Origin of the sequence: Halorussus lipolyticus, from assembly GCF_029338375.1 — an archaeon.
Classification (GTDB): Archaea; Halobacteriota; Halobacteria; order Halobacteriales; family Haladaptataceae; genus Halorussus; species Halorussus lipolyticus.
This window is the reverse complement of the sequence record NZ_CP119804.1, coordinates 1,165,295-1,221,827: the sequence shown is the minus strand read 5'-3', so window position 1 is coordinate 1,221,827 and position 56,533 is coordinate 1,165,295. Positions and strand designations below refer to the sequence as shown.

Below are 56,533 nucleotides of genomic sequence, written 5' to 3'. Positions count from 1 at the left end.
TCCAGCAGGCGCTGACGAGTTCGACCGGCCGGACCGGCGCTGGCATCGTCGGGTTCGCCACCGTGGCGTGGAGCGCGCTCAAGTTGTTCCGAGGCCTCGACATCGCCTTCTCGGAGGCCTACGGTACCGAGAAAGACCCCTCGCTGGTCGAGCAGATAGTCGACGGCGGGGTGACCATCGGACTGGTCGTCGTCGCCGTCGCGCTGATGGTCGCTGTCGGCTACATCCTGCGGACGCCCTCAGTGGCCTCGTCGGTGCCCTTCCCGAACCTCCTCGGGAATCTGGCGCTCGTCGCGGGCCTCGTCGTCGCCTTCCTGCCGCTGTACTACGTCCTCCCGCCGGTCGAGATGTCGGTCCGGGAGGCGATTCCCGGTGCGGTCGTCGCCGGAGTCGGATGGGTCGTCCTCCAAGTGCTGTTCCAGTTCTACCTCGCCAACGCCGGGCGGTATCAGGCCTACGGAGTCATCGGCGCGGTCCTGCTCCTGTTGACGTGGCTCTACTTCGCTGGCGCTATCGTCCTGCTCGGCGCGGTGGTGAACTCGGTCCTCGGCGGCAGAATTCAGTTGGGGTGAATCAGGCCGACCCGCGCTCGACTCGCGTCACTTCGGTCGTCTCGTCCATGCTGTCGTGGACGACGACCACCGAGGAGGACCACCCGTGGTCGAACCCAATCGTCGCCTCGTAGGGGACCTCGCCCACGCACTGGACGCCGACGCCCCCGCCGTCGTTGTCGCTTCCGGTCGCTCGGACCCGGAGCGTGAGCGCGCCGGTTTCGGCGTCGTAGGCGGCGTCGGCGAGTTCGAGGCCCGAGTCGGGGGTCGGCGTTCGGACTGTTCCATCGACCCGGACCGCCTCGTCCTCGAAGGCGACCGATGCGCTGTGTTCCTTGCCGCAGGTTCCCTGCCCGACCGAGAGGTCGGTTCCCGCGACTTTCGGGCGAGGACACCCCATCGCCGTGGACATCGACATGGTTTCGACCCGGCCGTCGGGCATGACGCCCACGTCGGTTCCGGCCGAGTTGCAGTCGAAGGACGTTCGCTCGACGCCGAAGGTGGTCGCGTTCCCGTCCGCGAGGCCGACCGAGACGCTGTGGTCCGCGGGTTCGTTTAGGGCGACTTCGAGGTAGGCGTCGGCCGCGAACTCGACGGTCCGGTCTACCAGAATCTCCGCATCACGGGAAATCTGGAGGTCGATGTCGCGGGCCTCGTCGGCGGCGTTCCAGACTCGGATTTCTCGGGGTCGGTTGTTGTCGGGGAAAGCGACCGCATCTCGACTCCCGACCGAAATCGTCCGGAAGGGTTCGCCGTGGTCCGACCGGACGCCGGAGAATCGCTCGGTGGTGGTCGAGTCGTCGGCCGCGCCGGTCGTCGTCTCGTCGGTTTCGGCGTCGTCGCCGGGCGGAGAGTCGCTGGTGGTGCCGAGACAGCCAGCGAGTCCCGCGAGGGTTGCCAGTCCGCCGGTACGCTGGAGGAAGGCGCGTCGGTTCATATCCGACTCTTTCTCGTCCGTTTCAAAGGTCTTTCTGTAAACTCAAACGCCGATTGTACATATCTCGGCGGGACTGCCGCCGAGGACCGACCCCGTTCGAGGCCCGACCTATTCGAGGACGACGTAGTTGTCGGAGACCGTCACGTCGTAGTCGGCGTACTCGAAGGTGACCTCGATTTCGGTCGGGATGTCCTCGGTCCGGGTGAAAACCAGTCCGGCCGATGGCGACCGGGTTTCGGCATCGACCAACCGGTCGAGGGATTCGGTGTCGAAACGGTCGCCGAGGGGCGGAAGCGCGTCCTTCTCGGCGTCCTCGGCGGTCGCAACTGCGGCGACGACTGCCTCGCTCGCCGTCTCGGCCTCGCCGATGAGACGCCGCCGACGGGGACCGTCCCGCGGCGTGGCGCGCTCCGGTGGACTGCGTTTCTGCTGGTTCTCCGACATTCCATTTTCTCATATATTTCAACACGATTTAATACCTTGGGTTATTGATTAGTGTCTGGATATTATTATTTATTATATATTCTTCGAAATATATCCTTCGGGGGAGACACGACCACGTTCTGTCAGTTTCCGGGCCGAGTGTCACTTTCGGGGACCGGCGTCTCCCGACTCCTCACGAAAAGCGACGAGCGACGCGAACCGGGCGTGGTCGGACTGCTCGCTCGGCTATCGCGGGGTCTCGGTGCCCCACTGGTCGAGCGCCGACGCGAGTTCGGGATGGTCGTCGGCGTACTCGTCAAGGACGACGCCTTCCATCGTCGCGTCGATGGCCTGCCGGAGCGCCTTGGCCCCGGCGTGGGTGCCGTCGGGATGGCCGTGGATGCCGCCACCGGCCTGAATCCCGATGTTGGTACCACACCGCTCGACGAGTTCCGGGACGAGACCGGGGTGTAGGCCGCCCGAGGCCATCGGAAGCACGTCGTTCAGGCCGTAGAGGTCCGAGTAGAGCCATTCGTTGATGCCCACGGTGTCCTCGTTTTCGAGTTTGCCCAAATCCGCGGTGCCGGTGTGGATGTGGTCCACGCCGCAGAGGCGGGCGACTTGAGCGATGACGCGCATCGAGACGCCGTGGGTGTCGATGCGGTCGAAGGCGGCGTGCATCGCCCGGTGGGCGTGGATGGCGAGTCCATGCTTCTCGCACCGCTCGCGGACTTGCTGGACCGCAGACCACCCGGTCGTAATCACGTCCACCATGACGTACTCACACCCCTGTCGGGCCGCCATATCCACGCGGTCCAGCATCTCGCCGGCCTCGGCGGTGACGTTGACCAGATAGCTCTTTTTCTCGCCGGTCTCGTCCTCGGCTTGGTCGCGCTTTTCGAGGCTTCGCTTGAGGCGCTCCTCGAAGGGGTTGAAATCTTGGTCGGTCAAGTTCTCGTCGTCCTTCAGGAGGTCGATGCCGCCAGTCCACGCCTCGTAGCCGACTTGGACGTGCTGGTCGGTGGTCAGGCCGACTTTGGGTTTGGGCACCGTCGCGGTGATGGGCCGATTCCCGGCGTCGAAGATTTCCTCGCGGACGCTCGTGCCGAACTGGGGACCGGGGAAAGAGGTGGTCAACTTCTCGGGCCAGTCGCAGTCCCGGAGGCGGATGCGCTCGACGGCTTTCATCCCGAGGATGTTGCCCGCGATGCACGAGAGGACTTGGGGCATGTTTCCGGCCTCGAATAGGGCGTCGGGATAGGCCACTGTCACCGAGTTCCCGTCGATGTCGCAGGCGGTGGCGCTCAAATCCCGGACCGAGCCTTCGACCTGCAACTCGGCCCACGTGCCGTTGGAACTCTCGGAGGCGACTCTGCTGGCCGCAGACTCCATGTCCATGTCGGCGGCGGGTTCGACGTAGAACTCGCAGACGAGGTCGGTGTCGGCCGGGTCGTAGTCGAGGTCGAGGAAGTCCTCGTAGGTTATTCCGGTCATGGTTCGCCCGCAGAACTATGTCATTGTTTATAATAAAGATACGCCGGGTGACTCGGCGGAGGCTACGACGGGCCGGCCGACTACCGCGGACTCCTCGGTAACTCGGCCGACAGCGAACGCTCGACTGACCAACCGACGTGGGTGGGGTGGAGCGACCGCGACCGGGCGGGGGCTTCGAGAGGACACCATCACGCCTGCTCTGCGGTTCGTCCCTCGAATCACCACAAGACAACGCGAGCGACCGAGGGCTTCAAGAAACGTTCACCTCCGCCATCGTGTTCTTGGCAATTGTTCCGTCGTTTCAAACAGAACGTTCTGCATACCCTTTGGATTTCTTTAACACAACTTTTGATTGCTTTCACAGTTGCATAGAATGCCGAACCGACAACCGCGAACGGGACGAAAGAGAACCGGACTCCTCGACGCTATCCCTGCTGTTCCTCGACGCGCACGAACGTCCGGTACTTCAGGTCGTCCTCCCGCAGTTCCTCTAAAATTCGCTCGACCAACACCTCGTCGGGGTCGTGGAGGCCCGACACGCGGTTCTCTAGGTCCTCGAAGCTCTCGAAGGGCTTGCGTTTTCGCTGTTCGAGGACGTTGTTGCGCAGTTTCTTGCCGATTCCGGGCAGGAGATTAAGCTGGTGGAGGCGGAGGGTGATGGGTTGGGCGTCGTTGTAGAAGTCCACGAATCGCCGTTCGTTCGACTCCACCACGTCCCGGATGGCGTGTTCGAGTTCCGACTGGGCCGCCCCGGAGAGGTCGTCGTACTCGATTTCCCGGACGTTTGCCACGAGTTCGTCGGCCGAGTCCGCGTCGAACCGGTCGGTGATGGTGAGACTCACGTCCTCCTCGAGGGTCACCTCGAATAGCCGGAACTCCTCGATACCGAGGGCGTAGGCGAGGGCTGGCTTCTGATACTGTGGCCGGTCGTCGTCGGCGCGGCCGTGCGGAAGGTAGTCCAGCACGACCGCGGGGACCTGCGCTTCGCCGTCGTTCTGTTCGCTCATTGTCATCGAATACGCCGACGAACTACTTAAAGAGTTGGTGGCAATCAGTCGTACTTGGCGACGACGTTCAGGATGTCGTCGAGTTCGTCACCCGAGAGGGTGTACCGTTCCTGAGCGTACACCGCGCGGAGTTCGTCGCGGTCCTTCGGGAGGATGTCGGCGATTTTGTGCGCCGTCGGTTCGTCCACCTTCTCGAGTTCGAGGAGGTCCGAGACGAGTTCGCGGGACTCCTCGGCGTCGAGCGTGGCGAACCGGTTGACGTGTTCGATGGCGCGGGCCAGTTCGTAGCGCATCTCTCGGTCCTCGTCCAGCGCGCGCTCCTGCTCGACGTCCGAGAGTAGCTCTTTGGCTTCCGCCGTGGTCAGGTACTCCTCCTCGACCTTCTCCTTGAATATCGTCATGCTATTCCTGCGCTTTCAGGTGCGCGGGGGTGACGATGAGGGTCTTGTCCTTGCCGCGGTCGCTGATGGCGACCTTGTAGGCCTCGCCCTGTTTGCCGACGATTTCGCCGGTCTGGCCGCCGAAGCGCGGGTGGAAGCGGCCTTTCTCGACGCTCGGGTCGATTTTGAGGTGGACCTTCTGGCCCTCCTCGTACTGCTGGACGGCCCGCTGGGGCGGAGACGTACCGCTCTCGCGGGGGTCGTTCGAGAGCTTGTTACGAGTGCTGTGGTAGGGTCCGTTCGAACTCGGCATAGTCGTACCACCCTCTTGTTCTGTCTCCGTTATAAATGGCACGTTCGCGCTTCGCGGGGGACCCGAAAGTGTCGTTCCCGAGCGTCGTCTCCGGCGGGACGTACCCAAAGGGCAAGAGTAACCTGCCGTCCGTTCGTCGGTTCGCCCATGACCGACGACGACGACGACGAGTTCCGATTCGAGACGCGCTCGATTCACGCCGGACAGGAACCCGACGAGGAGACCGGGGCGCTCATGACTCCGATTCACGCCAACTCGACGTACAAGCAGGACGCACCGGGCGAACATCGGGGCTACGAGTACTCCCGGACCGGCAACCCCACGCGGACCGACTTGGAGGAGAACGTCGCCAGCCTCGAAGGCGGCGAGTACGGCCGAGCGTTCTCCAGCGGGATGGGGGCTATCAACACCGTCCTGAATCTCCTCGAATCCGGCGACCACGTGGTCGCCAGCGAGGACGTGTACGGCGGGACCCACCGCATCTTCACGCAGGTCTACGAGCAGTACGACCTCGAATTCGACTTCGTGGACATGACCGATTTAGACGAGACCGAGTCTGCGATGCGGGACGCCACGGAACTGGTCTGGGTCGAGACGCCGACCAACCCCCTGCTCAACGTCGTGGACATCGAGGGCACCGCCGACATCGCCGACGACTACGACGCCCTCTGCGCGGTGGACAACACCTTCGCCACGCCGTACCTTCAGCGCCCGCTCGAACTCGGCGCTGACCTCGTGACCCACTCGCTGACGAAGTACATGGGCGGCCACTCCGACGTGGTGGGCGGCGCGCTCGTCACCGACGACGAGGAGCTAGACGAGAAGTTCGGATTCTACCAGAACAGCGTCGGCGCGACACCCGGTCCCCACGAGTGTTTCCTCGTCCTCCGCGGGACCAAGACCCTCCCGGTCCGGATGGACCGCCACTGCGAGAACGCCCGGACGCTCGCCGAGTGGTTGGAGGGCCACGACGACGTTCAGCGCGTCTACTACCCCGGTCTCGAATCGCACTCGGACCACGACCTCGCCAGCGAGCAGATGGACGACTTCGGCGGGATGGTCAGTTTCGAGATGGACGCCTCCTTGGAGGAGACCGCCGACGTAGTGAGCGAGACCGAGGTCTTCACGCTCGCCGAGAGTCTGGGCGGCGTCGAGAGCCTCATCGAGCAACCGGCGACCATGACCCACGCCGCGATTCCCAAGGAGGAGCGCGTGGCGGCGGGGCTTCGTGACGGCCTGATTCGGGCGAGCATCGGCATCGAGAACGTCGAGGACTTGAAGGCCGACCTCCAGCAAGCGTTCGACGCGGCGCTCGAATAACCGCGCTCGATTTCGTCCTCTCGAAACCGCGTCGTGTCGGTGACGCGAATGTTACCTGAGACCTATTGTTGCTCGCCGACTACCCAGCGGTATGGCAGACGAACGCCGACCGGCCGAGGACTTCGAGGTCACCGCCGACCTTCCAGATAGCCCCATCAACACCACCGGCACCGACCACGTTACGCTCGTCGGGAGCAACGCCGAGGAGACCATCGCCTTCTACCGGGACCTCCTCGGGATGCCCCTCGTGCTTCGCCAACCCAACTTGGACGACCCCGACTCGACCCACCTGTTTTTCGACACGGGTGACGGGCGTATCCTCACCTTCTTCGTGAACGACGACCGGCCGTCGAACCCGCGGCCCCAGCGCACCGGCGTCGGCGCGGTCCACCACCTCTCGTTTTCCATCGACCCCGAGCGATTCGTGGAGGTCCGCGAGGCCCTCGAAGACGCCGGGCGAGGCTACAACGAGTTCGACCGCGGTATCTTCCACTCGCTGTACACCAGCGACCACAACGGTCTGACCATCGAACTCTCGACCGACAAGTGGGCGATTCCCGACGACCGGCGCGGCGAAGTCCTCGCCGCGGCCCAGCGAATCCGCGAGGAGGACGGTGCCGACTTCGCCGAGGAGCGCCACCTCGAACAGGCACTGGACGAGTTGGGCATCGACGCCGAGAAGTTCGACCTGCCGGACGCGCCGACTGGGGCCGGGACGCCGTAAGTTTCGGTAATCCGGACAAAAGCCCCGGCGCGCGGGAGTGACGAGCGAAGCGAGGCAAACGACTCGCGCGAGGGACGAACGACCGAGCGAAGCGACGGGAGTGAGGAGGCTGGGGAGGTGTGAGGTTCGCGGTAGCAGTGCTATGCGGAGACTCCTTTGCTCAGACGGTAGCTAGCCCTGACCTTCTTTTGCATTGGTCTAAAGTAACTTTCTAATGCCCTAACAAAGATTCTCATTTCTCAGCCGTTAGAAAAGCGCCGAGATACCCGTCGCTCACCATCGAACAAAAAACCGCAACTGCGGAGCCGAAAACCGAATTAGATGCGGCCGACGTTCTGGACTTCCACGCTCTCGACGCCTTCGACGTTCGAGAAGCCCTCCTCGACGGCTTCCGTCCCGCCCGTGTCGTCGGGGACGATGACCGTCGGGAGGAGGGCGACGAGGCCGAACGCCACTTCGTCGCGCTCGAAGCCGTTAATCTTCGCGCCCTCGGGGAGCGAGTCTTCGAGCGTCTCCTGAAGCTCGTCGAGGTCGATTTCGGGACTCTGCGGCATGACCTTGATTTTGGCGGCTACCTTTCCCATGGTTACGGACCCATAAACCCGCAGTCGGGGCACTCGTAGAGGTTGCTCTGCTTGCGACACTTGGCACAGCGGTAAATCTGTTGCCCGCAGTCGGGGCACTTGAACGACGCCGCGTTCGTCCCGGAGATGTTAATCCCGCAGGAGACGCATCGTCGCGCCTGCTTCTGTTTGGACTGGCTCATACCCCCTCCTACCCGTCCGCGACTTTAAATCGTTTCGATAGGGGCCGGTGTCGGGGGCCGCCAGACGACGGGCGAGCGCGTTCGGCGAACGCCGGTGTCCTCGCCGAAAATTCCGTATTCGGGCGTCCTACCCGGCCTGTGTCGTGTTGTCGCCGGTTCGCCCGGTGGACGACCGCAAAACACGAAACGTGATTCTTAAGGGGCGAACGAGCGACGTTCCGGGTATGAGTGAAGAACAAGAGGCCGAAGCGGCCGACGCAGAGACAGAAGAAGCACAAGCGGAGGCCAATGAAGGGTTCCAGAACGGCGACTTCATCCGTCTGGACTACACCGCGCGCACCGTAGACGACGGCGACATCGTGGACACGACCGACCCCGAAGTCGCCGAGGAGGAGGGTCTCGACGAGGAGGAGCGCGAGTTCGAACCGCGCACCATCGTCATCGGCGAAGGCCACATCTTCGAGAGCGTCGAGGAGGACCTCGTCGGCAAAGAGGTCGGCCACTCGGGCGAGACGACCATCCCCGCCGAGGAGGCCTTCGGCGAGTACAACCCCGAAGAGGTCAAGACCGTCAGCGCCGACAAGATTCCGGAAGACGAGCGTTACCCCGGTGCCCACGTCAACGTGGACGGCGACCACGGTCACGTCGAGACCATCATCGGCGGCCGCGCTCGCGTGGACTTCAACCACCCGCTGGCCGGCGAGGACATCGAGTACGACTACGAAATCGTCGGTGAGGTCGAGGACCGCGTTGAGCAGGCCCAAGGTCTCGTCTCGATGTACATCGACGCCGACCTCGACATGTGGATCGAGACCGACGAGGTTGAAGAGGAAACCATCGTCGAGTCCGACGACGAGGACGCCGAACCCGAGACCGAAACCGAGACGGTCGAGAAGGAGACCCTCTACATCGAGAGCACTCCGCAGTTGGCAATGAACCAGCAGTGGATGTTCCAGAAACAGCAGATCGCCCAGAACGTCATGGACCAGCTCGGTCTGGACCGCGTCATCATCCAAGAGACCATCGACGGCGGCGGCATGGGTCCGATGGGCGGCATGATGGGCGGCGGCATGGGCGGCGCTGACCTCGAAGAAGCCCTCGAAGACGCCGACGTGGACGAGGACGAAATCGTCGAGGAACTCGAAGAAGCCGAAGCCAGCGACGAGTAAGCCAGTTTTAGTCTATTTTTTGAGTGAGGGGCCGTGCGACTATCGATAGAGACATCCAATGCAGAACCTATCTCTCGAAAGAATTGCTCGGTTTCATACTCCTAAAACCATCTCGGAGTAGCTACTAACCTAATTGGACGACCGACAGGTTGGTGTTCCAACGTCCCGATTTGAGTTCGAGCGAACTACCGCTATCCTGAAATGCGGCCACCGAAACGACGTCGCCCTTGCTCGCCTCGAACAGCGCGTGACTGGTCAGCGTTTCGTCGTAACCGCCCGAGGAACCTCTCGTTTCGCTTCCTATCCTCGTTCCGTTCAACGAGATACGGTTGCTGATGAGAGTCTGGTCTGGCGGACTGTTGAACTTGACCGTAAAGGTCGCCATGTAGGTCCCCGCCCCACTGAGTTGGATTTCGTGGTTGCTCGCATCAAACTCGGAACGGTGGTCGAATGCCGTCGTGTCGTACTGGATTTTACTGGTCGTCCCACTCGACAGCGTTTGGGCAGTGGATAAGTACGTGACGACTCCGATGTCCGTCGGAGAAGTTGCGTTCAGATTCCCGCTACTGTCGATACTCAGGTTTGACCCAGCGATGTTAGTGAGCGAGTCGCCGCCCGTCAGGGGACCTTCGAGCGTACCGATGTTACTGAGTGAACCCCCACTGGTGGTAGCACGGCTTATTCCGATGCCATTCTTTACGATCTCTTGACCTCCAACTCCTAGCGAGAGTCCGCCGAGACCAGTAAGTGCTGTTGCTTTCAAGAAATTTCGACGCCCGGATGCTCGGTTGGAACTTTCACCCTCGTCGGCCATCTCCTCCTGTACAATCTCTCGTATTTTGGCTTCAGAAACGTCGTCTTCAGTTTGGTCTTTATTATCTTCTACCATACCCAAATATCGAAATACATATACTAAAAACTTAATCGTTCTAGCTGGAATTATGCGATGTCCCGACTCGTGTCGATGCGGACCGACTCGGCGAGTTCCAGTTTGATGGTCTCGGAGAGCGCCCGTCCCCCGCGGAACTTCGGCACCGCGAGGCGGGTCTCGATAGTGTCGCCGGAGTACTCGATGTGCAGTTGGAACACCACGTCGGCGACGTGTTCGGTCACGTCCCGCGAGTCGGGCACCGCCCGACCGTCGAGGCCGTGGAGAATCGCCACGCCCTCGGTGTTGTGGAGGTGGTTCTGGAGGTCGTTGAGGAAGTTCCGATACCTGCCCTCGTCCTGCTTCTCCAGCAGGTCGATGGGGTCGATGATGAGATTCGAGTCCTCGGGGAGCCTCCGAAACAACCGCTGGGAGTGGTCCAGCGGAGCGTCGCCCGGCACCCGGCGCACGTCGGGCGACCCGGTGTTGCCCGGGGCGCGTTCCAACGCTTTTGTCACGGCGGCCTCGTCGCGGTCGGTCGAGAGGTAGAGCGTCCGTCGCGCCGAAGTGAACTCGTAGAGCAGTAGCTCCGCCTGACTCGCCGGAGGAGCCGACAACGAAACGATACTCCCCTTCGGTAGTCCTCCGTCGAGTTTCCGGTCTAACACTTCGATGCCGGTCGAGAGACGCCGTGGCACGTATTTGCACGCTTTTGGAACGTTGTTTCATAAGTATTTGGGCTGAAGGGCTGACACGAGACGGTCGTGTGCAGACCGGACTCGCTCGTCGGCCAGCGGGTCGCGGTCCGAGGACGGCGGGCCGTCCCCCGACTTCTCGCACGGTGTGATTCCGGCGTCGGGCACGGTCCCGAGGAGCGGACACTCCAGAAGCCGCGACACGCCCTCGGGGGCCTCGGTGGCGCGGGAAACCACCGCACCCGCGACCGGCGTGCCGAGTTCGCGGGCCATCGCGGCGGTCTTGGCGGTGTCCCGCAGACAGGCGGGTTCGGCGGTCGTCACCACCACTACGGCGTCGGCCGCCCGGAGCGGTGCAACTGCGTCGGGTCCCGCTCCCGCCGGGCAGTCGAGGAGGACGCTATCGGCCCACTCCTCGGCGCGACCGACCGCGGCAACGTCCGAGTCGGGCGGAGACCGACCAGTTGCTCGCCCGTCGGCCGGACCGCTCCCGGCGGGCAAGACCCTGACGCCGCACGTCGGCGCGTCGGCCACGCCGGCGGCGAACCGCGAGGACCACCCCGCGGCCACGGCGTCGAGGCCGGGCCGCCGGGCTACCCCGGCCATCGCGTGGAGGTCGGGCATCTCCCGGTCGGCGTCCGCCGTGAGGACGACTCTGCGCTGGCGAGCGAGCGCCCCGGCGAGTCCGAGCGTCGTGGTCGTCTTCCCGGCACCGCCCTTACCGCCGGCGACTGCGAGCATGGTCCGGGGTTGTCGCGGCTTCCGGTTTGAACGTTCGGGTGAGAGGGGAGTGCGACGATTCGAGTTGTCGTCGGACTGGACGGGCGAACAGCAGAGTCGCGGTGATGAAGTCTTCTTGAAGCCCCCGCCCGGTCGCGGTCGCTGGCCGACATATCTGCGCCTTCCCGCACCGGAAGACAAACCGCGTCTTCCGAGCCTCGCCTCTCTCCGTTCGGCGAGACACCGCGCGGCGCAGATAGGGGTCGGCCAGACGACTAAACTGGACGCGACCGGGCGGCCCCTTCATCCCACCCGACGGTTGGTCAGTTGGGCGTTCGCTGGCGGGCGATTGGCCGACTGCTCCTTGGAAAGGTAATTATTTTCTTAGGAATGGAAAATAAATTCTTGGAAATGCTTTCTAATTGTCTATGCGCATCTTACCATTTTCCGAGTCTCGAATTCGGCTTCGATTGGGCTTCGGTTCGGCTTCGAGGACGGTCCGATTCACTCCCGAATCGGCAGGTACGTCCCGTTGATGTCCCAGTCGTGGATGCAGTGGGGGTTGCCGGCGTGCGCGTCGTCCCGAATCCGCCAACTCCGGGAGTCGGGATTCCACGCGTCCCGCCGCCCGCACTCTCGGCATTCGCGCTCGTCCGGCGGGTCGAGTTCGGTCATCGGGTGACAACAGGGCGCACGAGTACTTAAACCAGTTCCCTCCAACAAGGTTTTCCGCGAATCGGGCGAGGAGAGTCGGCCGACGAGCGTCCGACCGTCACTCACTGGCCGGTTAGTCGCGTTTGCCGACCCGAACGTCGGTGTACTTGTGCTTGGAGAACCCGGCGGCCCCGGTCTTGGGCACGTCCACCCAGTCGTAGTAGAACCCCTCGCCGACGGGGTGGTAGACCGGGAGCGCGATAACGTCCTCCCAGTTGGCGGACTCCATCTCGCGGTAGGCCTCAGCGCGGGCTTTCCGGTCGGCGTCGCTCCCCGACGAATGGTCGAGGACCGTCTGCCACGCGCTCTCGGCCCGGTCTGCCGCGTCCGTGCCGCCCCAGAAGAAGAATTGGTCACCCGACGAGGGCGGGTAGAGAATCTTGAGGAAGCTTTCCGGCGAGGGGTAGTCCATCACCCACCCGTAGGTGAAGGCGTCCAAGTCGCCGTTCTGGCCGCGCTCGGCGATGGTGGCGAACGGAACGCGCTCTACGGACACGTCCACGCCGACCCGAGCAAGTTTGTCCCGCAGGAGCTTTCCGGTCTCGAACCACGCCGTCGCGTCGTAGACCGAGAGGGTCATCTCGGCGGGATTGTCGGGACCGTACCCCGCCTCGGACAGCACGCTCTGGGCCTCGTCGAATCGAGATTCACCGAGACCGTAGGGGTACTGCTCGGCGTGGTCCTCGTAGGCCGGGTTGCCGCCGGGGTAGAGGTTCGGCGGCGTGAGGTGGCCGGCGCGCTTGCCCCGGCCCTGATGGACCTTCTCGACCTGCGTCTGCTGGTTCAGGACGTAGGCGACCGCTCGGCGGACCGGCCGCTCGACGTTCTCGGCGTTGAACCCGAGGTAGTAGGTCCACGTCAGCGGAATCTGGCGGTACTGGACGGTCTCGCCGTTCTCGGGCAGGGGACCGTAGGTACCGACTTTCCGGCCTTTCCGGTCGGTCTTCTCGATACTGACCAGATTCGGGTCGAACTTCCCGGTCGGTACCCAGAAAGCGTCGGCGTTCCGGTTGATGGCGTAGGTGTAGGCCGCCGAGGGGTTAGAGGTGACCTTCCAGTGAATCCCCTCGACGTAGGGGCCGTCGCCTCGGTAGTCGTCGCGCGCCGTGACCGAGTACTCTACGTCTTTCTTCCACGTATCGAGGACGAACGGTCCCGCGCCGACGGGGTTCTCGGTGGCGAACTCCTCGTGACTCATCTCGCCGTCGTAGCCCTCGACGTCGCCGAGGACGCCCTCGGGAACCACCGAGAACGCCGGGTAGGCCAGCACCCCGAGCGCGGTGTGGAAGGGTTCTTCGAGGCGAATCTCGACGGTCCGGTCTCCCTTCGCTTCGACCCCGAGCGAACCGGGGACGTACTCCTCGGTGGTCCCGTCGTCGCTTTCGACGGTTTCGGTCTCGTGTTCGACGCCGAGAACGTCGAGGAGTTTGCTCGCCGACTGCGAGTGTTTCGACCCCGCGAGTCGCTCGAAGGAGTAAACCACGTCGTCGGCCGTGACCGGCCGGCCGTCCGAGAAGGTGGCCTCGGGGTCGAGTTCGAAGGTGTGGACTCGCCCGGCCTCGGAGACGCGGTGGTCCTCGGCCAACAGTAGTTCGGGGTCGATGTTGCCCTTCGGGTAGTGGACGAGGCCGTCGAACAACTGCGTGACGACGGTGGTTGACTCCGAGTCGGCGGCGGCAACGGGGTCTAACGTTCGGATAGCGGAACCGACCATCCGAAACGTCCGCTCGCCGCTCGGGTCGTCTGCTGTGGGCGCGCTTCCGGAACAACCGGCGAGACCGACGCCGACTGCGACGCTCCCGGCGGTCCCGAGGAAGGCGCGACGCGACGCGGAGAGATGGGTGGGAGTGTTGTCGTGTGTCATGATGAAATGGCCGTCTCGAACGACGGACAGGTAGACTGCGTTCAACCTTCGAACGAAGACGCGCCTACTTCGTCTTTGTGTGGGAAAACTTATCACGGTAAATATCCCCTAACTGCTTTCGCCCAGAACCTCTAACTCGTCCCATGCGCAGACGAACGATTCTGCGCTCGGCCGCGGTGGCCGCGACGACCGGAGTCGCAGGGTACGCCGGAGCGAGTCGGAACCGCGGTGAGCGAACGAATTTCGAAGGACAGCAAACCGACCAAGCGACAACCACCGAGGACGGCGAGTTCACGCTCTCGACCGACGAGTGGGAGAACGGGGAGTCGATTCCGACCCGGTTCACCTGCGAGGGTGAGAACGTCTCTCCTCGCTTCTCCATCTCGAATCCGCCGGAGGACACCGAAGCCTTCGCGCTGGTGATGGACGACCCGGACGCGCCGAACCCGCCGTTCGTCCACTGGCTCGTCTGGAATATCCCGGCCGACGCCGGCGAGATTCCCGAGAGCGTCCCGACCAGCGAGACGGTCGGTGCGCTCGGCGATGCGGTGCAAGGAGCGAACGGGACCGGCGAACTCGGCTACGTCGGGCCGTGTCCGCCGGAGGGCGACCCACAACACACCTATCTGTTCAGTCTCTACGCGCTGGAATCGTCGCTGGACCTCGGCCCCGGCGCGGAGTACCGGCAGGTCGTCAATGCGGTGATGCGAAACGCCATCGGTCGGTCGCGGTACGTCGGCCAGTACGAGCGAGACGCCCGGACGACCACGACGGAATCCGAGGAGACGACGACGGGGGCCGAGTCGGGCGAGACCGTAGACGTTGCGGTCGGACCGGACGGCAAGTATCTCCAGTTCGTGCCCGAGGAGGTCGAAATCTCGGTCGGCGACACGGTTCGGTGGACCGCCGAGAGCGAGGGACACAACGTGAGTTTCAAGCCCGAGGCCCACTCGAAAGTCGAACTCCCCGAGGGTGTCGAACCGTTCGCCACCTACGAGGGCAACCGGTCGTTCATGGTGATGGAGGTCGGCGAAACCTTCGAACACACCTTCACCGTCCCCGGCACCTACGGCTACGTCTGCGTGCCCCACGCCGGACAGGGGATGGTGGGCCGGGTGATAGTCAGCGAGTGAGGGTTCGACCTCCGAACTTTTGCAGATGCAACGAATTCCTTCCCGGTTTCGATGAGAACGTTCGGGATGGTTGACGGAATCTCAGTAGTGACGAGGAATACTTTGGTCCGCGAGGAAGTTTGATTAATCCGGCACTAAACGCCACGTCAGACGGAGATTTATACTGTTAGAGGTTGCCAAACGCTCTGTATGTCCGGGGAGACAGGGGACGACACGGAGACGCCGCGAGACCAGTATCTCGACCGGCGGCGATTTCTGATGGCGACCGGCACGCTGGCGGGGGTCGGCGTGCTGGCAGGCAACGTCGGCGGACAGGACGGGACGACTACCACCGAAGGCGGCCAAGAGACGACGACTCGGCAACCCGAGGAGAGTCTGCAAGAGCGGTATCCGGGGCTTCGGATTCTGGCGGCCGACCCGGCGAACGCCGAGGCGGCGTCTCGCACGACCTACGAGAGTTTCGTCACGCCGCGCGAGGAGCATTACATCCGAAACCACTACTCGACACCGGACATCGACGAGGACGAGTGGACCGTCTCGCTGACCGGGATGGTCGATTCGGAGGTCGAACTCTCGATGGACGAGATTCGAAACGGCTACTCGACCGAGACCGTCACCCACACGATGCAGTGTTCGGGGAACGGTCGGTCGTACTTCGACCCGCAGGTTGGGGGGAACCAGTGGACGTTCGGCGCGGTCGGAAACACGGTCTGGACCGGTACGCCGGTCAGCGAGATTCTGGAGGAGTACGGCGCAGACACCAGCGAGGGGTCGTGGCTGTCGGTGATGGGCGGAGAGGCCCCAGAGGGCGAGGACATCTTCACGCGCTCCATCCCGATGTCGAAGGTGATGGACGACTGCCTGCTGGCCTACGAGATGAACGGGAGTCCGATGTCGGGCGAACACGGCTTCCCGGTGCGTCTGCTGGTGCCGGGATGGTTCGGCAACAACAACGTCAAGTGGGTAGACAGGATGCACGTCATGGACCAGATGGTGTTCGGCGACGAGTGGGAGGAGGGCGACCAGCGCCTCTACACCCACTGGCAACAGTACTCCTACCGCCTCATCCCGATAGACGAGGAGGTCAATCAGCAACCCAGCATCTCGACCTTCGACACGCAGGACCAGATGGAGTCCGACGAGATTCGCCACCCCTACCTGTACGACCAGATGGTCAAATCGCTGGTCGGCTATCCGCCCGAGGACGCCACGATTACGCCCGGACCCGGCGGGACCGTCGAAATCATCGGCGTGGCGTGGGCCGGCGACGACGAAGTGCAGACGGTCGAGGTTTCGACCGACGGCGGCGAGTCGTGGTCGGAAGCCGAGTTCTTCGGTCCGGTGATGGGTCCGGCGTCGTGGCGGCAGTTCCGGTACGTCTGGGACCCCGAACCCGGCGACCACACCATCATGTCGCGGGCCACCGACGAACAGGACCGGACCCAACCCGCGACCATCTCCGCGCCCGACGAGGCCTTGCTGGGGATTCAGGACGACAAGTACCCGTGGAACACCGGCGGGTACGGTGCGACCGCCTACGAACCGCTCGCAGTCGCGGTGACGGTCGAAGCGGGAGAGACCGAGACGCCCGGCGGGGAGACGACCGAGAGCGCAGAGACGACGACCACCTCGTCGTAGCCGATTCGGGCGACCGCTTTTAGCCGTCGTCGTAGGCGTCGAGCAGTTTCACGTCGAACTCGACCGCGAGGCCCGCGAGTTCGTGGTTGAAGTCAACCGTGACCGTCTCGTCGTCCACCGCGGTAATCCACCCCGTCTCGCCGGTCTCCGAGCGGACGAGTTCGCCGGGTTCGGCGGTCACGTCGCTTCTGGCCTCGAGGTCGGCCCGCGGGAACTCGACCACTTTCGACTCGTCTCGCTCGCCGAACGCTCGGTCGGGTTCGACCCGGACGGTGCGCTCCTCGCCGACCTCCATCGCCCGTACCGCGTCGTCTAACCCCGCCACGACCTTCCGTTCGCCGACCCGGAACTCCAGCGGTTTGTAGTCCCGGTGGCCGTGATAGACGTCCTCTGCCATTGCCACGTCCACGTCGGTCGTGTCGAAGATTTCGCCTTCGTCGTCGCCCTCCGCGATTCGCCCCGTGAAATGCACGACCGCAATTTCTCCCCGAGAGGCCATAGCGTACCACTCTACGCTCGTCCTCTTGAATCAGGGGGAGCGTTCAACCCCGACAATGTGATTTACCGGGTGACAGAGTTCGAGACACCGGTCGAACGCGACGGCCGACGCCTCGATTCGTTCGCCTGCTCGGCAGTCTCGTCGGCCCGGAGTCCGACCGGATGGGGCGGAGGAAGCTTCGAAATCATTTCCAAAAGACAACAAATTGTTTCCTTGAAAAACAAATATCGTGTTTAATACCGAATACTGGTCGAAGACGACTCATTCAGACCGCTCGACTCTCGGATTCGACACCTCGCTCGTTCCGCCGAAAACCGCGTAACCGCTATCGGTTACGAAATTATTTTCCCGTGCCGGATTACAGTTACGCACATGCCGAATCGGCGCGATGTCGTCCGTCGCGGTGCCGGTCTGTTCGCTGTCGGGAGTGCTGTGGGCGTCGGCGCGCTGGCGGTCCGGTCGGACGCCGACGAAACCGAGGCCGGACGAGACCGGGCGTCCTCGACCACCGAGCGAGAGCGAGGCCGGGCGAACGTCCTCGTCGCCGGAAGCCTCCAGAAACTCGCCACCGAAGTCGGCCGCGCCAGCGTCGAGGCCCACGGGAGCGTCGCCTGCCGCCGCCTGCTCGAAGACGGCCTGCGCAATCCCGACGCGGTGGCGCTGGCCGACCCGCGCCTCTTTGCCGGACTGACAGAGCGCGTCACCTGTTTCGCCACGAACGCGCTGGTCGCGGCGGTCCGCGACGGCCTCGCCGACGAGTACGACGACTGGCGGGACCTCCTCGCGGACCCCGGCCTCTCGCTCGGCCGGACCGACCCCGACCGCGACCCCCTCGGGTACCGGACCGTGATGGCGCTCCGACTCGCCGGGGGTATCGACGCCGAGGAGGTCCTCGCCAGAACGAGCGTCTTCCCCGAGACCGGTCTCCTCCGGACGCTGGAATCGGGCGGCATCGACGCCGCGTTCGCCTACCGGAACATGGCGGTCGAACACGACCTGCCGCACCTCGCGCTCCCCGACCGAATCGACTTCTCGAACCCCGAGTTCGCCGACGAGTACGCCGAGGCCAGCGTGGAACTGGAGAACCGGACCGTCACGGGAGCGCCGATTCGCTACGCCGCGAACGCCCGGACTCCTCGGGGCGAGGAGTGGGTCCGGAAGTTGACCAGCGCGACAGAGACGCTGGAAGACGCCGGGTTCGGGGTTCCGGAGTCGTACCCCCGCCAGCGCGACGTTTCGGGGTAGGGATGCGCTCGGTGGGACAGTCCACCGGGACGCGCTCGGTGGGACAGTCCACCGGGACGCGCTCGGTGACACAACCGCTCGTCTGGGTGGACTGAAAGGGGCCGGTCGCTGGCGCACCGCGTGGTCGTCTCAGGCGGCCCTATTTCGCGGGCGCAGAACTGCGCCCGCGAAATATCCGTCTGAGCGACCGCCGGAAGACAACCAACGTCTTCCGAGGCCACACTCGCTTCGCTCGTGTGACCGCCAGCGACCGGGGGCTTTCTAAACGACCTTCTCTGTCGTTGCTGTTGCCGTACTCTCAGAAAAGAGAACTTATAGAACGAAAGACACCGAGTTACGTCTCGAAATCCGGCAAATCGTCGGGCGCTTCGTAGTCGCCCTCCCAGTCGATGTAGTTGTCCTCCAGCACGTCGCAGACGATTTGGCCGAACTCGGTCATCGCGGCGTTGATGCCCGACACGGTGTTCCACGAGTCGATGTCGGGGTGGTACTCTCTGGCCTTCCAGTCCTCGGGGATGCCCGGCGCGTGGTAGCCCACCCGGTCGGCGAACGAATCCCAGAAGAAGTCGAACTCCTCGAACATGTCGAGGTCCTGTGCGATGGCGTACTCGTCTTCGTCGAGGTCGGTGTGGGCCGCCCACTCGTCGAAGGCGTCGGCCCACGCGCCGTCTTCGAGGTACTCCTCTAACTCGTCGCGCCGGTAGTCGTCGCCCTGCACGTCGGCGTCCTCGTACTGGGAGGCGTCTACCTTCGTGGAGAGCGACGGCGGCGACGGCTCGTCAACGTCGAGTGACATGCTCCGAGGTACGCTTTCGCCCGGCAAAAAGGTAGTCGTCGGGGAATCAGAGCAACCGGACGGAGATTGAAGCCGACTCGAAAACGAGAGGAGAAGTGTTTTAGAAAGCGACCGGTCGTTCGGCCAAGTGTTGGGGTCGGAATGGTCGAATTTCGCCGTAGCGCTTTTCAGACTGCCGATAGACGTTGTTCCGGATGACAACCACGGAGTGTCCGGTCTGCGGCGGGCCGGTCCACCAGTACGAGCGAATCGAGACCACACACCGAGGAGACCACTATCGGTTCTGCTCCGACGAACACAAGTCCGAGTTCGAGCGACTCCCCGACGAGTTCCTGTAGCTACTCCACCACCGAGGACCCCTCGAAGTCCATCCCGAGGTCGTCCTCGACTCCCAGAAGGCCAGCAATCGTCGGCGCGACCTGTCGGGCGTCTACCTCGCTCGGGAGTTCGTCGGGCGCGGCCGGGCCGCCGAAGGCGCAGATGCCGCCAACGTCGTCGTCCACCCGGCCGTGGGACCCGCTGATTTGCGACGGCGAGAGCGATACCGGGACCTTCTCGCCGAAGAACAGTTCGCAGGGGTCGAAGCCGGGTTTGGCGTGGATGTCCATCTCGGTGGCGTAGGAGGGCGGTGTCTCGTCGTCGGCCCACCAGTAGTACTGGAACCACGCGTCCGGGTCGGCGACGAGGACCAACTCGCCCGAGTCCTCGTGGTCGATTCCGTACTCGGCTTTGCCCTCCTCGCCGAGGACTTCGGCGACGCCATCCAGTCCCGCGAGGACCTCGCGGGCCTCCGGGATGGCTTCTTGGTCGGTGTAGACGTGTGCGGCCTGATGGTCCACCATGGCGAAGGCGTCGGAGGCCGGAATGTCCACGTCGATTCCGCCCTCGCCGTCCTCGCTGTCTTCTGCCTCGCTGTTTTCCGCCTCGGTGTCCTCCTCGTGTGCTTCCAGCAGTCCGGCCTCGCGGAGCGCGCGATTCGGGAAGACCGGCGTCTCGACGCCGTGGAATCCGTACTCGCTGACGACGCCGACTACCGTCTCGTCCCACCGGTCGTCGTTCCGGAGGTGGTCCAGAAACCCGCCGACCATCGCGTCCACGGTTTCGACCGCGTCCATCAGTTCCGCCGAATCCGGCCCGTGGCGCTGGGCGTCGTAGTCCAGATGCGGGACGTAGACCCAGAGCAGGTCGGGGTCGTAGCGTTCAACCGACTCGCGCGCCGCGGTCAGAATCCACTCGCTGGACTCCTCGTTCGCCCCCGGTCCCCAGTAGTGATGGAGCGGGAAGTGGCCGTGTTCGGCCTCTAACTCGTCGTAGAAGTCGTCGGGGTTGGTCCAGCAGTTCATCTCGATGAGGTCGTTGTTCTCGTCCTCGATGGGCGAGGGCGTCACCGCCACGTCTGCGTTGGTTCCGATGAGGTGCTGGAAAAAGAGCGCACCCGTGGTGAGTCCGGCGTCTCTCGCAGTCTCCCAGATTCGCTCGCGGTCTCCTCGGTCGCGCTCCCAGAAGGCCACCGAATCGGACTCCCTGTCGTACTCGCCGTTGGCCACGTCGCCGTGGGTCGCGGGAGACTGACCGGTCGCCAGCGTGGTCTGGACCGGAATCGTCACCGCCGGGAAGGGCGGTCGCAGGTCGGCGGCCGATTCCCCGAGGAGGTCGGTCAGGTTCGGCGCGTGGCCGCTTCCCAGATATTCGGGTCGGAAGCCAACCACGTTGAGGACGACGACTCGCTCGGCGGTCATTCCTCGGCCTCCAGATGTCGCTCGGCGTACTCGTCCAGCAGGTCGAACTGCCGGGACAGGTCGTGTTCTTCGACGCCCATCGGGGCCTTGAAGAACGAGGCCAACTGTGGCTGAAGCCCCGACTCGCCGTGGTCGTCGGCGTGGGCGACGAGTCGCACCAAATCGAGGACCAGCGGCGCGGCCAGCGCCGAGTCCGACCCCTCCCACGTGAACTGCATCGTCATCTCGGTGTTCAGAAATCCCTCGAAGTGAACGTAGTCCCACGCGGTCTTCCAGTCGCCCAGCGACGGCGTGTAGTCGATGCGGACCCGGTTGTGGCCGACCTCGGGCAGAATCGAGTCGAGAACGTCGCCCTTGCTCGCCAGCTTCCCGGCCTCGTTTTCCTTGTCTTCCAATACCTTTCCATCTGTATTCCCAAGGATATTGTGGCCTTCCCACGACATGACCCGGAGGTTCCGCCCGGCGAACATCGGCGCGAGCGCGGACTTGACAAGCGTCTCGCCGGTCTTGGCGTCCCGGCCCATATGGGGCACGCCCTCGTCCTCGGCGACTTCGTGCAGTCCGCCGAGGGCCGACCCCGTACTCGGTGTGAAGTTGACGTAGGGGTGGCCATCGACCAGCGCGGCGTAGGCGTAGAGCGAACTCGCCGGCAGGTCGGCGTCGTCGTCGGCGACGGCCTCCTCGAACTTCTCGCGGGTGTCGTATCGGTCGGCGTCCGCCAGTTCGGGTTCGGTCGAGGCCACGTTGACCACCACGAGTCTGTCGAGATTGTGGTCGCTCCGGAAGGTCTCGTAGTCGTCCCGAATCTGGGCCACGACCTCCTCGACGCTGAAACGCTCCTCTAATCGCTCGCGGTCGCTCAGGTCGGCGACCGCCCTGCCGCAATTGACCGCGGTTCCGGTCCGGATTCGCCCGTCGATTTCCCGGAGGTCCTCCTCGACCGCATCGACCTGTTCCGGTTTCGGCACCCCGCTCTCGGAGAGGACTCTGGCGGTCTCGACCACGCTAGTCTCCCGGATGTCGTGACCGCCGAAGCGAAGGTCCTCGACCGCCGGAAGGTCCAACGCCGAGTAGGGTCTCCGCCCGGTCACCATCCCCGTCTGGTCGGTCTCACCCCGAGCGATCGCCCTCGCCCCCGCCATCGCGGTCGTCGCCACGTTCCCCCGCGCCCCGACTAGCCACACACCTGTATCGGTCATCCACTACCCACTAGCCGAGGAGACCCTTTTGTTTTATGAGATAACTGAAATATTTTCGACGGTCGAAAATACCTTCCGGGGCGACTCCGAGCGCGCCCTTCGCCGGTATATGTTGTATAATTGAACGTAACGTCTTCATAACAAAGTCCCGCCGGCATCTGATTCGAACGATGCGTATCATCGACCCACACATGCACATGGTCTCCCGGTCGAGCGACGACTACGAGCGCGCTCGCCGGGCCGGAATCGAGTGCTGTATCGAACCGGCGTTCTGGAGTGGGACGGACAAGCAACACGCCGAGTCCTTCTTCGACTACTTCGAGCAAATCATCGACTTCGAGACCGAACGCGCCGAACGCGCTGGCGGGATGGACCACTACGTCACCATCGCCTTAGAGCCGAAAGAGGCCAACTACCCCGAGATGGCCGAGGAGGTCATGGATAAAATCCCGGAGTATCTGGACCGCGAGAACGTGGTCGGTGTCGGCGAAATCGGTCTCGACCAAGGCACGGACGAGGAGGAACGTGCCTTCCGGCGACAACTCCAGATGGCCGAAGAACGAGAGCTACCGGTCATCGTTCACACGCCGCACGAGAACAAGCCCGAGGGCACCGAGCGACTGGTCGAGATGATTCAAGACGAGGACGTGACCGAGGAGCGAATCATCATCGACCACAACACCGAGAACACCGTCGAAACCTCGCTCCAGACCGACTGCTGGGTCGGGTTCACGCTCTACCCCGGCAAAATCGAGGACGAGAAGGCAATCGACCTGCTGGAAGAACACGGCACAGACAAGATGATTCTGAACAGCGCGGCCGACTGGGACCCCTCTGATCCACTCGCCGTGCCGAAGGCCCGCGACAAGATGCTCGACAGGGGTTGGGACCGCGAGGAGGTCCGAAAAGTCGTCTTCGAGAACCCCTACGAGTTCTTCAATCAGTCGCCGAACTTCGACTACGAACCCTGAAATCCATGGAGTTCGGATTCTCAGCCAACGCCTTCCGCGACTACGGCCCGGTCGAGACAATCGAGATTCTGGCCGACATCGGCTACGACGGCGTGGAACTCCTGTTCGACCAGCCACATCTCTACCCGCCCGAGACCACCGACGCCGACGTGGCCGAAATCGAGGACGCCCTCGCAGACAACGACATCGCCATCAGCAACTGCAACGCCTTCATGCTGACCGCAATCGAGGGCTTCCATCACCCCTCTTACATCGAGGAGGACGCCGAGTACCGCCAACGGCGCATCGACTACACCCGAGAGGCCCTCGAAGTCGCCGACGCACTCGACTTCGGCTACATCTCCATCGAACCCGGCGGGCCGATTCCCGACGGGAAGTCCCGCGAGTGGGCGATGGAGACGTTCGCACAGAGCCTGAGCGAGGTGATTCCGACCGCCGAGCGACTGGACGTGGACCTGCTGGTCGAACCCGAACCCGACCTGCTCATCGAGACGACCGACCAGTTCCTCGACTGTCTGGAGATGGTCGATTCGGACGCGGTGGGGTGCAACTTCGACGCCGGGCACCTGTTCTGCGTCGGCGAGGACCCCGCCGCCGCAGTCGAAACCCTCGCGCCCTACACCCAACACTACCACGTCGAGGACATCCCCGAGGACCGGTCGCACGAACACACCCAACTCGGCGACGGCGCGATGGACGTGGACGGCTTCCTCGAAGCGGTGGACGACTCGGGCTACGATGGCTTCGTCACGGTCGAACTCTACCCCTATCAGGAGACCGCCGAGGAGACCGCCCGCAAGTCCTACGCTTACCTCGAAGACCACGGGTGGGTGTGAGTGGCAGTCTTCGACGCCGACTCGCGGAGCGTCCGAACCACGGCGTCGGCCTACGCCGAACTCGTCCGGGTGCCCAACCTGTTCACCGCGCCGCCGGACGTGATTCTGGGCGGGGCGCTCGCAAGCGCCGCGTCGGCAGTGATTGGGACCGACACCACGGTCTCGCTCCGGGCGCTCGCCGGACTCGCGGTCGGGTCGATACTGCTCTACGCCGGGGGCACGATGCTCAACGACTACTTCGACGCGCCCCAAGACGCCGACGAGCGCCCCGAGCGCCCGATTCCCTCGGGGCGAGTCTCGCGGCCGGCGGCGCTCCGGTTCGGCCTCGGTCTGCTCGGAGCGGGCGTGGTCGTCTCGGGAGTGGCCGCGGGCCTCGGTGGGGCACTCGTCGCGTCGGCGCTCGCCGCGGCCATCCTGCTCTACGACGGGGCGCTCAAGGGCGGTCCGGTCGGCTTTCTGGCGATGGGGTCGGCCCGAGGACTGAACGTCCTCCTCGGCACGACTGCGGCAGTCGGGATTTCGCTCGGTTCGCTTCCGGGGTGGGCGCTGGCGGTTCCGGTCGTCGTCGCTGGCTATATCGCCGCGGTGACGTACATGGCCGCCGAGGAGGCCACCGGCGCGGAACGCCGGGCAGTCGCGGTGGCCGGAGCAGGGGTAGTCGCGGCCACGGCGTCGGCGCTGGCGCTGGTCTGGTCCGACGGGTCGGGCGCACCGCTTGCCGGGAGCGCGTTCGCGGTCGGCTTTCTGGCGTGGACTGGCCGGGCGCTCGTCGGGGCCTACCGGAATCCGGTGCCCGAGGTGGTGGGTCCCGCAGTCGGCACCTGCGTCGTCGCGCTGGTGGTCCTCGACGCGGCGTTCGCGGCGATTGCGGGCGTCGGATGGACGCTCGCAGTGGCGGCGTTTCTCCTGCCAGCAGTCGGCCTCTCTCGCATGTTCGACGTTTCGTAGCCGTAATTCGGTCTTGTCACGGGGAAGACCGAGGCTAACTCGTCCTGTACGTGTTAAACCGTGAATTAGGTGGTACGAACAGTGCTACCAGATTATATACGTTAGCATTGTCGGACGTTCCGGATGACGAGAAACAACGACGACAAATCGTCACGACGTACCTTCCTGAAAGCGACCGCGGCGACCGGCACAGTGGCCGGGGTCGGCGGCGTAGCTATAAATAACGTAACAGGACAGGAGCGACAGGAGTATCGATTCGGCGGCGAGGTCGCCGGGTGGATGGGGCGCGCGCCCTCCCAAATCGAGGGCCAGACCAACCCGACGATTCAGTTGCAGGCCGGACAGGAGTACGCCATCACGTGGGAGAACACCGACGGCAGACCGCACAACGTCGCCATCCTCGACAACGAGGGCAACGCGGTCGAATCGACCGAAATCATCTCCGAACAGGGCGCGACCCAGACGTTGGAGTTCACGGCCCGCGAGGGGATGGCCGAGTACGTCTGTGAGGTCCATCCGGCGTCGATGCGCGGGGACATCCGGTTCGAGGGCCAGACGACCACGGCGGGCGAGGAGGAGGCCGAGCGATTCATGCCTCGCGGCGCTGGCATCGGCGTCCAACAGGTCGCCAGCGGACTGACCTCGCCGGTGGCGCTCCGCGCGCCGCCGAACGACGACCGGCAGTTCATCCTCGACCAAGTCGGCCAAATCTACGTTCACGGTCCTGACGGACTCCAAGACGAGCCATTCCTCGATATTCGAGACCGACTCGTGGACGTCGGCGGCAGAGAAGGGAGCAACTTCGACGAGCGGGGTCTGCTCGGCATCGCCTTCCACCCGGACTTCCAGAACAACGGTCGGTTCTTCCTGCGGTACAGCGTGCCGCTGACCGAACCGCCGTTCGTGAGTAGCGTCGATTGGAGCGGCGTGGAGGACCTACAGGAGTACGACCACGTCGAGGTCCTCGGGGAGTTCCAAGCCAGCGACGACCTCAGCACCGGCGACCCCGAGTCCGAGACCCGACTGCTAGAGATGCCCTCACCTCAGTTCAACCACAACGCCGGGGACGTCGCGTTCGGCCCGGACGGCTATCTCTACGTCCCGACAGGAGACGGCGGAGACGCCGACGACACCGGTCTCGGCCACGTCGAGGACTGGTACGACGCCAACGAGGGCGGGAACGGACAGGACGTGACCCAGAACCTGATGGGAGGGGTCCTCCGCATCGACGTGAACAGCGAGCAGGAGAACCTGCCCTACGGCATCCCGGACGACAATCCCTTCGCGGAGGGCGGGGCATTCTCCGACTACGAGGGCCTGCCGGAGTACTTCGCGTGGGGCTTCCGGAACCCGTGGAAGGCCTCGTTCAACGACGGCGAACTGTACGCGGCGTCGAACGGCCAGAACCTGTTCGAGCAGGTGGACATCGTTCAGCAGGGCGGCAACCACGCGTGGAACGTCAAGGAGGCCACCCACTGCTTCAGTACCGAGAACCCCAACGAACCGCCCGAGGAGTGCCCGAGCGGGACGCCCGATAGCGTCCGCGGCGGTGAACCGTTCATCGACCCCATCATCGAGTATCCCCACACCTATCAGGGCCGAGGAGTCGGCGTCTCGGTCATCGGCGGGCACATCTACAGCAACGACGCCATCTCCGGCGTCACTGGGAAGTACGTCTTCGGTGACTACAGCAGGACCGGTGCCGACCCCGCGGGCCGCATCTTCGCCGCGACTCGACCGGGCGAAGCGGACGGGACGACGACGGAGGGCGGCGAAACCACGACTGGAGACGGCGGCGGCGACAGCGACGAACTCTGGTCGCTGGAGGAGCTACAGATTGCCGGTGCCCCGAACGGCCAAATCAACATGTTCATCCTCGCGTTCGGGCAGGACAGTCAGGGTCGAATCTATGTCCTCGGCAACGACATGGGCGTCCCGGTCGGCGACACCGGGAAGGTCTACCGCATCGTCCCGGCGGGCGAGGGCGAGGAGGTCGAACGCCCGCGGATGGAGACGACCACGACGACGACGATGGCCAAGGGCGAGACCACGACCGAAGGCGGCGGCATGACTACCACGGAAGACGGCGGCGAGACGACCACGACGAGCAACTGAGCGACGACCGAGCGACACCGGGCGGCGACGAGTCGCCGCCCGACAGCGGTGTCGTCGGAGCGGTGAGAAAGACGCATTTCCAATTCTTTAGCAATCCTACGAATTTGTAAGATATGTCCAGACATTTCTCAAACGAAGGGGCGCGTTGTGTCCGCTCGACGCGCCACGACGGGCCGACCGACCCTCAGTCGCTCCGCTCGCCGGTGGCGGCGCAGAGCGCCGCGCACCGCTCACGTGACCGCGAGCGGCTGGGGTTTCGAGAGCGTTCACTTCTCCGCTGGCAGTGGGGCGTCCTCGTCGCGTCTACATCCAAAGTCGTCCGTCACGTCGGAGCGAGGACAACACGTAACTTCCCGGCCGTCGTCCACGCGCTATGACCGAACTGGCCTTCTCGACCAACGCCTACACCGAGTACGAACTCCCGGAAGCCGTCCGGCGCATCGCCGACCACGGGTACAGTGGGGTGGAACTCCTCGGCGACGACCCCCACGCCTACTTCCCCGAGTTCGGCGACGAGGACCGGCGGGCGGTGCAAGACGCCCTCGACGAGACCGGTCTCGAAGTCTCGAACATCAACGCCAACACCGCGATGGGGTACTACGACGACGCGCCGCCTTCGGCGTTCTTCGACCCGAGCGTCGTCACCGACGACGACGAGGAGCGCGCGTGGCGCGTCGAGTACACCAAGCGCGCAATCGACCTCGCCGAGGCCGTCGATTCTCCGGCGGTCTGTCTCGCCACCGGCAGACCCCTGCCCGGCAACCCTCCCGAGGAGGCCCACCAATATCTCCGCGAGTCGCTGGCCGAGATTCTGGACTACGCCGAGGACCGGGGCGTCGAGGTCGGCATCGAGTACGAACCCGAACTGCTGGTGGAGTGTACCGACGAAGTGCTGGCGCTCATCGAGGACGTGGGCCGGGACTCGCTGGGTATCAACCTCGACGTGGGCCACGCCGCAGTCTACGGCGAGGACCTGACCGACACCATCCACCGGAGCGCGGGCCACATCACGGGCGTCCACCTCGAAGACATCGTGGGCGGTCGCAGAGGCAAACACTACCACCGCGTGCCGGGCGAGGGGGACCTCGACTTCGCGGCCATCTTCGATGCCCTCTCGGACATCGACTACGACGGGTTCGCCACGCTCGAACTCTACACCTACCCCGACGAACCCGACCGGGTGGCCGAGGAGGCCTACGAGAAGCTGTCAGGGTACGTATAATGAAATAAACCGATTAGGAATCGGTTTCCGCCAGACGAAAGCCGAATTCGTCGTGTGACGAAACTCTCCGGTAATACTGGTTTCTGCCGGCTATTCTCGGCCTTACGCCGTGAATGGTCGTGCCGATTTATGTTCGATTCGTCCTGAGAACCGTCTGCGGTATGAGTGAACAACAAAACAACACGATAGGACGGATGGCGACGCTCGGCGTCGCTATGCTGGTGATGCTGAGTTTCGTCGGCGTCGGAATGGTAACAGTGGGAGCAAGCGGACAGGAAGACGGGTCTGCACAGGTTCGGGTCGCGCACCTCTCGCCGGACGCGCCCGCCGTGGACGTGCTGGTTGACGGGAGCGCCGCGCTCGAAGGCGTCGAGTTCGGCACCGTCAGCGACTACCTCGAACTCTCGGCCGGAGAACACACCGTGACGATTCAGACCTCGGAGAACGAGACGGTCGTCTTCGAGGGCAACGTCTCGGTCGAGGCCGACACGATGTACACCATCGCGGCCACCGGCGAGGTCAGCGAGGAGACCTTCGCGCCCGAAATCTACGTTGACGACTTCGAGTCGCCGAGCGACGAGAACGCCACGGTGCGCCTGATTCACGCCTCGCCCGACGCCGGGCCGGTTGACGTGACCGTCGCCTCGTCGGGTGCAGTGCTGTACGACAACGCCTCGTTCCCGAACGCGACCGACTACGCGAGCGTTCCGGCCGGTGACTACTCGCTCGAAATTCGGCCCGCGACCGCCGACAACGACGGCGAGGTCCTGACCACGGTCAACGTCTCGCTGGAGGGCGGCACGGCCTACTCGGCTATCGCGGCCGGGTACCTCTCGCCTGACGACGAACCCGCGGACACGCCCTTCGAGGTCCTCCTCGCCACCGATTCCAGCGGCGAGATGATGGGGACGGAGATGGGCAACGAGACGACCACCGAGATGTAGACGCGGAGTCTACGCTACTTTTTCGCGGCGTAAGCCAGATTTCGAGCGCGGCGCTCGGAGCTACCGTGCCGTAATCCTCGGGTTGCGTCTCGCTGTCCCGGATTACGCGGTTGGACGGTCGTCTCGCTTTATATTGCGCCGAATCGGATAATCGTCAGAGATGCTGAGAACGAACTCGACACGAACGCGAGCGATTACGATTGCAGTCGCACTCGCCGTCGTCGCCAGCCTCGGCGTCGGCTCGGTCGCATCGCTGACGAATCCGACCGCGACGGTGCAGGACCCCGAGAACTCGGCGGTCCGCATCGCTCACATGTCGGCCGACGCGCCCGCCGTGGACGTGCTGGTGGACAACGAGACGATTGCTCAAGACCTCGAATTCGGCGACGTGACTGACTACCTCGACCTGCAGGAGGGCGAGTATCGAGTCAGTATCGTCACCGCCGAGAACGAGACGACCGTGTTGGCGCGTCAGGTCTCGGTGCCCGCCAACGACCGACTCACGCTCGCGGCGGTCGGGCAGGTCGCGGAGAACGCGACCGAGGAGTTCCGACTCGTCGCGCTTCAGGACGCCTCCAGAGCGCCGAGTGGTTCCAACGCCTCGGTCCGACTGGTCCACGTCTCGCCCGACCTCGGGCCGGTTGACGTGACGGTCAACCGGACCGGTGAAGTGCTGTTCGACGACGTGCGATTCGGCAACGCGACCGAGTACGTCACGGTCCCCTCGGGCGTCTACACGCTGAACGTCCGGGAGGCCACCGAGGACAACAACGGGACCCTCGTCTCGTCGCACACCGAGAGCCTCGTCAACGCGACCGCCTACTCGGCGTTCGCGGCACCCGAGGACGAGCAACCCGACGAACCGGTCGCGCTGTTCGTCGCCATCGACCAGACCGACAACCCCGAGATACCCGGTGTGACGGCCACCACCGAGACGACCGAGGCGGAGGCTGACGGCAACGAGACGACGACCGAGGCGTAGGCAGGCGACTCGCTCGTCGTCCTAGTCGTCGCCGGTCTCCTCGATTTTCTCGGCGACGGCCGCCAACTGCTCGCGGCGCTGTTCGCGGGCGGCGTCCCTCAGCGCCCGCTGGTTGTCGGTCGGACAGTCGAGGTCCGGGACGGGGGTCGGCCTGCCCTCGTCGTCCAACGCGACGAAGGTGAAGAAGGAGGTGGTGGTCTCGCGCTCGTCGCCCTCTCGGGGGTCCTCGGCGCGCACGTCCACCTTCACGTCGATGCTGGTCTTGCCCGTGTTGAAGACGAAGGCCTCCACGATGGCGACTTCGCCGAGGTCGATAGGCGAGATGAAATCCACGTGGTCCATCGACGCCGTGACGCACTGGTGGTTCGAGAACCGCATCGCAGAGATGGCCCCGCAGATGTCCATCCAGTGGAGGACCGCTCCTCCGAGCGCCCGGCCGAGATTGTTGGTGTCGTTGGGCAGGAGCAGTTCTGTCATCTCGGTGTACGAATCCATCAGCGTCGCGGTGTCGGACATTACTTATCGTGTCTCGCGCGCGAGGGTTTGATGTTTTCGCCTCAGGTGTTCGGACCGGTGGCCGGAGAACGGGTCGTCCCCGTCGCCGTCGCGTTCTCGCTCCCGTCGCCAAGCCAGAGGACCACGTGCCGGTAGGCCGACTCGGCGGTCGGGTCAGCGGGAACCGGCCCGCGGTAGACGAGGACCCGCAGGCGGGAGTCCGGGCCGGTCTCCGGCGAGAGGTCGAACCGGGTGAGTTCGCGCTCGCCCGAGGCCACCGCAATCTCGGTTCGGGCGAGTTGTGTCTCGTTCACCACCGCCGACCCGCCGGGTTCGACGCGCTGGTGTTCGACCACGAGCGAGTAGGTCACGTCTCGCCCTTCGTGGTTCTCGACGGCGACGACCAGCGGTTCGGGGTCGTCGGCCGCGAACTCGGGGTAGTCGTCGGCGACCAGCGTGCCGTTTTCGTCCTCGCTCAGCAGGTAGAGTTCGGTGAACTGCGCGCCGGGTTTAGGGACTGCGACCGCGAATCCGATGCCCGCGACGGCGACCAGCACGCCGACCGCGAGGACGAGATTGGCGGCTCCGAGGTCGCTATCGCCCGAGGACAGCGCCGAGGAGGCCGGCCGAAGCGTCGGCGCGAAGCGGTCCTCGGGGGGCAGTCGAAGTCGGACGACCGCCGCGACGAGGCTTCCGACCACCACGACGCCGGCGAGCGCGACGACCAGCGGCCGAGCGTATAGGCCCCACGGTGTGAAGTTGACCGCGAGCGCGGTGACGGGCGTGACGACGGCGCTGACGCCGATAGCGAGGGTGACGCGGGCCGGGTCGTCGATGCGCTCGCGCTCGCGGAACTGGAACCGAGGAGCCACCGGATTGCCCTCGGCGTCGAGGCGCTCCACGTCGGGTTCTCGGCCGGGGAACAGCACCGCGACGGCGGCGTACCCCGGCAGGAACAGCAGGAGGGGCAGACCGAGCGCGAGCGTGACGAGTCGTGCAGTCAGCGCGCCCGCCGACGCGCCGAGGAGGTCGGTCAGCGGCGCTCTCGTCGGGAGCGCGAGCAGGGCGGCGGCCGCGACGAGCGCCAGCGCGACCGTTGCGAGCAGGTCCAGCGGGACGCGACGGGCGAGTGTCCCGGAGTCAGGGTCGGTCTCGCCGTTCGGTTCTGCGTTAGATTTCATGTGTTAGGAATTTGTATTTCATTCTCTCGAATCACTATATATGTCTAAAAGACACATCTGTACGTCTCCGTTGGCGTAGACGCTACTCGACCGGTCGCCGCAGACCGCCTCGGGCGCGAGGTGGCGAATCGGGGTGTAGCCGCCGGGACTCTCGAACTGCGCGCCGCCGTAGGACTGGTACTCCCGGTAGACGACCACCCCCGAGTCGGGCGCTGGCCGGTCGTCCTCGGTCAGTTGCAGAATCTCGGATTCGTGGGCACCGGTCCGCTTGAACACCGCCTTGTAGGGGTGGTCGGTGTACAGCGGTCGGTCGTCGTTCGGCCGGATGTCGCCGATGGTCCGGACCGCCGCGATTTCCGACCCGGTGTAGGCGTACCGAGTGCGCTCGCCGGTCACGACCGGGTTGTCGCGGGTGCCGCTGACCGACAGCATCATCACCGCCGGGAAGACTGCGGCGAAGACGACCACGAGCGCGACGGCGGCCTCTCTCGGGAGCGTCCGCGAGAGGTAGTGGAGTCCGACCACGCCGACGACCACCATCATGACGTGGAGGAAGGCGAACCACCGACTCGGCAGGAAGGTCCGGATGCCAAAGAGCGGCAGGACGAACGCGAACGCCAGCATGATGACGATTGCTCCGACGAAGGTGTAAGCCCGTTGTCTGGCCCGACTCCGCCGGAGCGCGACCAGACTCCCCGTCACCGTGGCGAACAGCAACAGCAGGATGCCGCCCGCGTCGATGTAGGTCGCAATCTCGGCCAGCAGGGAGGGGTCGCCACCGCCGCCGCCACCAGTCCCCGACGGTCCGGCGAGGTTGAGGAACCGCGCGGAGTTCGCCAGCGTGAGCGCAAGCCAGTCCAACACGGTCTGGAGGAACGAATCGTCGCCGTAGGGGGTTATCGACCACATGAACACCAGCAGGCCGAGGTCGAAGGCGAGGACGCCCAGCAAGTTGACGTTCTCGACCGCACCTTCGGCCTCCTCGGCCCTGCCGTCCTCGTCTGTCGGTGCGAGGGGACCGAGGCCCCACCGGGCCGACAACTGGACCGCGAACTGCGCCAGCACCCCCGCGCCGACCAGTACCAGCACGATGAACGACGACACCTGATGGGTCAGGATGACCGCGACGCTGAACAGCACGACCAGCGCGACGTTGCGCCGGGGCGACTCGGTGTAGAACAACCGCGACAGCGAGTAGAAAATCGCCCCGAAGAAAAACAGGCCCAGACTCGTCGGGATGACGTGGATGGACCACCGGACCACTTGGTCCGAGACGGCGACCATCGCGGTGCCGAACAGCGCCCACCGGACCGGGACGAAAAAGCGCGCCGTGACGTAGACGAACAGCGGGACCAGTGCCATCAGCACGCCCATCGAGAGGAACAGGGCTTGCCGGAGCGACGTGCCCAGCACCTCCCCAGCGGTCACGACCAGCAGGTGATACAGCGGCGCGGCGAAGTACTTGGTGTCGCCAATCGCCTCAAGCGAGTGCGCGCCGCGAATCGCGTCGGCGTACTCGTAGACGTGAGACCACGCGTCGATGCCGACCAGTCCGGGCGTCAGGTAGAGCGCGGTGAACCGGACCACGAACGCGAGGCCCAGAATCTGGGCCAGCAGGAGGCGCACGTCCAGTTCCTCCTCGGCGACGAACGCGATTTGGACCAGCATCGCTGAAGTGACCACTCCTGCCAACGCGAGAAACCCCACGGTCCGCCCGCCCGAAATCGCCGCCAGCGCCGCCATCACGCCGATACCGGCGAAGACGACGCCGGGCAGGACGCGGGCGAATCCACCGGAGAGTTCCGGCAAACCGGTCTCTCGGATGTCCTCGCGGACGGTGAACAGGTAGAGCAGGCAGGCCCCGCCGACCACCAGCGGGATGGTCTCGACGTAGATTTGGGACGCCAGAAACCGCATCGGAAACAGCACGACGGCGACGAACAGACCCGCGACTGCTCCCCACACGTCGAGGCGCTGGTCCGCGACGCGACTTCTCAACTCGCCGCTACTCATTGTATTCCTGCCATTTTCTCTCTCCAGATAGCGAGGTCCGAGTCCGCGATTAGGGGTCGCTACGCTCGGCGACGGTTTTGTTATCCACACGTTACCTGCTGTCTTCTCCGGTCTCAATGGGCCGTTTCCTCACTCCCCACCTCCCTCGTCCGCGCCGCGCTCGGACCGCACCACGCCCCCGAACGTCTCCGCGAGCGACTGGATTGGGGCGGGAACTGGGAGCGCGGCCGCGATGCCGGCGACCTCCTCGTGCCGGACGGCACCCGACAGCAGGGCCGCAGAGAGGTAGACCGCGAATCCGACGACCGGCACGACGGCGAGCGCGAGCAAATCGCTCGCTATCAGCGCAGAGAGTCCGAAGATGGGGACCGCGGAGACGACCGCCGTCGCGGCGATGCGCCCGGCCCGGAGGTCCGCGAGGGGGTCGTAGCCGAGTCGCCGGGCGCTGGCGACGTGGAAGGCGAGCATCGACCCGTAGCCGACGCCGGTCGCAATCGCGGCCCCGGTCATCCCGTACCGGGGAATCAGCACTGCGTTGAGGACGACGTTCAAGAGCGCCGCGCCCCCGGTCGCCGCGACAAGCGGTCTGAGGTCGCCGTTGGCCCGCGAGATGGAGAAGACGGGCCTGACGACGGCGAACGCCAGCGCGCCCGGCAGGAGGAGGCGAAGCGGCGTGATAGCCTGCGCGAACTCCTCGCCGTAGTAGAGCGGGACGAACCGCCCGGCCAGCGCGGCCACCCCGAGCGCGAGCAGGACGGTCAGCGCGAAGGCGTACCGGGTGATTTTGGCGGCTAACTCCTCGATGCGTTCGAGTCGGTGGTCGGCCCAGAGGTCCGAAGTCGAGTGCAGGAGGAGGGTCTGAAGCGAGAGAGGGACGAACCAGAGGTACTCGGCGATGGCGAGCGCGGACTTGTAGTAGCCAGTTACCGAGTCGCCGACCAGCGTCCGGAGCATGATGACATCGACGTGGTAGAGCGACATCATCAACAGCGCGAGGACGACGTTCAGGACGTTGAACGACAGCAGTTCAGATTTGGGGAATTCGGCGGGAAGCCGGGAAGTGACTCGGGGCAGAGACACCTGCCCGAGAATCAGCGCGCCGCCTATCAGCGCCACCGTCGCGCTCGACAGGACGTTCGCTGTCAGCAGGCCCGCGACGCCCCACCCGAACCAGAGCAGGGCGAGTCCGGCCGCGACCCAGACCACCTTGCTGGCCACCGTGAGGGGTTCGGAGTAGCGTTCCAACCCCATGCCCATCAGGGTCCGGCGGACGAACGACCGGAACTGGACCGCCGGAATCATCAGCGCCAGCAGGACGAAGTAGAGCCTGAAGTCCGGGCCGAACCACGAGTCTATCGGGCCGAGGGTTGCGATTCCGGCGACTGCGACTGCGCCGACGACTGCGAGGCCAGCGCCGAGTTTGAGGTAGAACCCGACCACTCTGTCGCGCCACTCGTCGTCGCGGTCCTCGCCGACGAACTTCTGGACGCCTTCGGTCACGCCCGAACTCACGAATATCATCAGGACGTTGAACACCGACATCAGGAAGGCGTAGTCGCCGTAGCCCGCCGGTCCCAGCACCCGGACGATGACCGGGAGCGAGAGGATGGTGACCACCGAGGTCAGGACGCGGGCGCTGAAAATCGAGAGGAAGGCGCTGAACAGGCTTCGGCCCCGAGCCATCTCAGTCTCCCTGCACAGCAGTGGTCAGTCGCGGGCCGGATTCGACCTCCTCGATACTGTCGAGGGGGTACTCGTCGCGCTCTCTGGGCGCTCGCCACTCGTGGGTCGCCACTCCCCCCCAGAGCAGGACCCAGAGTGTAACTAGTTTGTACGCGCGCTCGAACCCCTCCAGTCGGGCCAGCACAGCGAACCCGACCGCCGACGCGGCAAGCCACAGCAGGAAGGCCGGGAGAGCGACCAGCGACCCGAAGCCGACGAGGAGCCACCCCCCGACAGCGAGCGCGTGGCGCTTCGCCCGGAGGTGGGCGGCTAGCAGGCGCGGCGACGACGCCGACCGAAAGAGCGCGTCGGCGACCCCGTGGAAGAACCCCCGTCGCCACCGCCGGACCGGTTCGAGATAGTCCGAGGCCTCGCGGGCGTGGTCGCTGACCGTGACCGGCAGTCTGGCGAGTCGATACCCCTCGGCGGTCAACTCGAACCCGAGGTGGAGGTCCTCGAGCGCCCGGAGGAAGGGGTCGAACCCGCCGACCGATGCGAGCGCGTCGGCGTCGTAGAGCGCGACCCCGTGGAGCCAGTCGGGTTCGCGGAGTTCGGTCGCGTCGGTCTGGTCGAGGTGGCCACCGACGCCCGCTAAATCGGGGTTTTCGGCAAGCATCTCCGCCGCGGGTTCGAGCCATCCGTCCTCCAGCACCATGTCGCCGTCCACGAACAGCACCTGCTCGCCGTCGGCGAACGCCGCGCCGACGAACCGGCCCGCTGAAGGCGTCGTGAGGTCGTCGTCGGGAATCCGCAGAACCGAGACCGGGAACTCGCGGGCGCGCTCGACGGTCCGGTCGGTCGAGTTCGAGTCCACGACGACCACCTCCGAATCGAAGGCGTCTGTCGCTGTGAACACGGAGTTGAGGCAATCGCCGATTCGGTCCTCCTCGTTGCGCGCGATGACGACAACCGAGAGGTCGGGAAGGGCCGTCGTCCGCTCGCCCGTCATTCAGCCACCCCTACGTATTGTAAAGACACTTTTTTATTTCTTTTAGACACATATTTGTTTCTCGTAGCTGTGCGGAATCCGCGCCAACTGCTCATCCGACCACCTCCACGCGCTGGCGCGACAGCGACGACTCGGGACTCAGTATCGGGTCGCCGGTCACGTCGATGGTGGTCCGCGCGAGGAGACTCTCGTCGGACCGGGCGAGTCGGAGGCCCGCCCGGTCCGCGCCGGACTGGACGATGCGGGAGTTCCGGACTCTCGTCCGGTCTCGGCCCGCCACGTCTACGGTCGGGCCGCCGCCCGCGGTCCCGCGAATCGCCACGTTGTCGAACACCGGACCGACCTCGCCCGAGGCCTTCGCCGAGGGCGGCGGGGCGTACACCGCCGGAATCCCGTCGCGGTCCATCTCGATGTCGGTGTTCCGGACGAACACCCGGCCGGCGTCCGGGTTGAACACGATTGCGCCCAGACTCTCGCCGGCCTCCTCGCCGAGGACGATGCGGCAGTTCTCGACCCGGTGGCCGGTGCCGTTCCGGAACAGCAGGCCGCGGGCGTTCAACCGGTTGTAGGGCGGCACCCGGTCCACGACGATGGTCACGTTGCGGGCGACCGCACCCTGCCCGCCGAGGCGGACGTTGGCGATGTTGTTGTTCCGGTAGAGACCGCCCACCACCCGGACGACGCCGCCGTAGCCCTTCAGACTCCCGTCCCCGCCGGGCGCGGAGGCGTAGAGGCCGTTGTTCGGGAAGTTCTGGAGGACGCAGTTGCGCAGGGTGAGTTCCCCGGCGTGCCTGCGGTCCACGAACGTCCCGATGGACCGACCGCCCTGCGGACCGCCGCCGGGAACCGAGACGTTCTCGACCAGTCCGGTGCCCGACGACGATTCGACCGCGAGGTGGAACCCGCTGGCGTCCGCGGGGTACTGGCCCCGAACTCGGAGGTTTCGGATGGCGAGGTCCCCGCCGGTCGTGACGTGGACCTTGCCGCCGAACCCCTCCCGCCGGAAGTCGAGCGTGAAGCCTTCGAACAGGAAGTCCTCGACGTCGAGAAACTGGAGGAGGGCCGGTCCGATTTCGTCGCTCGGCCCGGCCGGGACCAGCGTCGGGTCGGCGTCGGATTCGGCGACCATCCCGAACCGGCCCGGTCCCGAGAGCGAGACGCCGCCGACGCGATACCGGCCATCCGGAAACACGAGGAGGACCTCCTCGTCGCCCCACGCGAACTCGTTCAGGAGGTCGTCGATTGGCTCCTCGGCCTCGGGATTTGCCCCGGCCTCGACCGCGTTCACCGCGCGGTCGAAATCGCCCGCCGAGACCGGAACGTCGGCGCTCGTCGGGACCGATTCGGCGAGGTCGGAATCGGGGCGGTCGGAGTCGGCGTCCTCGCCCGCGCCGGACGAATCGCTTCGGGTATCGCTGTCGGCGTCGTCCGGAACCGCGGGACAACCGGCGAGCGCCGTCACCCCAGCCCCGCTGGCCCACCCGAGGAGTCGTCGGCGATTCATGGAGTCGTTGGAGTCGTGGAACCCGCGGGTCATTGTTATTGCTCGCCTTACTCTGCGTAACGGGTCGTTCCCTGCGCGGGGCCGGAGACGAACGCCGGGAGACTCCGAGCGGGAGACGCCGGAACTCTCAGAAAAGTGCTAAATATCTCGGCACCGACAACGGTAAAAAGGGACGGCGTGTAAGGCGAACGATGAGCGATTCAGCCGAGTTGGACGCCGGAGACGGCGACGGGAGCGTTCGGGTCGTCGGGACCGCCCACGTCTCCGCCGACAGCGTCGAGGAGGTCCGCGAGACCATCGACGACGAGCGCCCCGACGTGGTCGCGGTCGAACTCGACGAGGGCCGGTATCGCCAGATGCAGGGCGAGGTGGCCCAAGACCTCGAACCTTCCGACCTCTTGCAGGGCAACACAGTCTTCCAGTTCATCGCCTACTGGATGCTATCGTACGTTCAGGCCCGGATGGGCGACCGCTTCGACATCGAACCCGGCGCGGACATGGAGGCCGCAATCGAGGCGGCCGAGGCCGTCGGGAGCGAAGTCGCGCTGGTGGACCGGGACATCCAGACGACGATTCAGCGATTCTGGGCGCGGATGTCCATCTTCGAGAAACTGCGGATGGTCTGGGAACTCTGTCTGGCGATGGTCGGCATCGGCGAACCCGACGAGGACGAGGAGTTCGACATCGAGGAACTGACCGACGGCGACGTGGTCTCGGCGATGATGGAGGAGTTCCGCCAGTTCTCGCCCGGCGGGGCAGAGGCCCTCATCGACGAGCGCGACGCCTACATCGCCCACAACCTCGTCCAACTCCGAGACGCGGGCCACGACGTGGTGGCAATCGTCGGCGCGGGCCACCGCGCAGGCATTGAGAAGTACCTCGAACGTCCCGAGACCCTTCCGCCGATGGAGGACCTCGTGGGCACCGAGTCGGGAAGCCGATTCTCGCTGTTCAAAATCTTCGGCTACGTGATGGCGCTGGGCTTCCTCTCGTTTTTCTTCCTGCTTTTCATGGCGGGCGTCCGGAACACGCTCCTGTTGAAGGTGTTCGGGGCGTGGTTCCTGTTCAACGGGGTCTTCGCGTTCGGTCTGGCCAAACTGGCCGGCGCGCGCTGGACCTCGGCGGGCGTCGGCGGCGCAGTCGCGTGGCTGACCAGCGTCAACCCCCTCCTCGCGCCGGGGTGGTTCGCGGGCTACGTCGAACTGAAATACACCTCGGTCAACGTCGGCGACATCGCCAAACTCAACGAAATCCTCTCCGACGACGAGAGTCCGCTCAAGGACATTCTGGGCCGGATGCTCGACGTTCCCCTGTTCCGACTCATCGCCATCGTGGCGATGACCAACGTCGGGAGCATGATTGCGAGTCTGGCCTTCCCCTTCGTCGTCTTGCCCCTGCTGGGGTCGCAAGTCGGCGGCGTGGACCAGATTACCAACCTGATGATACAGGGTGCCCAAAACAGTGCCGACCTCATCATTCAGACGCTGACATGACGAGGGGCATCCTTCGATGAGCGCGAACATTCGTTTTAGCGGCCGTGAGCTACGCGACTTGGCAGTGGCGTGGGTCGCGCTCGGCGTGGCGTTCGCTATCCTGTTGGGCGGCGGTCAGCGAATCATCTCTCGGCCGGAATCGCTCGTCACGATTCTCCCGATGACGATGGTCACGGCTGGCTTGGGCTTTCTCCTGCACGAACTCGCCCACAAGGTGACGGCCATCAAGTTCGGACAGGTCGCCGAGTTCCGCGCCGACTACAACATGCTGTTCCTCGCGGTGATGGGCGCGCTGGCGGGCTTTCTGTTCGCCGCGCCGGGCGCGGTCTACCACCGAGGACACGCCACGCCCCGCGAGAACGGTCTCATCGCGCTGGCGGGACCGCTGACCAACGTCGCGCTCGGGGTCATCTTCCTCCCGGTGGCCTTCCTCGACATCCCCGGCGTGGTCGGCACCGTGGCCAACTTCGGTCTCTACATCAACTTCCTGCTGGCGGGGTTCAACATGATTCCGTTCGGCCCGCTCGACGGCAACACGGTCAAAAAGTGGTCGATGCCGGCGTTTCTGGCGTTCGGTCTCCCCTGCTTCGGGTTGGCGGCGTGGGCGCTGTTCGGCTTCTCGCTCTGATTAGGCTTCGCCGCCTTCTCTCAAGACGACCTTCTCGTCGGTGACCTCCTCGACTGCGGTCTCTTGGAAAGTGTAGCCCTCGTCGGAGTCGTTCTCCCAGTCGAGGTAGGACTGGATGGCCTCGTAGTCCTCCTCGGGGTCGAGGTGGGCGACGCCTTGGTCTACCTTCGCAATCTTGCCGAGGAGTTCGCCGTCGGCGGAGACGACGCGCTTGTCCTCGTCGGACTCGGTGAGTGGTTCGGTCACGAATCCGTTAGCAACCTGCCGGGACAAGAAGACTGTGGGCGCGAGGCGAGCGGGCGGGGGTTCAAGAGGACAACAGCACTCCAGTATTCCCCTGACTGGTCGTCTTCGCCGAACACTTCCCAAGCCAAACCACTCCTCCTCCCGGACGCAAACGGTGGAACTTTACTCGCTCCCCTCGCCTCATCCGATATGACCGAAGACGACGAGGAGCTAACCTACGCGGACGCAGGGGTGGACATCGAGGCGAGCGAGGCCGCCACGTCGGCACTGGTCGGCGCGGTCGGCGACATCGACGAGAGCGAGTACGCGGGTCTGCTGGACATCGGCGACCGGTACCTCGCGCTGGCGACCGACGGCGTGGGCACGAAACTGCTCGTTGCCGAAGCCCTCGGCGACTACTCCACCGTGGGCATCGACTGCATCGCCATGAACGCAAACGACCTCGTGGCGTCGGGCGTCGAACCCGTCGCGTTCGTGGACTACCTCGCGGTGGACGAACCCAGCGAGGAGTTCTCCGAACAGGTCGGCGACGGCCTCGCGGCGGGCGCAGAGGAAGCCGAAATCGCGCTGGTCGGCGGCGAGACGGCGGTCATGCCCGAGGTCATCAAGGGCTTGGACCTCGCGGGGGCCTGCGTCGGCCTCGCGCCGAAGGACGCCGTGTTCCCCGGCGAGGCCGAGGACGGCGACGCGCTAGTCGGGTTCCCCTCCAGCGGGATTCACTCGAACGGCCTCACCCTCGCTCGGGAGGCCGCGACCCGGAGTCACGACTACAGCGACCCCTTCCCGCTCGATACCGAGGCCGAGACCCTCGCGGCCGACAATCCGTCCATCGGCGAGGTCCTGCTGGAACCGACCCGCATCTACACCTACCTGCTGGATGACCTCCGCGAGCGCGAGGTCCACGCCGCGGCCCACGTCACCGGCGGCGGGTGGACCAACCTCTCGCGGATGGGCGAGTTCCGCTACGAGATTACCGACCCCTTCGACGCCCAACCGGTCTTCGAGTTCGTCCAGTCGGAGGGCAACGTGAGCGACGAGGAGATGCACCGAACCTTCAACATGGGCACCGGGTTCGTGGTCGCGCTCCCCGCCGACGAGGCCGAGGACCTCGCGGCGGAGACCGACGGCCGCGTCATTGGCGAAGTGCAGGAGGGCGATTCGGTGGCGATTCGCGGACTCGAACTGAACTGAGGTTGGGTCGGCACGCCATCGGTTGGTCCCCTCCTCGTGTATAAACGCTCGGCTGATTCGGCAGTCCGTTCTCGGCGACATTTCGTGCTGGTAAGAAATATTTCCATATCTTAGGAATATAATAATGTATGTCTAGAACATGCATTTATTTCTTTACTCCGGGCGCGTGTGGGCGCGGCGCTCACGAGCGCCGCGCCTCGCGCGCGAGGGACGAGCAACGGACCGAAGGGAGTAGCGCAGGAGGGTGGGGAGGACGAGGAGCAGTCGCGGTAGCGGTGCGGGAGACCGCCTTGCTCACGCCTGAAGCTAGCGATTCCTCTCACGCCACCTGCGTCCTCCGAAACAAGATTCTCTGCGCGTACCAGTACTCGTCCAAAAACAGCACCTAGAACGCCGCGAGACTCGACTGTAACTCGCGCTCACTTTCCTCCTCGTGAATCTCGTAGCCCACCAAGTCTCGTAGGTCCACCGCGTAGGTCGTTCCGCCGCGTTCGAGGACCAGCACGCGGCCCTGCACGCCCCGAACCTCGCCCGAGGCCAGCGTCTCGGGCACCGGCGCGGAGTCCAAGTCGAGACCGTAGTCGAAGTCGAACGTCTCGATGGGGTCGAACTCCGATAGCGTCGCTTCCCACGCCGAGCGGTCCACCTCGCGGTGGAGGCCAGAAACCTTCGTGGGCACGCGCACGCGGTCGGTGAACTCCTCGGCCAGTTGCGATTCGATTTCGCGGGCGATGCGGCCGCTCTCGACGGTCCGGAGGAGGACAGCGCGGTCCGCGCCCTGCTCTCGCAGGCGGGTTTGGAGTCGCCACTCTTTGGTCACGCCGACCTTGAACGTCCGGGGCGCGAAGCCAGCGAGGTAGAGAGCGTGGTCGTCGTGGCAGTCCATCTCGTCCTTGAGGCAAGTGCCGGTACACCGGGCGCAGACCCACGTGCTGGTGTGTTGGTCGCAGTAGGGCGCGTCCTCGCGCTGACAGTCGTAGTGGGTCGTCCCGTCGAGCGCCCCGGCGCATCGGCGCTCGCCCAGTGAGTAGCCGAGGCTGTCGCCCGGTTCCAGCGGTTCGCGCCGGACCTCATCGTCTGCGACGAGGAGCGCCGGTCGTCGGTCGTCGGCCTCTGTCGCGTACCCGACGATTTGCACGCCGACGGCTACGGGTTCGGTTCCTAAAGGCGTGCCGTTCGGGTCGCTCGGCAATCGCCGCCGGAAAACGCTGGGAAACTAAATACAAGTTTGTAAGTTAATATTACTTAGATTTAGCGGAATTTAAATGTTTGCCCCATCTAGCAAAAATTTTATTATGAGTGGGGTTTATTTGCATGTTGTATGCCACATAACAACAAGGGGCTTTCGAGGCGAAACGTTCTGAAAGGTGTCGGTGCGTCCGTAGCGACCGCGGCGGGAAGCGGACTCGCGGCGGCCAAGCCGAACGACAAAGTCGAAGTCAACGTCGGTTTCTCGTCCAAGCGCGGCCGGGACGCCGCCGTCGATAAAGCGTCGGACGTCGTTCGCGAGTTCGGTTCGCTCGACATCGTGACCGCCCAGATGCCCGCGAAAGCGGCCAAAGGGCTGGAGAACAACCCGAACGTGCGTTACGTCGAGGAGAACGGCACGATGGAAGCGCTCGCCCAGAGCCTCCCGTGGGGCGTGGACCGCGTTGACGCGGAAGTCGCCCACGCCAACGGCGAGACGGGCGCTGGCGCGGACATCGCCATCATCGACACCGGCATCGACGACGACCACCCCGACCTGCAGGCCAACCTCGGGACGGGCAAGTCGTTCGTCTCCTGTGGTAACGGCGGCTACTTCGGCTGTGCGTTCTCCGGCAACAGCAACTCCTGTAACACCTCGTGGTCCGACGACAACGACCACGGGACTCACTGTGCCGGCATCGCAAACGGAGTGAACAACTCCGAGGGCGTCGTTGGCGTCTCCACGGAAGCCACCCTCCACGCCGTCAAGGTGCTGGACTGTGCCGGTAGTGGTTCGATGTCCGACATCGCGGCCGGTATCGAGTACGTCGCCAATCAGGGCTGGGACGTCGCCTCGATGAGTCTCGGTGGTTCTAGTTCGTCGGCGCTCAAGGACGCGGTTCAGTACGCCAGCAGTAAGGGCGTCTTCCTCGTGGCCGCGGCCGGTAACGACGGCTCCTGTACCGACTGTGTTGGCTACCCCGCCGCCTACAGCGAGGTCATGGCTGTCTCCTCGACCAACTCCAGCGACGGTCTGTCGAGTTTCTCGTCGCAGGGTCCCGAAATCGAAATCGCCGCACCCGGTACCGACATCTACTCCACGGTCCCGAGCGGTTACAGCACCCTCTCGGGCACCTCGATGGCCTGCCCGCACGTCGCTGGTGCCGCCGGTCAGCTGATGGCCAACGGCAACTCCGCCAGCGACACTCGCAGTCAGCTCAAGTCCTCGGCCGAGGACATCGGTCTGGCCAGCAACGAGTCCGGCGCAGGTCTGCTCGACGCCGCCGCGGCGCTCGGCCTCGACTCGTCGGACAGCACGTAACTCGGCTCGCTGACTCCCGACAAGTGCTTTTTTCGTAACGGTGTCGAGTTCGGAGAGGTTCGTTTGTCGATTGATTCAGTCGCTCGCCATCGGATACGTTATCCAGAATCATAATTTAAATAACTAGATGGAAGCTTCTTACCGAATACTCGCATTTATTCTATTGTCATGTTCGATAATGACAACGGTGTGCTAAGGAGGAACGTTCTCAAGACGGTTGGTGGGTCCGTCGCCACGGTGGGTGCGACCGGACTCGCTGGGGCCGACCCCGGCGACACGGTGGAGGTGAACGTCGGATTCTCGTCCGAGAGAGGCCGTCAGCAGGCGCTCGACGCCGCGAGCGACGTGGTTCGGGTGTTTAACTCGCTCGACATCGTGACCGCGAAGATGCCCAAGCAGGCCGCGACGGCACTCGAACAGAACCCCAACATCCGGTACGTCGAGGAGAACGGCACGATGGAAGCGCTCGCCCAGACGCTCCCGTGGGGTATCGACCGGGTAGACGCGGAAGTCGCCCACGCCAACGGCGAGACGGGCAAGGGCGCGGACATCGCCATCATCGACACGGGCATCGACTCCGACCACCCCGACCTGAAGAACAACTTGGGGAAGGGCAAGGCCTTCGTCTCCTGCGGGAACGGTGGCTTCACGGGGAACTGCCGGTTCTACGGCAACAACAACACGTGTCGGAAGCCGTGGGACGACGACAACGACCACGGGACCCACTGTGCGGGCATCGCTGACGCCCGCGACAACAGCAAGGGCGTCGTCGGCGTCAGTACGAAGGCGACGCTCCACGCGGTCAAGGTGCTGGACTGCGCTGGCAGTGGCACGTACTCCGACATCGCGGCGGGAATCGAGTACACCGCCAACCAAGGGTGGGACGTCGGTTCAATGAGCCTCGGCGGCGATTCCGGGTCGCAGGCGCTTCAGGACGCTGTGGAGTACGCCCAGAACAACGGCGTCCTCCTCGTCGCCGCGGCCGGCAACGCCGGGCCGTGTACCGACTGCGTGAAGTACCCCGCCAAGTACGCCGAGGTCATGGCGGTCAGTTCGACCAACGACAACGACAACCTCTCGGACTTCTCGTCGCAGGGTCCGGAAATCGAAATCGCCGCGCCCGGTTCGAACATCTACTCGACGGTGCCGGGTGGCTACGACACGTTCTCGGGCACCTCGATGGCCTGTCCCCACGTCGCGGGTGCTGGCGGGCAACTGATGGCCAACGGCTACGACAACGCCGGCGCGCGGAGTCAACTGAAGCAGACCGCAGAGAGCATCAACCTCTCGGCGAACGAGTCCGGGTCGGGTCTGCTCGACGCCGCCGCGGCGCTCGGCCTCGACTCGTCGGACAGCACCTAAGCACTCGCCGACGGCCGTCTGCGAACGCCGAAGTACTCTTTTTGCGCGTGTTTCCCGGTGGACTTTTCCGACGGTTGAGTACCGACGAAACAGCGTCTTCACTCCGCATTTCAATACTACTTCAATCGAAAATTCCGAACCCAGCGCGACTTCCGAGCTATTTTCTGTAACTCTAACTACGTATCGAGTTACTCGCCAAGTTAATTTCACGGACAGACTAGGAAAACTTTATTACCCATCGTGCATTTGTTTCACATGCCATGTTAGGTAACGACAATGGAGTTTCGCGGCGTAATGTTCTCAAGATGGCCGGCGCATCGGTTGCGACGGCTTCCGCAAGCGGTCTGGCGGCGGCGAAGGCCGGCGACACGGTGGAAGTGAACGTCGGCTTCAAGTCCGAGAGCGGCCGACAGAAGGCCCTCGGCGCGGCCGACGAGGTTGTTCGAGACTTCGACTCGCTCGACATCGTGACGATGCGAGCGTCGAAGAAGGCGGCCACGGCTCTCGAAAGCAACCCCAACATCCGGTACGTCGAGGAGAACGGCACGATGGAAGCGCTCGCCGAGTCCCTGCCGTGGGGTCAGCAACGCATCGACTCGGACGTGCTTTACGCCAACGGCGAACTCGGCTCGGGTGCCGACGTGGCCATCCTCGACACCGGTATCGACTCCGACCACCCCGACCTGACCGACAAGCTCGGCGCGGGTAAGGCGTTCGCCACGTGTAGCACGTCCGGTGGCTGTCGCTACGGTGCGAAAAAGGCCGACAACACGTGTAACTACTCGTGGGACGACGACAACAACCACGGTACTCACTGTGCCGGTATCGCCGCTGGTGACAACAACAGCAAGGGCGTCATCGGTGCCGCACCCGACGTGACCCTCCACGCCGTCAAGGTTCTCGACGGCTGTGGCAGTGGTTCGTTCTCGGACATCGCGGCCGGTATCGAGTACACCGCCGACCAAGGCTGGGACGTCGCTTCGATGTCCCTCGGTGGTAGCTCGGGCTCCTCGGCGCTCAAGGACGCGGTTCAGTACGCCAGCAGTAAGGGCGTCTTCCTCGTGGCCGCGGCCGGCAACTCCGGTCCGTGTACCGACTGTGTTGGCTACCCCGCCGCCTACAGCGAGGTCATGGCCGTCTCCTCGACCGCCAGCGACGACACCCTCTCGGACTTCTCGTCGACCGGTCCCGAGGTCGAAATCGCCGCTCCCGGTACCGACATCTACTCGACCATCGCGTCGAACGCGGGCTACGACACCTACTCGGGTACCTCGATGGCGACCCCGCACGTCGCGGGTGTCGCGGGTCAGCTCGCCTCTAACGGCACGACCGGTAGCAACATCCGCTCGACGCTGAAGAACACGGCCGAAGGCATCGGTCTGGCCAGCAACGAGTCCGGCGCAGGTCTGCTCGACGCCGCCGCGGCGCTCGGCTACGACTCGTCCGACGACACGTAAACTGGCGACTTTGGCGGTCCCGCTCAGCGTCATTACCTGACGAAATTTTTTCGTCGGTCACCCCGCCACGAGTCGCTTCTCTGACTGCGGTGTTCGCGGTCTGTTCTGGGTAGTCACGTCGTTTTTCGATAGTCACGTCGCGCCCGACGTTTCGGAGTCGGTGGGTCTCCTCGGCGCGCCCGCGCTCTGTGACGACGACAGTTGCTGTTCGTTACTCCTCAGTACGCCGTTACCGCCGTCTCCACCCTGTACTAGTCATCGAGGCTACGTTTTCCGACGTGACTGGCCAACTATAGATTAATTTTCTAATCTCTACTTTAGAAAATCTGTGAGTTAGATACTATTTTAACGGTTGAACAGAAAGTATTTTATACGAGTGGTGTAGAGTGACAAGCGCGATGTTAGATAATGACAATGGGATGTCGCGGCGTAACGTGCTAAAGGCGGCCGGCGCATCGGTTGCGACGGCTTCTGCGAGCGGTCTGGCGGCGGCGAAGGCCGGCGATAAAGTCGAGGTCAACGTCGGCTTCTCGTCCAAGCGCGGACGGGACGCGGCCGTCAACAAGGCTTCGGAAGTCGTCCGCGAGTTCGGCTCGCTGGACATCGTGACCGCCCAGATGCCCAAGAAGGCGGCCACGGCCCTCCAGAACAACCCGAACGTGCGTTACGTCGAGGAGAACGGCACGATGGAAGCGCTCGCCGAGTCCCTGCCGTGGGGTCAGCAACGCATCGAGTCGGACGTGCTTCACGCCAACGGCGAACTCGGCTCGGGTGCCGACGTGGCCATCCTCGACACCGGCATCGACTCCGACCATCCCGACCTGACCGACAAGCTCGGCGCAGGCAAAGCGTTCGCTACCTGTAGTACGAGGGGTGGCTGTCGCTACGGTGCGAAGAAGGCCGACAACACGTGTTACGAGTCGTGGGACGACGACAACAACCACGGTACCCACTGTGCTGGTATCGCCGCTGGTGACAACAACAGTCAGGGTGTCATCGGTGCCGCGCCCGACGTGACTCTCCACGCGGTGAAGGTCCTCGACGGCTGTGGCAGTGGTTCGTTCTCGGACATCGCGGCCGGTATCGAGTACACCGCCGACCAAGGCTGGGACGTTGCATCCATGAGCCTCGGCGGTAGCTCGGGTTCGTCCGCGCTGAAGGACGCGGTTCAGTACGCCAGCAGTAAGGGCGTCTTCCTCGTGGCCGCCGCGGGTAACTCCGGTCCGTGTACCGACTGTGTTGGCTACCCCGCCGCCTACAGCGAGGTCATGGCCGTCTCCTCGACCGCCAGCGACGACACCCTCTCGGACTTCTCGTCGACCGGTCCGGAAGTCGACATCGCCGCGCCCGGTACCGACATCTACTCGTCGGTCGCCAACGGCGGCTACGACACCTACTCGGGTACCTCGATGGCGACCCCGCACGTCGCGGGTGTCGCGGGTCAGCTCGCCTCTAACGGCACGACCGGTAGCAACATCCGCTCGACGCTGGAGAACACGGCCGAAGGCATCGGCCTCGCCAGCAACGAGTCCGGCGCAGGTCTGCTCGACGCCGCCGCGGCGCTCGGCTACGACTCGTCCGACGACACGTAAGCCCGATTCGCTGGCTCTCCGAACGGATTTTTCTTTCGACGGTCGATTGCTTTCGGAGCGGTGCGTCTCTCTGTCGTTCTCGCTCGGGACCAAGAGGAGCGTCGCCACCGAGCGCGCACGCAGTTCCGCAGGTCGGTTCTCCGGGGCGAGAGCCGACGCGCCCCGTAGGCAATGTATACCTATGGGAAAGAAATGTATCTATATATTTCCCCTATGCAGACTGTTGTCTAACGATTTTGTGGTATATTGACATCAATGACCGGGGAGTACGGCGGCGAACGCGCCCGTCCGCCGAACCCTCGGAGTGGGTCGGCCGGCCGATACCGACCGGAGTCCTCCTCGCATGTACAGGTAAAACGTCGTCGTTAGCTCCTCGCACGTCGAAATCCACTGCTGTCAGCTAGACTCCAAAGTTATTTTTTCTAATATCACTACCTAGAATAAAACTTTATTAGTATTCGGTTAGTTTGCTTACATGCGATGCTCGAACAAAACAACGGCATATCCCGACGTAACGTCCTCCGAACTGCTGGTGGTTCGCTCGCCGCGATGAGCGTCACTGGTCTCGCCGCCGCCAAGCCCGACGACACCGTCGAGATCAACGTCGGCTTCAAGTCCGACAAGGGCAAACAGAAGGCCCTCGACGCCGCCGACGACGTGGTTCGAGAGTTCAACTCCATCGATGCCGTGACCATTCAGGTACCCAAGAAGGCCGCGACCGCCCTCGACAAGAACCCGAACGTCCGCTACGTCGAGGAGAACGGCACGATGCAGGCCCTCGCGGAGACGACTCCGTGGGGTATCGACCGCGTCAACGCCCCCGAACAGCCCTCCGACGGTAGCGGTGCCGACGTGGCTATCATCGACACCGGTATCGACTCCGACCACCCCGACCTGCAGGGCAACCTCGGCGCTGGTGCGGCGTTCACCAGCTGTAGCTCGTGGTACGCCAACTGTCGATACGACTGGGACGACGACAACGGCCACGGTACCCACTGTGCCGGTATCGCTGGTGCCATCGCGGGCAACGGCGAAGGCGTCGAAGGCGTCGCGCCGGGAGTCACCCTCCACGCCGTCAAGGTGCTGGACTCCGGCGGTGGCGGTACCTACTCCGACATCGCGGCCGGTGTCGAGTGGGTCGCCAATCAGGGCTACGACGTCGGTTCGATGAGCCTCGGCGGTAGCTCGAGTTCCTCGACGCTCCGCGACGCGATTCAGTACGCCGACAACAGCGGCGTCACCATCGTCGCGGCCGCGGGTAACTCCGGTCCGTGTTCGGACTGTGTCGGCTACCCCGCCGCCTACCCCGAGACCATCGCGGTGTCCTCGACTGACCGGTACGACAACCTCTCGGACTTCTCCTCGACCGGTCCCGAGGTCGACATCGCCGCGCCCGGTTCCGACATCTACTCGACCTACGTGGGCGGCGGCTACGACACCCTCTCGGGTACCTCGATGGCGTGCCCCCACGTCGCCGGTGCCGCGGGCATCCTCCGCGCAGAGGGCTACACGAACTCCGGTACCAAGAGCCGTCTCCTGAACACCGCCGACAACATCGGTCTGTCCAGCAACGAGCAGGGCGCTGGTCTCCTCGACGTGGACGGCCTGTAACGGCGGCAACCAGTCGGGTCTGCCTTAGTCAGGTCTTGCCCGCCCGATGCGACCCGTCTTCGGGTCGTCACTCGGTATCGGTCCGCCTCGACATCCCCCTTGTCTTTTTTCACGCGGATAGCCGAGCGTAGCTCTCCCGAGAGAATTTATTTCATTTATTCTAGCTACGAAATTATTTTGGCGTGGGGCGACCTCTAGACAACCGATGTCCCCCGAACAGACGATTTCACGACGAAGCGTGCTGAAGACGACCGGCGGTTCGCTCCTCGCGGTCGGCGCGGGTGGCCTCGCCTCCGCGGCCCCCGACGAGGAGGTCCGCGCGAACGTCGGCTTCGAATCCGACGCCGGCCGGACGGCGGCCTTCGACGCGGCCAACGAGGTCGTCCGCGAGTTCGCCTTCGACGCGATGACGGTTCGCGCGCCCAAGAAGGCCGTAACCGCGCTGGCCGACCGGCCCGGCGTGCGCTACGTCGAGCGCGACGGCACCGCGCACGCGCTCTCGACGACGTGGGCCTACGACCGCATCGACGCCGACGTGACCAACATCAACGGCTACACCGGCGACGGGGCCGACGTGGCCGTCATCGACACCGGCCTCCCGTGTAACAACTCCTGTCTGCCGAACGTCGGCACCGGCAAGGCGTTCGTCTCCTGTTCCAGCGGGTGCTGTGCCCCGTGGGACGACGACAACGGCCACGGGACGAACGTCGGGGCCGTCATCGGAGCAAGCGAGAGTTGCGACTGCACGACCGGCATCGCGCCCGACGCGACGCTCCACTCGGTCAAGGTACTGGACGACTACGGCGCGGGGTCGTACTCCGACATCGCCGCGGGCGTCGAGTACGTCGCCGACCAAGGGTGGGACGTGGGCAACATCAGCCTCGGCGGCAGTTCCGGGTCCCAGACGCTGAAAGACGCCTGCACCTACGCTCAGAACAACGGCGTCCTGCTGGTCGGCGCGGCAGGTGGCAGTGGTCCCTGCTCGGACTGCGTGGGCTACCCCGCCGCCTACTCGGAGGTCATGGCGGTCTCCTCGACCAACTCCAGCGACGAACTGTCGAGTTACTCCAGTATGGGTCCGGAAATCGAAATCGCCGCGCCCGGTTCCGACATCACCACGGTCGAACCCGACGGGAGTTGCATCACCCTGTCGGGGACCTCGATGGCGACTGCCCACGCCTCGGGCGTCGCCGCGCTCCTGATGGCCGAGGGCTACACCAACTCCGGAGCGCGCTCTCGCATGAAGAACACCGCCGAGGACATCGGCCTCGCCAGCGACGAGTCGGGTGCGGGTCTGGTGGACGCCGCCGCCGCGATGGGACTGAATTCGAGCGACGACTGACTGCCGGGTCGTTCGAGCGACGACCGACATCGCGTCGGTCCGCCGTTTCGACACCCCCTACTCTTATTTTAGATAGCTAGATTACAAATTTAAGAGCCTGTTGTGTCACCACACGCCCATGCGCTTCGACAAGAACGTGTCCAGACGAAACGTCCTTCGAGCAACCGGCGGCGCGTTCGCCGGAACCGCCGCGACCGGCCTCGCGTCGGCCGCCCCGGACCGGACGGTCGAGGTCAACGTCGGGTTCGCGTCGAAGTCGGGCCGACTGGCCGCGCTCGACGCCGCGAGCGATGTCGTCCGCGAGTTCGACTCGCTCGACGTGGTGACGATTCGACTCCCGGCGGAGGCCGCGGAGAGCCTCGAATCTCGGGCCGACGTTCGCTACGTCGAACGGAACGGCCGGATGGAGGCCCTCGCCCAGACGCTCCCGTGGGGTCTCGACCGAATCGACGCCCCGCAGGCCCACGGCTGTTCGACCGGTGAGGGCGTGGACGTGGCTGTCATCGACACGGGTATCGACGGCAACCACCCCGACCTCGAACCGAATCTGGGTACCGGCGCGTACGCCGTCGCCTGCGACCCCTACTCCGCCGAGTGTACCTACGACTGGGGCGACGACAACGGCCACGGAACTCACTGCGCCGGTATCATCGGTGCCGTGGACAACAGCGAGGGCATCCTCGGCGTCGCCCCCGACGCGACGCTCCACTCGGTCAAGGTCCTCGGACCGAACGGCGGCGGGTCGTACTCCGACATCGCGGACGGTATCGAGTACGTCGCCAACCAAGGGTGGGACATCGCCAACATGAGTCTCGGCGGAAGCGCATCGCAGGCGGTCAAAGACGCCTGCGAGTACGCCTACAACAAGGGCGTCCTGCTGGTCGCGGCCGCCGGGAACTCGGGTCCCTGCTCGGACTGCGTGGGCTACCCCGCCGCCTACTCGGAGGTCATGGCGGTCTCCTCGACCAACACCAGCGACAGTCTGTCGAGTTTCTCGTCGACCGGTCCGGAAGTCGAAATCGCCGCGCCCGGTTCCGACATCTACTCGACCTACGTCGGCGGCGGCTACGAGACCCTCTCGGGGACCTCGATGGCCGCACCCTACGTCAGCGGCGTGGCGGCGCTGGTGATGAGTCAGGGCTACACGAACACCGAGGCCCGCGAGCGAATCTGCCAGACCGCCGAGAACATCGGCCTCGGTGACGACGAGAGCGGATGCGGACTGGTGGACGCCGAGTCCGCGGCCTGCTAGAGCGGACCGTCGCGGGCCGACTCCCGCGAAAAGTTTTCAATCCCTCGCGCCGGAACAGAAACCATGACGCTCCAGAGTTCCGTCACCGCGTCGGTCGAGTCCGATTCGGTCGAGTTCGAGTACACCGTCGAGAACGCCGGCGACGACGCCACAGAAATCACCTTCCGAAGCGCCCTGAAGGCCGACTTCGCTGTCTTGGAGGACGGCGACGAAATCTGGCGGGCCAGCGACGGCCAGATGTTCGCCCAGATGCTCCAGACCGAGACCATCGACGCGGGCGACGGAGAGACCTTCCCCGGCGCGTGGGACGACCCCGAACCCGGCGACTACACCGTGGTCGCCACGCTGAACTCCTCGGGCGACGACGCCGAGGCCCGGACCGACTTTTCGGTGTAGTTTCGTCTCCGCCGCCAACCCCATTCCGAAACCCCCTAACCCGCCGGCCACCCATCCACGGACATGCAAGGCGAACCCGAGGTCGCGGTCCTCAGACTCGGCCACCGGCCGGGCCGCGACGAGCGCATGACGACCCACGTCGGCCTGACAGCGCGGGCGCTGGGGGCCGACCGGGCGATTCTGGCGGGCGACGCGAGCAAGTCGCAGGGCACCGTCGAGGACATCACCGACCGCTTCGGCGGTCCTTTCGCAGTCGAGTTGACCGAGAGTCCGAAGGCGGTCATCCGCGACTGGGACGGCGCGGTCGTCCACCTCACGATGTACGGCGAGCGAGTGCAGGACGTGGAAGGCGAGATTCGGGAAGCGCACTCGGAATCCGGCGACCCGGTTCTCATCGTTGTCGGGTCTCAGAAGGTCTCGTTCGACGTGTACGAGGCCGCCGACTGGAACGTCGGCGTGACCAACCAACCCCACTCGGAGGTCGCCGGACTGGCCGTCTTCTTGGACCGCCTGTTCGAGGGCCGGGAGTTGGACCGCGAGTGGACCGACGCCGACCAAATCGTCGTGCCCGAGGAGACCGGCAAGACGGTCGTCCCGGCAGACGACGACGACGGATGAATCCACCCGCAGTCGCCTTGAGATAGGTTTCCAAATCCCCGGAAATTCTTTTCCCCGCCACTCCACTATCGGGCGTGTTCATGGTCCCACACGCCTCGATACCTCCTCGAACGGAGGTGACGCCCTGATGTGGCAGGACGTGGTGTTCCTCGTCGGAAACGTGTTCTCGCTGGTGGTCCTCGTGCCCACGCTCCGCGACGAGATGGCGAACGTCCCGCTGGGGACCGCCCTGCCCTCGGCGCTCATCGGGGTGGTCTACGGGACGGCGTTCGCCACGCTCGGAATGACCCTCTCGGCGGTGGGCGCGGTTCTGACGGGGTTGATGTGGAGTCTCATCGCCTACCTCCGGTCGCCCCATCCACTCCGGAGCAGTGGTGAGACCGGTGAAATCGGCGGGAGCGAGGGAGTATCGAGGAGCGAAGCAGTGGCCGAGAGCGACGAGACAGCGGTCGAACCGGTGGCCTCGCCGCGGTCGGGTCGAGCGCCAGTCATCTCGGACGACTGACGGCGATTTTAGCCGTATTTGAACGTCTTACGCATGCCTTTTCATTTCTTTAGGAATTGTTTTTATTTCTTTCTGGGTGGCGGACCGAGAGAGGGAGAACGACCGCGACGAGCAGGAGGAGGGTTCTAACTGGGGGACGCTTGCTACCGGTGAGGCCGCTGAAAACCGCACTGCGACCGCCGTACCCCGACCGCGGGCCACGCGCGGTTCGGCCTCGACTGAGACGAGTTCCCAGACCGGCCTCTCCGATGGTTTTAAACGGTCGAACGCCCCAGTACACCACAATGGCTTTTGAGGACTTGCTGGAGGACCCAGTAATTCAGAAATATCTTCACGAGTTGGTCGGTCCGAAGGGGATGCCCGTCGCCGCGGCCCCGCCGGACGGCGAGGTCACCGACGAGGAGTTAGCCGAGGAGTTGGACCTCGAACTCAACGACGTTCGGCGCGCGCTGTTCATCCTCTACGAGAACGACCTCGCCACGTACCGCAGACTGCGTGACGAGGACTCGGGATGGTTGACCTACCTCTGGACCTTCCAGTACGACAACATTCCGGACAACCTCGAAGAGGAGATGCACCGCCTGCTCGACGCGCTCGAACAGCGCAGAGAGTACGAGCGCCAGCACGAGTTCTACCTGTGTGAGGTCTGTTCGATTCGCTTCGAGTTCGGCGAGGCGATGGACTTCGGGTTCGAGTGCCCCGAGTGCGGGTCGCCGCTCGAATCCATGGAGAACAGCAGACTCATCGACTCGATGGAGCGACGACTCGAGGACCTCCGCGAGGAACTCAACGTCGAACAACTCGAAGAGGCCGAGGCATAGATGGTCGTACTCGCCACCAAGGTGTACGTCCGAGGCGACGCCCGCGACCGGTCGCTCGACGCGCTCCGGTCGCTCGTCGGCAACGAAATCGAAGACCTAGACGTGGAGTACACCGTGGGCGTGCGCCACGACGACTTCGCGGTCGTCACCATCGAAGGCGACGACGAGGTAGTCGCTCGCAACCTCCTCCGCGAGGAGTTCGGCGAGATTACGCCCGACTTCGAGGCGGGCGAGACCTACGTCGGCACGCTCGAAGGGTGGGACGAGGAGGGCTTCGTCCTCGACGCGGGCGAGGAGATTCGGGTCCCCGCCGACCAACTCGGTCTCGGGCAGGGGACGCCGGTCCAAATCGTCGAGCGGTTCGGACTGGTCCAGCACATGCCCCTCCGGTTCGTCTACTCGGACCCCGACGCCGAGAGTCACCGCCTCGCCGACGCGGAGCGCGACCGACTCTACGACTGGACTCGCGGCGCGGGCCGGGTCAACGTCAACAGCGCGACCCGTGGTGAGGTCCGCGCGACGGTCAACCGGGCGGGCCACGCCCGCGACATCGTGACCGTCGAGCGGTTGGGCCTGCTGGAACAGAGCATCGTCTGCAAGGACGAGACCGACCCGCCGGGCCTGCTGTCGGCCATCGGCGACTACCTCCCGGCGGAGATTCGTTGCGTCATCCCCTGATATGAACCGACGACTGCTCCTCGGGTTCGCGGCGCTCGCCCTGCTGGCGGTGACCGCCGGGTGTTCAGGCGTCTTCGGCGGCGACCAGTTCAGCGAGAAGCGACTCGAAGGCGACGGCGGGGCCGACTACGAGTGGGACACCGACACCGACGTGACCATCAACGTCACGGGCGGGCAGTACCACGCGATTTACGACTTCGAGAACCGCACCCAACTCCGCATCTTCGAGCGCGAGTCGCTCGGCGAGAAGACCCCGGTCGAAGTCAACACCGTCAGGTTCCGGTACCCCAACGGAACGGTGGTCACCCTCGACCAAGAGCAGGTCAGAAAGCAGGACTCTCGAACCGTCTTCACGCTCCCGTCCGAGGAGGGCCAACTCGCCTACACCGCACCCCACCGCGGCAAGTCGTTCAACACGCCGACCTACGTGGAGGGGTCCTACGAGGTGGTCCTCCCGACCGGGATGCGCGTCGGCAACCCAATCCTGAGTCAGGTCCGGCCCGACGCCGACGAGAAGACCCAAATCGATAGTCGCGTCCACCTCCGGTGGGCCGAAGTGACCGCCGACAACGTCGTGGTCCGGTATTATCTGGCCCGCGACCTCAAAATCTTCGCGGGCATCATCGGCGCGGGCATCCTCATCGCCCTGCTGGGACTGGGCTACTTCCGCCTCCAGATTCGCCAGTTGGAGCAAGAGCGCGAGGAGATGGGCCTGAACGTCGATACCGACGGCGACGAGTTCGACCAAGGGCCTCC

56 protein-coding genes (2 of these 56 cut by a window edge) are annotated in these 56,533 nt (G+C 64.7%); 31 read left to right on the top strand and 25 right to left on the bottom strand.

Annotated features, from left to right (window positions below; translation table 11 throughout):
* A protein-coding gene (locus P2T57_RS06175; RefSeq protein ID WP_276301614.1) for a YihY/virulence factor BrkB family protein crosses the window boundary here: on the top strand, window positions 1-572 show its 3' portion. It extends 220 nt beyond the left edge of the window; 572 of the gene's 792 nt are visible here — the last part of the coding sequence; its start codon lies beyond the left edge, outside the window; the stop codon is at window positions 570-572.
* Between the two features lies 1 nt (window position 573).
* On the opposite strand, the gene P2T57_RS06170 is transcribed toward P2T57_RS06175, so the two are convergent.
* From P2T57_RS06170 to P2T57_RS06145, 6 genes are all read right to left on the bottom strand, one after another.
* Window positions 574-1,488, bottom strand: a complete 915-nt coding sequence (locus P2T57_RS06170) for a hypothetical protein (protein ID WP_276301613.1) — start codon at window positions 1,486-1,488, stop codon at window positions 574-576.
* A 108-nt stretch (window positions 1,489-1,596) separates the two neighbouring features.
* On the bottom strand, window positions 1,597-1,932 hold the full coding sequence (locus P2T57_RS06165) for a HalOD1 output domain-containing protein (RefSeq protein ID WP_276301612.1): 336 nt from the start codon (window positions 1,930-1,932) through the stop codon (window positions 1,597-1,599).
* A gap of 225 nt (window positions 1,933-2,157) precedes the next feature.
* The gene (rbcL, locus tag P2T57_RS06160; protein WP_276301611.1) at window positions 2,158-3,405 is read right to left on the bottom strand and encodes a type III ribulose-bisphosphate carboxylase; all 1,248 of its coding nucleotides are present in this window, start codon (window positions 3,403-3,405) and stop codon (window positions 2,158-2,160) included.
* Between the two features lie 425 nt (window positions 3,406-3,830).
* Window positions 3,831-4,412, bottom strand: coding sequence for a DUF655 domain-containing protein (locus tag P2T57_RS06155; protein ID WP_276301610.1), 582 nt, complete (start codon window positions 4,410-4,412; stop codon window positions 3,831-3,833).
* A 44-nt stretch (window positions 4,413-4,456) separates the two neighbouring features.
* Window positions 4,457-4,813 carry an RNA polymerase Rpb4 family protein gene (locus P2T57_RS06150; protein WP_276301609.1) on the bottom strand — a complete coding sequence of 119 codons (357 nt, stop codon included), beginning with the start codon at window positions 4,811-4,813 and terminating at the stop codon, window positions 4,457-4,459.
* Between the two features lies 1 nt (window position 4,814).
* Complete coding sequence (locus P2T57_RS06145; RefSeq protein ID WP_276301608.1) at window positions 4,815-5,105, bottom strand: 50S ribosomal protein L21e; 291 nt, start codon at window positions 5,103-5,105, stop codon at window positions 4,815-4,817.
* A 147-nt stretch (window positions 5,106-5,252) separates the two neighbouring features.
* On the opposite strand from P2T57_RS06145, the gene P2T57_RS06140 reads away from it, so the two are divergent.
* Window positions 5,253-6,425, top strand: a complete 1,173-nt coding sequence (locus P2T57_RS06140) for a cystathionine gamma-synthase (protein ID WP_276301607.1) — start codon at window positions 5,253-5,255, stop codon at window positions 6,423-6,425.
* Between the two features lie 91 nt (window positions 6,426-6,516).
* Window positions 6,517-7,149: a VOC family protein gene (locus P2T57_RS06135; RefSeq protein WP_276301606.1), complete on the top strand. Its 633-nt coding sequence runs from the start codon at window positions 6,517-6,519 to the stop codon at window positions 7,147-7,149.
* A 317-nt stretch (window positions 7,150-7,466) separates the two neighbouring features.
* Here the strand turns inward: P2T57_RS06135 and P2T57_RS06130 are convergent, their stop codons facing one another.
* Both P2T57_RS06130 and P2T57_RS06125 read right to left on the bottom strand, forming a co-directional pair.
* Window positions 7,467-7,733 (bottom strand): elongation factor 1-beta, encoded by a 267-nt coding sequence (locus tag P2T57_RS06130; RefSeq protein ID WP_276301605.1) that lies wholly within the window; start codon window positions 7,731-7,733, stop codon window positions 7,467-7,469.
* Window positions 7,734-7,735: 2 nt separating this feature from the next.
* Window positions 7,736-7,915 carry an HVO_2753 family zinc finger protein gene (locus tag P2T57_RS06125; RefSeq protein ID WP_128478397.1) on the bottom strand — a complete coding sequence of 60 codons (180 nt, stop codon included), beginning with the start codon at window positions 7,913-7,915 and terminating at the stop codon, window positions 7,736-7,738.
* 224 nt (window positions 7,916-8,139) lie between these two features.
* Here P2T57_RS06125 and P2T57_RS06120 point away from each other — a divergent pair, with 224 nt between their 5' ends.
* Window positions 8,140-9,084 (top strand): FKBP-type peptidyl-prolyl cis-trans isomerase, encoded by a 945-nt coding sequence (locus tag P2T57_RS06120; protein ID WP_276301604.1) that lies wholly within the window; start codon window positions 8,140-8,142, stop codon window positions 9,082-9,084.
* 124 nt (window positions 9,085-9,208) lie between these two features.
* On the opposite strand, the gene P2T57_RS06115 is transcribed toward P2T57_RS06120, so the two are convergent.
* The 5 genes from P2T57_RS06115 to P2T57_RS06095 all read right to left on the bottom strand — a co-directional run bounded on the left by P2T57_RS06115 (window position 9,209) and on the right by P2T57_RS06095 (window position 13,945).
* On the bottom strand, window positions 9,209-9,973 hold the full coding sequence (locus P2T57_RS06115) for a hypothetical protein (protein WP_276301603.1): 765 nt from the start codon (window positions 9,971-9,973) through the stop codon (window positions 9,209-9,211).
* A 50-nt stretch (window positions 9,974-10,023) separates the two neighbouring features.
* Window positions 10,024-10,650, bottom strand: coding sequence for an RAD55 family ATPase (locus tag P2T57_RS06110; RefSeq protein WP_276301602.1), 627 nt, complete (start codon window positions 10,648-10,650; stop codon window positions 10,024-10,026).
* A gap of 27 nt (window positions 10,651-10,677) precedes the next feature.
* A complete protein-coding gene (locus P2T57_RS06105; RefSeq protein WP_276301601.1) occupies window positions 10,678-11,388 on the bottom strand; it encodes a MinD/ParA family ATP-binding protein in 711 nt (236 codons plus the stop codon).
* Between the two features lie 483 nt (window positions 11,389-11,871).
* Window positions 11,872-12,042 (bottom strand): HEWD family protein, encoded by a 171-nt coding sequence (locus tag P2T57_RS06100; protein ID WP_276301600.1) that lies wholly within the window; start codon window positions 12,040-12,042, stop codon window positions 11,872-11,874.
* 112 nt (window positions 12,043-12,154) lie between these two features.
* Window positions 12,155-13,945, bottom strand: coding sequence for an ABC transporter substrate-binding protein (locus P2T57_RS06095; RefSeq protein WP_276301599.1), 1,791 nt, complete (start codon window positions 13,943-13,945; stop codon window positions 12,155-12,157).
* Window positions 13,946-14,088: 143 nt separating this feature from the next.
* Between P2T57_RS06095 and P2T57_RS06090 the strand changes: the two genes are divergently transcribed.
* Window positions 14,089-15,078 carry a YbhB/YbcL family Raf kinase inhibitor-like protein gene (locus tag P2T57_RS06090; RefSeq protein ID WP_276301598.1) on the top strand — a complete coding sequence of 330 codons (990 nt, stop codon included), beginning with the start codon at window positions 14,089-14,091 and terminating at the stop codon, window positions 15,076-15,078.
* Window positions 15,079-15,267: 189 nt separating this feature from the next.
* A complete protein-coding gene (locus P2T57_RS06085) occupies window positions 15,268-16,716 on the top strand; it encodes a sulfite oxidase (RefSeq protein WP_276301597.1) in 1,449 nt (482 codons plus the stop codon).
* 19 nt (window positions 16,717-16,735) lie between these two features.
* On the opposite strand, the gene P2T57_RS06080 is transcribed toward P2T57_RS06085, so the two are convergent.
* Window positions 16,736-17,215, bottom strand: coding sequence for an FKBP-type peptidyl-prolyl cis-trans isomerase (locus tag P2T57_RS06080; protein ID WP_276301596.1), 480 nt, complete (start codon window positions 17,213-17,215; stop codon window positions 16,736-16,738).
* Between the two features lie 372 nt (window positions 17,216-17,587).
* On the opposite strand from P2T57_RS06080, the gene P2T57_RS06075 reads away from it, so the two are divergent.
* Complete coding sequence (locus P2T57_RS06075; RefSeq protein WP_276301595.1) at window positions 17,588-18,460, top strand: extracellular solute-binding protein; 873 nt, start codon at window positions 17,588-17,590, stop codon at window positions 18,458-18,460.
* Between the two features lie 334 nt (window positions 18,461-18,794).
* On the opposite strand, the gene P2T57_RS06070 is transcribed toward P2T57_RS06075, so the two are convergent.
* Window positions 18,795-19,256, bottom strand: coding sequence for a DUF7992 family protein (locus P2T57_RS06070; RefSeq protein WP_276301594.1), 462 nt, complete (start codon window positions 19,254-19,256; stop codon window positions 18,795-18,797).
* Window positions 19,257-19,450: 194 nt separating this feature from the next.
* Between P2T57_RS06070 and P2T57_RS06065 the strand changes: the two genes are divergently transcribed.
* Window positions 19,451-19,594, top strand: a complete 144-nt coding sequence (locus P2T57_RS06065) for a hypothetical protein (protein ID WP_276301593.1) — start codon at window positions 19,451-19,453, stop codon at window positions 19,592-19,594.
* Here the strand turns inward: P2T57_RS06065 and P2T57_RS06060 are convergent, their stop codons facing one another.
* A complete protein-coding gene (locus tag P2T57_RS06060) occupies window positions 19,595-20,995 on the bottom strand; it encodes an alkaline phosphatase family protein (protein WP_276301592.1) in 1,401 nt (466 codons plus the stop codon). It lies immediately after the preceding gene.
* Entirely contained in the window at window positions 20,992-22,194 is a 1,203-nt protein-coding gene (locus P2T57_RS06055) for an inositol-3-phosphate synthase (RefSeq protein ID WP_276301591.1), read from the bottom strand. Before P2T57_RS06055 ends, P2T57_RS06060 begins: the two co-directional genes overlap by 4 nt.
* 170 nt (window positions 22,195-22,364) lie before the next feature.
* Here P2T57_RS06055 and P2T57_RS06050 point away from each other — a divergent pair, with 170 nt between their 5' ends.
* From P2T57_RS06050 to P2T57_RS06020, 7 genes are all read left to right on the top strand, one after another.
* Complete coding sequence (locus P2T57_RS06050; RefSeq protein ID WP_276301590.1) at window positions 22,365-23,165, top strand: TatD family hydrolase; 801 nt, start codon at window positions 22,365-22,367, stop codon at window positions 23,163-23,165.
* A 5-nt stretch (window positions 23,166-23,170) separates the two neighbouring features.
* Window positions 23,171-24,001, top strand: a complete 831-nt coding sequence (locus P2T57_RS06045) for a sugar phosphate isomerase/epimerase family protein (protein WP_276301589.1) — start codon at window positions 23,171-23,173, stop codon at window positions 23,999-24,001.
* Window positions 24,002-24,949: a UbiA family prenyltransferase gene (locus P2T57_RS06040; RefSeq protein ID WP_276301588.1), complete on the top strand. Its 948-nt coding sequence runs from the start codon at window positions 24,002-24,004 to the stop codon at window positions 24,947-24,949.
* A gap of 123 nt (window positions 24,950-25,072) precedes the next feature.
* A complete protein-coding gene (locus P2T57_RS06035; RefSeq protein ID WP_276301587.1) occupies window positions 25,073-27,064 on the top strand; it encodes a PQQ-dependent sugar dehydrogenase in 1,992 nt (663 codons plus the stop codon).
* 373 nt (window positions 27,065-27,437) lie between these two features.
* Complete coding sequence (locus tag P2T57_RS06030; RefSeq protein ID WP_276301586.1) at window positions 27,438-28,286, top strand: sugar phosphate isomerase/epimerase family protein; 849 nt, start codon at window positions 27,438-27,440, stop codon at window positions 28,284-28,286.
* 161 nt (window positions 28,287-28,447) lie between these two features.
* Window positions 28,448-29,230 carry a DUF4397 domain-containing protein gene (locus P2T57_RS06025; protein ID WP_276301585.1) on the top strand — a complete coding sequence of 261 codons (783 nt, stop codon included), beginning with the start codon at window positions 28,448-28,450 and terminating at the stop codon, window positions 29,228-29,230.
* A gap of 160 nt (window positions 29,231-29,390) precedes the next feature.
* Window positions 29,391-30,212 carry a DUF4397 domain-containing protein gene (locus P2T57_RS06020; protein ID WP_276301584.1) on the top strand — a complete coding sequence of 274 codons (822 nt, stop codon included), beginning with the start codon at window positions 29,391-29,393 and terminating at the stop codon, window positions 30,210-30,212.
* Between the two features lie 21 nt (window positions 30,213-30,233).
* On the opposite strand, the gene P2T57_RS06015 is transcribed toward P2T57_RS06020, so the two are convergent.
* From P2T57_RS06015 to P2T57_RS05990, 6 genes are all read right to left on the bottom strand, one after another.
* Window positions 30,234-30,728: an acyl-CoA thioesterase gene (locus P2T57_RS06015; protein ID WP_276301583.1), complete on the bottom strand. Its 495-nt coding sequence runs from the start codon at window positions 30,726-30,728 to the stop codon at window positions 30,234-30,236.
* Window positions 30,729-30,769: 41 nt separating this feature from the next.
* Complete coding sequence (locus P2T57_RS06010; RefSeq protein ID WP_276301582.1) at window positions 30,770-31,888, bottom strand: DUF1616 domain-containing protein; 1,119 nt, start codon at window positions 31,886-31,888, stop codon at window positions 30,770-30,772.
* Between the two features lie 18 nt (window positions 31,889-31,906).
* On the bottom strand, window positions 31,907-33,901 hold the full coding sequence (locus P2T57_RS06005) for a hypothetical protein (protein ID WP_276301581.1): 1,995 nt from the start codon (window positions 33,899-33,901) through the stop codon (window positions 31,907-31,909).
* Between the two features lie 129 nt (window positions 33,902-34,030).
* Window positions 34,031-35,584, bottom strand: coding sequence for an oligosaccharide flippase family protein (locus P2T57_RS06000; protein WP_276301580.1), 1,554 nt, complete (start codon window positions 35,582-35,584; stop codon window positions 34,031-34,033).
* 1 nt (window position 35,585) lies between these two features.
* Complete coding sequence (locus P2T57_RS05995; RefSeq protein WP_276301579.1) at window positions 35,586-36,572, bottom strand: glycosyltransferase family 2 protein; 987 nt, start codon at window positions 36,570-36,572, stop codon at window positions 35,586-35,588.
* Window positions 36,573-36,663: 91 nt separating this feature from the next.
* The gene (locus P2T57_RS05990) at window positions 36,664-38,109 is read right to left on the bottom strand and encodes a hypothetical protein (RefSeq protein WP_276301578.1); all 1,446 of its coding nucleotides are present in this window, start codon (window positions 38,107-38,109) and stop codon (window positions 36,664-36,666) included.
* A 158-nt stretch (window positions 38,110-38,267) separates the two neighbouring features.
* Between P2T57_RS05990 and P2T57_RS05985 the strand changes: the two genes are divergently transcribed.
* Window positions 38,268-39,569 (top strand): TraB/GumN family protein, encoded by a 1,302-nt coding sequence (locus tag P2T57_RS05985; RefSeq protein WP_276301577.1) that lies wholly within the window; start codon window positions 38,268-38,270, stop codon window positions 39,567-39,569.
* Window positions 39,570-39,585: 16 nt separating this feature from the next.
* A complete protein-coding gene (locus tag P2T57_RS05980; RefSeq protein WP_276301576.1) occupies window positions 39,586-40,197 on the top strand; it encodes a metalloprotease in 612 nt (203 codons plus the stop codon).
* On the opposite strand, the gene P2T57_RS05975 is transcribed toward P2T57_RS05980, so the two are convergent.
* The gene (locus P2T57_RS05975) at window positions 40,198-40,443 is read right to left on the bottom strand and encodes a hypothetical protein (RefSeq protein ID WP_276301575.1); all 246 of its coding nucleotides are present in this window, start codon (window positions 40,441-40,443) and stop codon (window positions 40,198-40,200) included.
* Window positions 40,444-40,632: 189 nt separating this feature from the next.
* Between P2T57_RS05975 and purM the strand changes: the two genes are divergently transcribed.
* Window positions 40,633-41,634 (top strand): phosphoribosylformylglycinamidine cyclo-ligase, encoded by a 1,002-nt coding sequence (purM, locus tag P2T57_RS05970; RefSeq protein ID WP_276301574.1) that lies wholly within the window; start codon window positions 40,633-40,635, stop codon window positions 41,632-41,634.
* A gap of 385 nt (window positions 41,635-42,019) precedes the next feature.
* On the opposite strand, the gene P2T57_RS05965 is transcribed toward purM, so the two are convergent.
* A complete protein-coding gene (locus tag P2T57_RS05965) occupies window positions 42,020-42,772 on the bottom strand; it encodes a DUF2797 domain-containing protein (RefSeq protein WP_276301573.1) in 753 nt (250 codons plus the stop codon).
* 183 nt (window positions 42,773-42,955) lie between these two features.
* Here P2T57_RS05965 and P2T57_RS05960 point away from each other — a divergent pair, with 183 nt between their 5' ends.
* The 13 genes from P2T57_RS05960 to P2T57_RS05900 all read left to right on the top strand — a co-directional run.
* Window positions 42,956-44,143 (top strand): S8 family serine peptidase, encoded by a 1,188-nt coding sequence (locus P2T57_RS05960; RefSeq protein ID WP_276301572.1) that lies wholly within the window; start codon window positions 42,956-42,958, stop codon window positions 44,141-44,143.
* A 168-nt stretch (window positions 44,144-44,311) separates the two neighbouring features.
* Window positions 44,312-45,505, top strand: a complete 1,194-nt coding sequence (locus P2T57_RS05955) for a S8 family peptidase (protein WP_276301571.1) — start codon at window positions 44,312-44,314, stop codon at window positions 45,503-45,505.
* 305 nt (window positions 45,506-45,810) lie between these two features.
* On the top strand, window positions 45,811-46,962 hold the full coding sequence (locus P2T57_RS05950) for a S8 family peptidase (protein WP_276301570.1): 1,152 nt from the start codon (window positions 45,811-45,813) through the stop codon (window positions 46,960-46,962).
* Window positions 46,963-47,360: 398 nt separating this feature from the next.
* The gene (locus P2T57_RS05945; RefSeq protein WP_276301569.1) at window positions 47,361-48,554 is read left to right on the top strand and encodes a S8 family peptidase; all 1,194 of its coding nucleotides are present in this window, start codon (window positions 47,361-47,363) and stop codon (window positions 48,552-48,554) included.
* 480 nt (window positions 48,555-49,034) lie between these two features.
* Window positions 49,035-50,165 carry a S8 family peptidase gene (locus tag P2T57_RS05940; RefSeq protein ID WP_276301568.1) on the top strand — a complete coding sequence of 377 codons (1,131 nt, stop codon included), beginning with the start codon at window positions 49,035-49,037 and terminating at the stop codon, window positions 50,163-50,165.
* Between the two features lie 205 nt (window positions 50,166-50,370).
* Window positions 50,371-51,507: a S8 family serine peptidase gene (locus P2T57_RS05935; RefSeq protein WP_276301567.1), complete on the top strand. Its 1,137-nt coding sequence runs from the start codon at window positions 50,371-50,373 to the stop codon at window positions 51,505-51,507.
* Window positions 51,508-51,625: 118 nt separating this feature from the next.
* Entirely contained in the window at window positions 51,626-52,759 is a 1,134-nt protein-coding gene (locus P2T57_RS05930; protein ID WP_276301566.1) for a S8 family peptidase, read from the top strand.
* 63 nt (window positions 52,760-52,822) lie between these two features.
* Window positions 52,823-53,155 (top strand): BsuPI-related putative proteinase inhibitor, encoded by a 333-nt coding sequence (locus P2T57_RS05925; RefSeq protein ID WP_276301565.1) that lies wholly within the window; start codon window positions 52,823-52,825, stop codon window positions 53,153-53,155.
* A 63-nt stretch (window positions 53,156-53,218) separates the two neighbouring features.
* Complete coding sequence (locus tag P2T57_RS05920; protein ID WP_276301564.1) at window positions 53,219-53,773, top strand: tRNA (cytidine(56)-2'-O)-methyltransferase; 555 nt, start codon at window positions 53,219-53,221, stop codon at window positions 53,771-53,773.
* Window positions 53,774-53,897: 124 nt separating this feature from the next.
* Window positions 53,898-54,278, top strand: coding sequence for a hypothetical protein (locus P2T57_RS05915; RefSeq protein WP_420028530.1), 381 nt, complete (start codon window positions 53,898-53,900; stop codon window positions 54,276-54,278).
* Window positions 54,279-54,562: 284 nt separating this feature from the next.
* The gene (locus P2T57_RS05910) at window positions 54,563-55,099 is read left to right on the top strand and encodes a transcription factor (protein WP_276301562.1); all 537 of its coding nucleotides are present in this window, start codon (window positions 54,563-54,565) and stop codon (window positions 55,097-55,099) included.
* Entirely contained in the window at window positions 55,100-55,777 is a 678-nt protein-coding gene (locus tag P2T57_RS05905) for a DUF2110 family protein (protein WP_276301561.1), read from the top strand.
* 1 nt (window position 55,778) lies between these two features.
* Window positions 55,779-56,533: the 5' portion of a DUF5803 family protein gene (locus P2T57_RS05900; RefSeq protein ID WP_276301560.1), read on the top strand. The gene runs 16 nt beyond the window's last position; the window shows 755 of its 771 coding nt (coding positions 1-755); the start codon lies at window positions 55,779-55,781; the stop codon falls past the right edge of the window.

Coding starts and splice junctions, on each gene's coding strand:
- P2T57_RS06170 (WP_276301613.1), bottom strand. CDS start 1,488: ATGAACCGACGCGCCTTCCTCCAGCGTACCGGCGGACTGGCAACCCTC.
- P2T57_RS06165 (WP_276301612.1), bottom strand. CDS start 1,932: ATGTCGGAGAACCAGCAGAAACGCAGTCCACCGGAGCGCGCCACGCCG.
- rbcL (WP_276301611.1), bottom strand. CDS start 3,405: ATGACCGGAATAACCTACGAGGACTTCCTCGACCTCGACTACGACCCG.
- P2T57_RS06155 (WP_276301610.1), bottom strand. CDS start 4,412: ATGAGCGAACAGAACGACGGCGAAGCGCAGGTCCCCGCGGTCGTGCTG.
- P2T57_RS06150 (WP_276301609.1), bottom strand. CDS start 4,813: ATGACGATATTCAAGGAGAAGGTCGAGGAGGAGTACCTGACCACGGCG.
- P2T57_RS06145 (WP_276301608.1), bottom strand. CDS start 5,105: ATGCCGAGTTCGAACGGACCCTACCACAGCACTCGTAACAAGCTCTCG.
- P2T57_RS06140 (WP_276301607.1), top strand. CDS start 5,253: ATGACCGACGACGACGACGACGAGTTCCGATTCGAGACGCGCTCGATT.
- P2T57_RS06135 (WP_276301606.1), top strand. CDS start 6,517: ATGGCAGACGAACGCCGACCGGCCGAGGACTTCGAGGTCACCGCCGAC.
- P2T57_RS06130 (WP_276301605.1), bottom strand. CDS start 7,733: ATGGGAAAGGTAGCCGCCAAAATCAAGGTCATGCCGCAGAGTCCCGAA.
- P2T57_RS06125 (WP_128478397.1), bottom strand. CDS start 7,915: ATGAGCCAGTCCAAACAGAAGCAGGCGCGACGATGCGTCTCCTGCGGG.
- P2T57_RS06120 (WP_276301604.1), top strand. CDS start 8,140: ATGAGTGAAGAACAAGAGGCCGAAGCGGCCGACGCAGAGACAGAAGAA.
- P2T57_RS06115 (WP_276301603.1), bottom strand. CDS start 9,973: ATGGTAGAAGATAATAAAGACCAAACTGAAGACGACGTTTCTGAAGCC.
- P2T57_RS06105 (WP_276301601.1), bottom strand. CDS start 11,388: ATGCTCGCAGTCGCCGGCGGTAAGGGCGGTGCCGGGAAGACGACCACG.
- P2T57_RS06100 (WP_276301600.1), bottom strand. CDS start 12,042: ATGACCGAACTCGACCCGCCGGACGAGCGCGAATGCCGAGAGTGCGGG.
- P2T57_RS06095 (WP_276301599.1), bottom strand. CDS start 13,945: ATGACACACGACAACACTCCCACCCATCTCTCCGCGTCGCGTCGCGCC.
- P2T57_RS06090 (WP_276301598.1), top strand. CDS start 14,089: ATGCGCAGACGAACGATTCTGCGCTCGGCCGCGGTGGCCGCGACGACC.
- P2T57_RS06085 (WP_276301597.1), top strand. CDS start 15,268: ATGTCCGGGGAGACAGGGGACGACACGGAGACGCCGCGAGACCAGTAT.
- P2T57_RS06080 (WP_276301596.1), bottom strand. CDS start 17,215: ATGGCCTCTCGGGGAGAAATTGCGGTCGTGCATTTCACGGGGCGAATC.
- P2T57_RS06075 (WP_276301595.1), top strand. CDS start 17,588: ATGCCGAATCGGCGCGATGTCGTCCGTCGCGGTGCCGGTCTGTTCGCT.
- P2T57_RS06070 (WP_276301594.1), bottom strand. CDS start 19,256: ATGTCACTCGACGTTGACGAGCCGTCGCCGCCGTCGCTCTCCACGAAG.
- P2T57_RS06065 (WP_276301593.1), top strand. CDS start 19,451: ATGACAACCACGGAGTGTCCGGTCTGCGGCGGGCCGGTCCACCAGTAC.
- P2T57_RS06060 (WP_276301592.1), bottom strand. CDS start 20,995: ATGACCGCCGAGCGAGTCGTCGTCCTCAACGTGGTTGGCTTCCGACCC.
- P2T57_RS06055 (WP_276301591.1), bottom strand. CDS start 22,194: ATGACCGATACAGGTGTGTGGCTAGTCGGGGCGCGGGGGAACGTGGCG.
- P2T57_RS06050 (WP_276301590.1), top strand. CDS start 22,365: ATGCGTATCATCGACCCACACATGCACATGGTCTCCCGGTCGAGCGAC.
- P2T57_RS06045 (WP_276301589.1), top strand. CDS start 23,171: ATGGAGTTCGGATTCTCAGCCAACGCCTTCCGCGACTACGGCCCGGTC.
- P2T57_RS06035 (WP_276301587.1), top strand. CDS start 25,073: ATGACGAGAAACAACGACGACAAATCGTCACGACGTACCTTCCTGAAA.
- P2T57_RS06030 (WP_276301586.1), top strand. CDS start 27,438: ATGACCGAACTGGCCTTCTCGACCAACGCCTACACCGAGTACGAACTC.
- P2T57_RS06025 (WP_276301585.1), top strand. CDS start 28,448: ATGAGTGAACAACAAAACAACACGATAGGACGGATGGCGACGCTCGGC.
- P2T57_RS06020 (WP_276301584.1), top strand. CDS start 29,391: ATGCTGAGAACGAACTCGACACGAACGCGAGCGATTACGATTGCAGTC.
- P2T57_RS06015 (WP_276301583.1), bottom strand. CDS start 30,728: ATGTCCGACACCGCGACGCTGATGGATTCGTACACCGAGATGACAGAA.
- P2T57_RS06010 (WP_276301582.1), bottom strand. CDS start 31,888: ATGAAATCTAACGCAGAACCGAACGGCGAGACCGACCCTGACTCCGGG.
- P2T57_RS06005 (WP_276301581.1), bottom strand. CDS start 33,901: ATGAGTAGCGGCGAGTTGAGAAGTCGCGTCGCGGACCAGCGCCTCGAC.
- P2T57_RS06000 (WP_276301580.1), bottom strand. CDS start 35,584: ATGGCTCGGGGCCGAAGCCTGTTCAGCGCCTTCCTCTCGATTTTCAGC.
- P2T57_RS05995 (WP_276301579.1), bottom strand. CDS start 36,572: ATGACGGGCGAGCGGACGACGGCCCTTCCCGACCTCTCGGTTGTCGTC.
- P2T57_RS05990 (WP_276301578.1), bottom strand. CDS start 38,109: ATGACCCGCGGGTTCCACGACTCCAACGACTCCATGAATCGCCGACGA.
- P2T57_RS05985 (WP_276301577.1), top strand. CDS start 38,268: ATGAGCGATTCAGCCGAGTTGGACGCCGGAGACGGCGACGGGAGCGTT.
- P2T57_RS05980 (WP_276301576.1), top strand. CDS start 39,586: ATGAGCGCGAACATTCGTTTTAGCGGCCGTGAGCTACGCGACTTGGCA.
- purM (WP_276301574.1), top strand. CDS start 40,633: ATGACCGAAGACGACGAGGAGCTAACCTACGCGGACGCAGGGGTGGAC.
- P2T57_RS05960 (WP_276301572.1), top strand. CDS start 42,956: ATGCCACATAACAACAAGGGGCTTTCGAGGCGAAACGTTCTGAAAGGT.
- P2T57_RS05955 (WP_276301571.1), top strand. CDS start 44,312: ATGTTCGATAATGACAACGGTGTGCTAAGGAGGAACGTTCTCAAGACG.
- P2T57_RS05950 (WP_276301570.1), top strand. CDS start 45,811: ATGGCCGGCGCATCGGTTGCGACGGCTTCCGCAAGCGGTCTGGCGGCG.
- P2T57_RS05945 (WP_276301569.1), top strand. CDS start 47,361: ATGTTAGATAATGACAATGGGATGTCGCGGCGTAACGTGCTAAAGGCG.
- P2T57_RS05940 (WP_276301568.1), top strand. CDS start 49,035: ATGCTCGAACAAAACAACGGCATATCCCGACGTAACGTCCTCCGAACT.
- P2T57_RS05935 (WP_276301567.1), top strand. CDS start 50,371: ATGTCCCCCGAACAGACGATTTCACGACGAAGCGTGCTGAAGACGACC.
- P2T57_RS05930 (WP_276301566.1), top strand. CDS start 51,626: ATGCGCTTCGACAAGAACGTGTCCAGACGAAACGTCCTTCGAGCAACC.
- P2T57_RS05925 (WP_276301565.1), top strand. CDS start 52,823: ATGACGCTCCAGAGTTCCGTCACCGCGTCGGTCGAGTCCGATTCGGTC.
- P2T57_RS05920 (WP_276301564.1), top strand. CDS start 53,219: ATGCAAGGCGAACCCGAGGTCGCGGTCCTCAGACTCGGCCACCGGCCG.
- P2T57_RS05910 (WP_276301562.1), top strand. CDS start 54,563: ATGGCTTTTGAGGACTTGCTGGAGGACCCAGTAATTCAGAAATATCTT.
- P2T57_RS05905 (WP_276301561.1), top strand. CDS start 55,100: ATGGTCGTACTCGCCACCAAGGTGTACGTCCGAGGCGACGCCCGCGAC.